Source organism: Pontibacter mucosus, from assembly GCF_003054055.1.
Taxonomy (GTDB): Bacteria; Bacteroidota; Bacteroidia; order Cytophagales; family Hymenobacteraceae; genus Pontibacter; species Pontibacter mucosus.
On sequence record NZ_QBKI01000005.1, the window covers coordinates 1 to 57,671 of the forward strand.

Here is a 57,671-nt window from a genome sequence, read left to right on the forward strand (position 1 = left end):
AAAGATGGAGGGTGGAGCGCTTCTTCGCCTGGCTCTTTAACTTCAGAAGAACGTTGGTCAGGCACGAGCACAAAGCAGAAAACTACCTGGCCTTCGTCCTGCTGGCCTGCATGAAAATCATGCTAAGGTATTTTTGAGATAGCTTCTAGTTAATATCAAAAGTGACTTCTTACAATTTTATAACAACTAAGTGCTCAGGCTCCTATATTATTTAATGACTCTCTCCCTTGTGGCACGCGGCTGGGGAGTAGGCTAAACAAACCTGCTATGGCAAGCTTTAATCCCGTTAAACTGCCCCTGCCGGCATATCCTTTTAGCCAAAGTATAAGTATGAGGTGTATGAGGCCACAGGCCCGAGAACGTTAACCTAGCATTTATACTATGGATAATTACCCTTTGAAACCCGAAAACATGCGCGTGCCGGAGCACCTCACCAAGGGCGAGGTGCAGAAGAGCCTCGATGAGCTGGACAATAAAATCAAAACCCTCAAGGCCCGCGTAAACGCCACCGCTGCGGACTCCAACCATACGTACCATGAGCATATTGCCGGGCTGGAGCGGAAGCGCGAGCTGATCCTGCAGAAAATGGGAGACCCCAACAACAACGAGCAGCACTGGAGCGATTTGCACAAGAACATTGGTAACCTCCACAACGACGCCGACGGCCTGATGAAATAAAGAAAGCCCCTGCGTTGCTGCAGGGGCTTTCTTATAAGTATAAGTTTATACTTTTTAGCCTGCCACCGGCTCACGGAAGCCCACCCAGGTAAAGCGCTTGATCACAAACTCAGGGTTGGTGAAAGAAGCGTTGCCCGCCGGGTTGCCGCCCGTTACGTGGAAGTCGGAGAAGCTGGCGTTCTGGTTCACGTAGATGCCGCCCGTCAGGTTGAAGCTAACGGGGGTGCCTGCCAATCCCATCTCATCCATAATCTTCTCTTTCGTGGCTGGGTCTGTGGTATAGGCACCGCAGGAGATGGCGCCGTATTTGGAAGCCATTTCGCTCGCAATTTCTATACTTTGATCTGTGTCCTTTGTCTTGATGACTAACGCTACCGGACCGAACAGTTCGCGGCTGTAGCTTTCTTTCTCGGTGGCATCCACCTCGTAGATAACCGGAGTGCAGGTGCGGGCCTTGCTGAACATCGGGTTCTCAAAATCGCAGCTGCTCAGCACCTCGCGGCCTTTCACGGTGGCAGCGCTCTTCACACGCTCGGCCGTGGCCGGGTTCTGGATGGCGCCCAGGATGTGCGGACCAGCCTTCGGGTTATTCACCAGCGCAGTCACGGCACCGGTTATTTTCTCCACCACCTGCTCGTAAGGCACCTTTTCTCCGGCTACCTTCACGCCGCTCTCCGGCACAAAGAAGTTCTGCGGGGCGGTACACATCTGCCCGGAGTAGAGCGAGATGGAAAAGGCCAGGTTCTGCACCACCTTGTCCAAATCCTCCACCGAGTCGAGGATAATCGAGTTAACGCCTGTTTTCTCGGTAAACGTTACCTTGCCGGGCAGACTCTCGATGTAATTTCCAAACTCGGAGCTACCGGTATAGTCAATGATTTTCACTTTCCGGTGCTCGGCCAGTTCCTTGGTGATCAGGCGGTCGTCGGCATCTACGGCCAGTTGGCAGATGTTTGGGTTGAGTCCGTTCTGCTGCAGCACCTTCTGTACTTCGGCTACCACAATGGCAATCGGCAGCACGGCTTTCGGGTGCGGCTTCACGATAACAGGGTTTCCTGTTACCAGGCTGGCAAACATGCCGGGCACCGTGTTCCAGGTCGGGAAGGTAGAGCAGCCGATGGCCAGGGCCACACCTTTTGGAACTGCCTTCCAGGTTTTATTTAGCTTGAGGTTATACTTGCCCATGGGCTTCTCCCACTCGGCGCTCTCCGGAAAACGGGTCTGCTCCTCATAACCGGCAGCCACGGCCTCCAGGGCACGGTCGGCGGCGTGCGGACCTGATGCCTGGAATGACATCATGTACGCCTGCCCGGTGGTGTGCATGGTAGCGTAGGCAATCTCAAAGAAGCGGTTGCGCATATTCTCCAGCGCCTCTACCAGCAGGGCCGCCCTGTCCAGCGGCTTTACTTTACGCCATTGGTGGAAGGCCTCTTCAGCCCGGCTCACCAGCGTCTCCGGTTCAAAATATGGGTACTTTATGCCCAGCGGCTGTTGCTCATACGGCGACTCCTCCTGCCCCACCCAGGCCTGCTCGCCCTGCTGCAGCAACTCGGTAAATTTATTGTTCAGTGTGCCTTTATACTTTTCACGGCCTTCCTTGTCGGCGGTCTCACCATATACCTCCGGAGATGGGTTTTCGGGGTAATGGGCAAAGAAGGTACGCTGGTGCAAGGCTTGCACGGCCTTTTGTAATGTTTCGCGGTGTTTGTCGGCTAATTCCAGATTCATAGTTATTTTTTAATATTTAATAGCAAAATAGAAACATTTATTTGTAATTATCAGTTGAAGGAAATATACATAATTTATTTGTAAGACAAGGCTGCATCAGATTTTTTTGTCATGGAAGTTTGTACTTTTGCGGTACCCTGCCATGATATTCTACATATTCGGAACCAGGTATTAACAGGACTTCTATCGAGCAGATGTTTACCCTTATCCCGCTGCCAAAGCGCAGCTTTGTTTTTGCAGTCCTTCTGCTGCTCTACGTACCCTTGCTGTACGCACAGCGCCCTGCTTTGGACTTTGGAGCTAAAACCATCCAAGGCAGAGTCGTCTACAAGCTCAAGCCACAGCAGTCCGCCCAGCTGCGCAAACCGAGCGGGGACGGCATGGCCCATGCCCTGCGGCAAATAGGGGCCCGCGACGTCGTGCAGAAGTTTCCGGAAGTGGCGGCCCGGCAAACCCTAGCCAACGCCCGCAAGGCAGCTCCAGCCGTAGACCTCTCGCTCCTATACGAGTTACAGTACGGCTCCGGCCATACGTTTGAGCAGGTGCAGGCCGCTTTGATAGCCACCGGACAGGTGGAGTACGTGGAACCGCTCTACATCCGGGAGCCCTTTCACCAGCCCAACGACCCTGCCTCCGACTCCACCAAAACCACGCAGTATTACCTCAAAAAGATACAGGCCTATGCTGGCTGGGCCGTCGAGCAAGCCGATACCACCATCGTCATCGGCATCCTGGACACTGGTTTCCGCCTTTCCCACCACGACCTGAAGAGCAAGGTAAAGTATAACTACGCTGACCCGGTGGACGGGATTGACAACGACGGCGACGGACTGGTAGACAACTTCAGCGGCTGGGACTTTGCCGATGGCGACAACGACGTGTCGGACGATACAGCCTGGAAAGGCCACGGTACAGCTGTAGCGGGAGTAGCGGCGGGGGCCACCAACAATGGCATCGGCATTGCCGGCACCGGGTACAACGCCCTGTTTTTGCCCCTGAAGGTGTTCTCTTCCTATCCTGGCGGAGGATTTGGCGGATACGAGGCCATTGTCTACGCCGTTAACAAAGGATGTAAGGTTATTAACCTGTCCTGGGGTGGAACTGGCTTTTCGAAGTATGAGCAGGATGTCATCAACTATGCCGTGCTGGAAAAAGACGTGGTAGTGATTGCCTCAGGCGGCAACACCAACGCTTTCATGGACATCTATCCCGCCGCTTATGATAACGTTATCTCGGTAGGCGGCTCCAACAACCAGGATGTCAAGTATAAAGACCATACCTACAACTATAACATCGACCTGATCTCGCCGGGCATCAACATTTACAGCACCTCCCAATCCGGCGACGAGCGGTATGGCAACGTGGGCGGCACCTCTTTTGCGGCACCTACCGTGGCAGGTGGCGCAGCCCTCATCCGCGCCCGCTTCCCGGAACTGAACGCCCGCCAGGTAGCCGAGCGCCTCCGGGCCAGCACCGACAGCATCTACCACCTGGATGGCAACCGCCCCTACCTGGAGATGCTGGGCACCGGCCGCTTTAACCTGAAAAAGGCACTGAAGCTGGAAAACCCGAAATCGGTGCGGTGCGTGTCCTTCTCCCCTTCGCCAAAGCAGAGCCTGGTGGCCGGAAACGAGGTTACCATCGATGCCAGCTTCTTAAACTTCCTGGCGCCGGTGCAAGGTATGCAGGTAGAGCTCACCTCTTTGAGTCCGCACGTGCTGGTAACCCGGGGGCAGGCCACCTTGGGAAGTATGGGCACCATGGCCACGGCCTCCACCAAGGAGCCTTTTGTCATCAAAATCAGCGAACGCTCCCCTTCCAACCTGAAAGTATACTTGCGCCTGGGCTTTACCGATGGGGAGTACACCGACTTTCAGCACTTTGCTATCGTTATTAACCACAACTACGCTACCCTGACGGCCAACAACCTGCACCTGAGCCTCAACAGCGAAGGCAACATCGGCTACAACGGCCTGAACATGAGCCAGGGGGTTGGGGTAAAGTATAAAGGCAGCGCTTCTTTGCTCTTCGAGGGCGGGCTTATACTTTCCGCCGACAGCGGCAAGGTAGCCGATAACGTGCATAACTCCTCCTGGCAGAATAACCGGGGCTTTAAGCCGAGTATGCTTACCCGGGCCTACTACAACACCAGCATGGCCGACCAGGAACTGCGGGGCATTATGCAGACCGACGTGAGCGGACATCCGGAGGTAGAGGTAAAAACAGTGGCCTACGCCTGGTCAGAGTCGCCCTACCAGGACTTTGTGATAATGGAGTATAAGCTTACCAACCGTTCTTCCGAGACGATTCCCTACCTGCACGCGGGCCTCTTTGCGGACTGGGATATCGGCAACTATACCGAAAACAAAGCCGGCTGGGATGAGGACCTGCAGCTCGGTTACGCTTACCATGCCTACGCCGATCTGCCTTATACCGGGCTGACACTGCTGACGCCGGAGACGCTTCCTATTTACCATGCCATTGATAACATTGGCAGCAACGACTCTACCGTAACCGTGGACGACGGCTTCTCCAATGCAGAAAAGTATAAGGTAATCTCCAAAGGGGTGAGCCGCACGAAAGCCGGAGGAAAGAACGGCAATAGCATCTCGCACATTTTAGGTGCCACCGCCATCAACCTGGCCCCAGGCCAAACCAAAACGCTGGCCATTGCTATACTTGCCGGTGATGATTTGGAGGCTTTGAAGGAGCACGCCAGGACAGCGCAACTGAAGTATAGGGGCATCAAATCGGGTCCGGAGCCGGTGCCGATGGCTTTCCAGGCCTGCGTGGCGGATGCCGTGGTGATTGCCCCGCAAGGCGGAAGCTCCTTTAATTTCTACACCGATGCAAGCGCCTCGGTCCTGCTCGGAACGGGTCCTACTTATACGTTGACAGAAGCACTGGAGAACAGCACCATCTACGTGGCGAATGCAGACTCTATTTACCTGAGCGATCTGGTGCCGATGGACGTGCAGATACTGTCTGCCTCGGAGGCTGGGTTTAAACCAGGAAACAACTTTGCACAGGTAAGCAAGGGAGTCCAGTTTCAGGACAACAGCCTGCATGCTACCAGCTGGCTCTGGGATTTTGGGGACGGAAATCAGTCGGCTGCACAGCACCCGCTGCACCAGTACAAAAAGCCGGGCACGTATACCATATCGCTTACAGTTACGAATGTGCTGGAGTGTACCCGTAGCACTTACCAACAGGTGCTGGATGTATACGCTACCAGTCCGGCCTTATACCCTAACCCGGCCTCGGGCAGCATCCACCTGAGCCTGACTGCCCCGCTTACGGAGTTACAAAACTCTCAGCCACAGCTCCGGCTCACAGACATGACCGGCAAAAGTATAGCGGCTACCCCCGTATCGGTGATAGGCACGCAACTGCAGTACGATCTGAGCCAGTTGAAGGCGGGCCTGTACATTGCGCATATTACCTACCAGGGTGAGACTTTTGTAGAGAAGATACTGGTGAGGAAATAATGGATTTATACTTCTAAAGTATAAATCCATTATAGGGTAATTAGTGCGCAACTGATAATCTTGTTGTTTTCAAACCCACCCTTGTTAATTAGACCCGTTAGGTTTTAATTAACAGCGCTAATTCATATCAATAAGGTTGAAAATAGTAAATGCTAGATTCTCCCCTTGAGGACAAACGAGCACGGGAGTGCGTAGTTTGCGAACACAGTTCATAGAGGGGTGTTTACTTTTAGGGAAGACTTTTGCCACTGGCTTTACACCCCTATTGAGCTTTGCTCGCAAGTTTCGAACTTCCGTTCTCACTTGTCCTCAAGGGGACAGTTTGCGGTAGAACTTAGCAACCCTGCCTCTAAGTAGAGGAATTGACGTTGTAGGGCAAGTCGTTACGTTGCGCTTAAATGGAATAGTTGACTCTATACTTCAATAAACAAAAAGGCCCCGCTGTGGCGGGGCCTTTTTGTTTATACTTAGCAACGTCGCAATTAAGCGTTTTGCTTCTGCTGCTGGCTGATCAGGTTGAGGGCAGAACCTGCCTTGAACCACGCGATCTGGCCTTCGTTATACGTATGATTTACCTGGATTACATCCTGGCTTCCATCTTTGTGGTGCAGTACCACTTTAAGCGGCTGTCCTGGTGTGAAGTTCTCCAGTCCGATGATGTCGATGGAGTCGTTCTCCTCGATCAGATCATAATCCGACTTGTTGGCAAACGTAAGCGCCAGCATACCCTGCTTCTTCAGGTTGGTTTCGTGGATACGGGCGAATGACTTCACCAGCACGGCACGAACACCCAGGTGGCGTGGCTCCATGGCCGCATGCTCACGGGATGAACCCTCACCATAGTTCTCGTCGCCTACTACTACAGTACCGATACCGGCAGCCTTGTATGTACGGGCTGTGGCAGGCACCGTGTCATAACCACGGGTCATGTCGTTGTACACGCTGTTAGCCTCGCCATTGAACGCGTTGATGGCACCGATAAGCATGTTGTTGGAGATGTTGTCCAGGTGACCGCGGAACTTCAACCAAGGACCTGCCATCGAGATGTGGTCCGTCGTACACTTGCCCTGTGCTTTGATAAGCAGTTTCAGGCCTTTCAGGTCTGTGCCTTCCCATGGCTTAAAGCCTTCGAGCAGCTGCAAACGGTCAGAAGCCGGATCAACCACTACCTGTACCTTGCTGCCATCCTCTGCAGGAGCCACATAACCGGCATCCTCCACGGCAAAGCCGTTTACTGGCAGCTCAATACCTCTCGGCTCGTCCAGTTTCACCTGCTGGCCATCCTTGTTTGTCAGGGTGTCCGTCAGTGGGTTAAACGTCAGGTCGCCGGCAATGGCGAAAGCCGTTACGATCTCAGGAGAGGCCACGAACGCGTGCGTGTTCGGGTTACCGTCGTTACGCTTGGCAAAGTTACGGTTAAAGGAAGTGATGATAGAGTTCTTACGAGTCGGGTCGTCGGTATGACGTGCCCACTGGCCGATGCACGGACCGCAGGCGTTTGCCAGTACCACACCACCCATCTGCGCGAACGTGTCGAGCAGACCATCGCGGGCGGTGGTATAACGTACCATCTCAGAACCCGGTGTAATGGTAAACTCAGCCTGGGCAACCAGATTTTTAGTTACAGCCTGCTCCGCGATAGAAGCGGCACGGGTCAGGTCTTCGTAAGAAGAGTTGGTACAAGAACCAATCAGACCTACCTCCAGCTTAGCTGGCCAGCCGTGCTCTTTCACCACAGCGGCGAACTGTGAGATTGGCCAGGCAGCGTCCGGCGTGAACGGGCCGTTTACGTGCGGCTCCAGCGTAGAAAGGTCGATTTCGATCAGCTGATCGTAGAAAGCAGCAGGGTCCGCGTATACTTCGTCGTCGGCGCGCAGGTGCTGGGCTACTCCGTCAGCCATCTGCACGATCTCCTCGCGGTTTGTAGCGTTCAGGTAAGCGCGCATGCTGTTGTCGTAAGCAAACACAGAAGTAGTCGCCCCGATCTCGGCACCCATGTTACAGATAGTGCCTTTACCCGTACAAGACATGGACTCAGCGCCCTCGCCAAAGTACTCCACGATAGCACCCGTTCCGCCTTTTACAGTCAGGATTCCGGCTACTTTCAGGATCACGTCTTTCGGAGAGGTCCAGCCGTTCATTTTACCGGTCAGCTTCACACCGATGATTTTCGGGAACTTCAGCTCCCAAGGCATGCCAGCCATCACGTCCACGGCATCAGCACCACCCACACCGATGGCGATCATACCCAGACCACCCGCGTTAGGCGTGTGCGAGTCCGTACCAATCATCATACCGCCCGGGAATGCGTAGTTTTCCAGCACTACCTGGTGGATGATACCGGCACCCGGCTTCCAGAAACCGATGCCATACTTGTTGGAAACAGAAGCAAGGAAGTCATAAACTTCTTTGTTCTCTGTGTAGGCGTCCTGCAGGTCGGAGTCAGCACCCACGCGAGCCTGAATCAGGTGGTCGCAGTGCACGGTAGAAGGCACAGCCACGGTTGGCTTACCAGCCTGCATGAACTGAAGCAAGGCCATCTGTGCCGTAGCATCCTGCATGGCAACCCTGTCCGGAGCGAAGTCTACGTAAGACTTTCCGCGCTCAAAAGCCTGCTGCGCCTTTCCATCGAAAAGGTGTGCATACAGGATTTTTTCTGTCAGAGTAAGCGGACGCCCAACTGCCTGGCGGGCAGCAGCAATTCGCTCATCCATGCCGGCATACACTGCCTTGATCATTCCTAAATCAAATGCCATAGTTTTGCTATTGTTAATGTTTTATACTCTTTTTTATGAGGTTCACAAATGTACGAAAACTATATCTCTGTAAAAAACATTAGCCTCCATGAATATGTTGCTACATGAATATGTAGGCATAATTAGCAGATTAAGGTTTTTCCGTTCGTATCCCGTACTTTTGCGCTACGTTATTATCAGATTCCGCTCATGAAACTTTCCTATACTAATACCCGCACCACCCTATTTTTGTTTTTGACACTTCTAATTCCACAGCTTATAACATCCTGTACCTCTATGACATCTACCGACAATACCATTAAGCCCGGCAGCTGGCGAGTAGCCCTGCAGCACGCCGACGGGAAAGAGATCCCATTCGTAATGGAAGCCGAGGAAAAAAGCGGCAAAACTGTCCTGTTCCTGATAAACGGTGAGGAGCGCATCCTGGTAGATGAAATTGAGCAAGCCGGAGATTCCGTAAAGATTGGCCTCCACATTTTTGATGCCGACTTAATAGCGAAGGTGGAAGGGGAGAAAATGACCGGCCGCTTTGTGAAGAACGACACGGCTACTCCTTATTCAGTGCCTTTTACTGCTGAGCACGGCAAGAGCAACCGGTTTGAGGAAAATCCTGCTCCTGCCTCATTCGACTTCGGTGGCAAATGGGAAGTGCTGTTCACTGACCGCGACGGCAAAAGCTACAAGGCTATCGGCGAGTTCGAGCAGAAGGACAATTACGCCACCGGCACGTTTATGACCGAGACTGGTGATTATCGTTACCTGGAGGGGCAGGTAGCCGGCAACGCACTGAAGCTCTCTACCTTTGATGGCAACCACACCTACCTGTTCACAGCTACCCCGGAAAACGACAGCACCCTGAAAGGCAACTTCTACTCGGGTATGAACTACTCCGAAACTTGGACGGCCAAACGCAACCCCGATGTGCAACTGGCCAGCGCCGACACGCTTACGTACCTGAAGCCGGGCTACGAAACCCTTTCCTTCTCGTTCCCGAACCTGGAGGGCGAGCAGGTGTCGCTGGCAGATAACAAGTATAAAGGTAAGGTAGTGCTGGTGCAGCTGCTGGGTTCCTGGTGCCCGAACTGTATGGACGAAACCAACTTCCTGGCGCCTTACTACGACAAGAACAAGGACCGTGGCCTGGAAATCATCGGCCTAGGATTCGAGCGCAGCCCTGAGTTCGACAAGGCTGCTGCCCGCCTGAAGAAGATGCAGGAGCGCCTGAATGTAAACTACGACCTGCTGGTAGCCGGCACGTCGGATAAAGAGGCGGCGGCCAAAGCCCTGCCGGCCCTAAACCACGTGCTCTCCTACCCTACCACCATCTTCATCGGCCGCGACGGCAAAGTACGTAAGATCCACACCGGCTTTTCCGGCCCCGGCACTGGAAAATATTATGAAGAATGGGTAGTGGATTTTAACAAAACGATGGATGAGTTGTTGGCGGAGTAGTTTCGTTATTTGTTGCTCGTTTTTCGTTGATCGAAAAGTATAAACTGGAAGGCCGTTGCTGTAAAAGTAACGGCCTTCCAGTTTATACTTTGGCTATACTTTTATACTTGAGTTATACTTTATACTTGGTTGCTATACTTTCCCAGCCCTCTCGCTGGCGCGAGTTTGCAACTCGTGCCTACGATGGTGTCAAGTTTGTAACTTAACTGGCTTGAAAAGCCATACTTATACTTTGGTTTTACTTTTATACTTGAGCTATACTCTTATACTTACCGGCTTATACTTTCCTAGCCGCCGCTTCCTATAACTTGATCCAAGCTATCCTCTCTAGCTACCGTTCATCCTCCAGACTTACATGAGCTACTGTTGCACATCTACTTTGGAGCTCTCAAGCCCGAGAGGGCCCGCCTTCGGGCATCGCGCGGCTTTCGCTTCCTGCCCTCGTGCCTCGGGCTGCCTCGCCTCTGGCTCGTCACCGGAACCTCTCGAGGCGCTCCACCCAAAGGCTGGGAACAGAATCGATAGCCGCTGCTATTACTACTGTCCCCTTGAGGGGACCATAGGGGTGTTTAACACTTTGACTATGCAACCCATACTTCTGCATCAGTAAAAACAGGCTCCCCTCCTTGGACAAGGAGGGGCCAGGGGTGGTTGGACCCGGTCCTGCAAAGCTCTCTGTAAAAAAAGCCCCTTCCCCATTTTAGAACTAGAATTGGTTTACTTCCGCAATCTCACCACCCTGAAGGTACCGTTAAAAGCGGCTGTTTCGTTCAGTTCTACACGCAAGGAAGTATGACTCACGATGCTACCTATACTTCGGTTGATATCAGAAAAGAGCGTGCTGGCCACCTGATTGAGCAAGCGGCGAAGCAGGGAAGGCTGTTGCCCGTCGGGCAGGAACTTATCAAACACCATCACCGTACCGCCCGGCTTCAGGACGCGCTCCACTTCTTTGATGCAAGCCACCGGATCCGGAATCACGGCAAGTATGAGGTGAAGTATAACCGCATCGAAAGAAGCATCGGCAAAGCGAAGTTGCTGCCCGTTCATCACCTGCGCTTTTACGGGGATGTGCAGTTCTGCTGCCCGCTGCTTAAGTTTGCTGATCATGCCGGGCGTGATATCGATGGCGGTGAGGTTGGTGTACCCCTGCAGGTACGGCAGATCAAGGCCAGTGCCAGCACCAAGTATGAGAATGGCATCATCAGGCTTGCCCCCCAGCAACTGCACGGAACGCTTTCTATACTTCCGGAAAATGCGGTCGGCAATAGAATCGTAGATGGGCAGGTACAAGCTATACCGCAGACGGTTCCAGGCGTTGGTGTTCAGGCTCATTGTTCATAGGTTATTTTGCTTGTGCAAAGCTACCCAGTGATAATATACTGCCTTTTACAAAATTCCGGCTGAGGATTACAAATTTGTCTGGATCAGGATTTTCAGAATTGAGTTGATTGGCAGGATTGCAGCACCGGGCCCAACCACCCCTGGCCCCTCCTTATCCAAGGAGGGGAGCCTGTGATTACTAATACTAAAGTATAAGTTTTATAACTGCAGGTATCGCGTGTACAGATCACGACGTGTCCCTATAAAGCAACTTAGCCATTAAGCGATTAGCCTACTTCTCCCGCTCAATAGTATAAGCGATGAGCTGCTCCAGCGAGCGGCGGGATGGGGATTCGGGGTAAGTATGGAGAATTTCCAGTGCCTCGGCATGGTAGCGGTTCATCACCTCAATGGTATACTGTATGCCGCCGGATTGCTTCACGAAATCGATTACCTGCTGCACGCGCTTATTATCGCCGTTGTTGTTTTTCACGTTGTAAATCACGCGGCGTTTGGTCAGCCAGTCGGCCTCGCGCAGGGCGTGGATCAGCGGCAGGGTCATCTTCTTTTCCTTGATGTCGATGCCCACGGGTTTGCCGATCTCAGCGGTGCCGTAATCAAAGAGGTCGTCCTTGATCTGGAAAGCGATGCCCACTTTCTCCCCAAACAAACGGGCTTTCTCAATTTCCTCCTTACACGCACCGGCAGAGGCAGCGCCCACGGCGCAGCAGGAGGCAATCAGCGAAGCGGTTTTCTGGCGAATGATGTCGAAGTATACTTCCTCGGTAATATCGAGGCGGCGGGCTTTTTCAATCTGCAGTAACTCTCCTTCGCTCATCTCCTTCACCGCGTTCGACACGATCTTGAGCAGCTCGTAATCGTCGTTCTGCAACGATAGCAGCAGGCCTTTGGAAAGCAGGTAGTCGCCCACCAGCACGGCGATCTTGTTTTTCCAGAGCGCGTTTACAGAGAAAAAGCCCCGGCGGTAGTTGGCATCGTCCACCACGTCGTCGTGCACCAGCGTAGCCGTGTGCAGCAGCTCGATAAGGGCGGCACCGCGGTAAGTGGCCTCGGCTATACTTTCGTTGAAAAGCTTGGCGGTGAAGAACACGAACATAGGCCGCATCTGCTTTCCCTTGCGCTTCACGATGTAGCTCATGATCCGATCCAGAAGCAGTACACGGGTCTTCATCGAAGCCCTGAACTTCTTCTCGAATTGCTGCATCTCGGGCGCAATGGGCGCCTGTATTTCGTTTAAACTTATGCTCATGTGTTGGGTCCGCAATATTACGGTCTCTGGCAGTGCTTTCCAAACCCGGGCTGGCAAAACAGCATTTAATTGTTAAATTGCTCGATGGTTAAATTGTAGAGATAGATGCTGCCCTTGCACCCGCTCCTCCGTAAACCAAACAATCACTTTTGTAGCAATTTAGCCATTCAATCCTAAAACAGATGAAAGTCGATTTTGTAGTATACCCTGAGCACGGCCGCCCCTTTACCGCCGACGCCACCTATTGGCCCGACGGCAGCCCAAAGCCTGTGGTGATTTTTGCCCACGGCTTTAAAGGCTTCAAGGACTGGGGGCACTTTAACCTGCTGGCTACCTACTTTGCCCGGCAGGCCTTCGTGTTCATCAAGTTTAACTTTGCCTACAACGGCACTACCGTGGATAACCACACCGACATGCACGACATGGAGGCCTTTGGGCAAAACAACTTCAGCCTGGAGCTCGACGACATGCAGGCCCTGATCGAGCTGCTGCACTCAGATAACCCTCCTGTAGCGAAAAACGAGCTGGACCTGAGCCGCATTTACCTGATCGGGCATAGCCGTGGCGGCGGAGCCGTGATCTTAAAAGCCGCCGAAGAGCCGCGCGTGAAAGCCGTGGCCACCTGGGCCGCCGTGAACCGCTACGACAACCGCTGGAGCGACCTGCAGATGGAGCAGTGGAAAAAAGAAGGCGTGCAGTATGTGCCAAATGCCCGTACCGGGATGCAGATGCCGCTCTACTACCAGATTGTAGAGAATTTTATAGAGAATAGGTACCGCCTGGACATCCCTACGGTGGTGAAGCGCCTGCAACAGCCCCTGCTCCTGCTCCACGGCGAGCTGGACGAAACGCTGCCCACCCAAATGGCCCACGACCTGCAAAGCTGGAAACCCGACGCCGAGCTGCACCTGCTGCCCGAGGCCGACCACTCTTTTGGCGGCAAACACCCGTACGAGCAGGAAGAGCTTCCGGAGGCCGCCCGCCAGGCTGCCGATTTGACGATAGACTTTTTCCGCCGCCATGCCTAAGGTATACTTGCTTTTGGGCGGCAACCTCGGCGACCGCATCTTATACTTGCAGCAGGCCCGCGAAAGTATAAACCGGCAGGTAGGCACCCTCACGCGCAGCTCCAAAGTATACGAGACGGCCGCGTGGGGCAAAACCGACCAGCCCAATTTCCTGAACCAGGTGCTGGAGGTGCAGACGGAGCTTACGCCGGAAGAGGTGCTGCAGAGTATAAATGCCATTGAACAGGAGCTTGGCCGGGTGCGGCAAGAGCACTGGGGCGCCCGCGTCATCGACATCGACATACTTTTTTACGACAACCTGGTGCAGCAGACACAGCGCCTCACCATCCCTCACCCGCAGCTGCACCTGCGCCGGTTTACGTTATTGCCACTGGCAGAGCTGGCTCCGGAACTGATACATCCGGTGCTTAGCAAAAGTATAAACCAGTTGCTGCAGGAATGCCCGGATAAGCTGGAGGTGTGGGGGATTTGAGGGGTAGGTTACTTTTTTACTTCCTCGGAAAAGTATAGCCTTTTCACCGACCGCCGCCCTGTGCCAAATAGCAAGGCAAAAAGGACAGAATTAACATTTATGCATTTGAAAGGTTAATTAAAGACCAGACCTGGCCAGGCATTCTGGTTTTAAATTAAGTTTCAACTAAAATGTTAAGATATGAAAATTAAAGATGTAGCTGTTGCTGGAACGGGAGTTTTGGGGAGCCAAATCGCTTTTCAAACAGCATTTAAAGGGTTTGAGGTTTCAGCTTACGATATTAATGATGAGGCACTGGAGAAGGCGAAAGAAAGGTTTAACGTCTTAAAAGAACGCTACCAGGAAGACAAGTATGGCACGAAGGAAGAAGTAGAGGCTGCCTACAACCGTATCTCCTTGCATACGGATTTGGCGAAAGCAGTAGAGAACGCTGATCTGGTCATCGAGGCAGTTCCTGAATTGCTCGATATAAAGCAAAACTTCTATAAGAAGTTATCACAAGTCGCGAAAAAGGAAACCATTTTCGCTTCTAACTCCTCTACCATGATACCAAGCCAATTGGTTGGTTTTACAGATCGCCCGGAAAAGTACTTGCATTTGCATTTCGCCAACGAGATCTGGAAACTTAACATCGCCGAGGTTATGAAACATGAAGGTACTGCCCCTGAAGTGTTTGACGAAGTAATTGAGTTTGCAAAAGCAATCGGGATGGTTCCGATTCCACTTCATAAAGAGCAGCCCGGCTATGTTCTGAATACGTTGCTGGTTCCGCACCTGAAGGCTGCCATGCAAATGGTGGTAGATGGAGTGGCAGCGCCTGAAGTAGTGGATAAGACCTGGATGATTTCGACTGGCGCGCCGCTTGGCCCATTCGCATTCCTGGATATCATCGGACCAAATACGCCCTATAACCTGTACAAAGCATGGGGAGAGGAAGGAGATGAATTATCTGCGAGGGTAGCCGGATGGATTAAATCGGAATACCTGGATAAAGGGAAAATGGGAACGGCAAATGGTAAAGGTGTCTATACCTATCCCAATCCAGCTTATCAGGATCCTGACTTTCTGAAATCATAAATTAAAAGGAACGGCAACTAACTGGAATCATTTCTGTAGATTTCTGGATAAAAAAATGCACATTTACCATGTGCATTTTTTTATTTGTGGAAGTGCACAGAGAAAGTCCGAAAAAATTCAGATAGGCGCTTTTGATATTACTTGCTGCATGAAATTGGATGGGAAATGCGTAGATTTAGCTTGCTATTTTAGACGCAACCTGATTAAATCTGAATGTGATTGAAAATGTGCTTGGGTTTTTAACACCTCTCCTCTTTATCATGCTTTTCCCATTTGTCCTTTTCATAAAAAGGAGAAGAGAGAAGTTGAATGAGTTTCTTTTTAGATTTAGAAGCGAGGGTTATTTGACAGTCCGAGAATATAACCGTTATACCCAAGCCTATAATGCCCCTGTCTTAGCTCAAGCTAATATTTTTCGTTTGCCAACACCGGAAGAAATCAGCTACAGCCTCCAGGATTCCGACTATGCCAGGTTCTATAAAAAGTCGAACAGGATCATGAAGTTTTTCCTGTTATACTTCTCATTTGGCTTTTTGACACTTATCTTTCTTCTGCTTGTAAGAGACTTTATTCTGCGGTAGAAGTACAGTAAAGATGTATAGTAAAGATGTATAGTAAAGAGACTTGGAAAGACTAAATCGACCACACCAAAAATGCCTGTCTGGCCATGATGCAGATGAAGAACAAACTGACAAACGAACAAGCCTTGGAAACCTTTCAGACTTTCGAGACCGAGCGGCTGCTCCTGAGACCAACTTCTTACGAGGACGCTCCTTTTATACTGGAGTTGCTCAACACGCCGGAGTGGCTCCAGTTTATCGGCGACCGCAACGTAAAAAGCATAGAAGCTGCTAAAGAGTACATCAGCACCCGCATGATGCCCCAGCTGCAACGCCTTGGCTATGGCAATTACACGGTTATCCGCAAGTCCGACGGCGCCAAGCTCGGCTCCTGCGGCCTCTACGACCGCGAAGGCCTGGAGGGTATCGACATCGGCTTTGCTTTCCTAAAGGCGTATGGTGGGCAGGGCTATGCGTTCGAGGCAGCCAACAAAGTAAAAGAAGCGGCTTTCGGTGTTTTTGGCATTAAACAACTCGTCGCCATCACCACGAAAGATAACTTTGCTTCCCAGAAATTGCTGGAAAAGCTGGGCCTGAAGTATAGCCGGATGGTAAAACTGCCCAACGATGACGAAGAACTGATGTTCTACGAGCTGTCCCTGTAAGAACAGGTTAAGTATAACTTTGAGGTAAATCGCCCCTGCCCTCAACTTGCGTAGGCTGCTCTTGTTTATACTTTGATTTCAGTACAAAGTATACCGCCGGCAGCATAAGGGCTGTTACCGCTAAGCTCACCCAATCGTAAAGCGGCGCTTCGCGCACGTTTTCCAGTTGCCACACGCCGTTGCCATCGAAGCCATACAGCACGCGGTACATCATGTTGCCGCCCCAATGCAGGCCTAGAGACATCCAGATGGCGCCGGTTTTGAGCACGGTGTAGGCAAACGTTGCCCCAAGTATGGCAGAGAACACCAGGTTCAGCGGGTCCAGCCCAGCATTCCAAACATCATCCAACGTGTAAAGTATAGTGGCCGCAAAAACGTACCAGGCCAGCAACTGCCGTCGCCGGAAAAAGGCGTACCAATAGCCCCGAATGGTAATGTCGTTGAGGATGGAGGAGAAAAACATGGCCAGCAGCGCCTGCCCCAGCATCGGAAGTATAAAAGCAAGCTCCAGCAGCCCCGCCACCTCAAACTTGCCCAGCCTCCAGAAAGCAAAATACTTTAAGGCATACACGCCTAAGCCAATCACAAACCCAATGCCCAGGTTCTGCAGCCACCCTTTTTGCCGCTCCATGCCCAGCTGCCCTAGCCCCTGCAGCTTCAGCAGGAACCTGCTCACCAGGTAGGCCAGCACAAAAAAGCCGGCCCAGTAAGCAGACCACAGTGATACATTGCCGGCATCAAAAAAGCGGGGCAACAGGTGCACGTACAGGCTCAGCAGCACGAAGCCAAGTAGCCAAATTGCCAGCGGGGTTTGCTTTTTCATGTAGCAGAAAGTATGCAGTGGTAAATGTAGCGATTTATACTTTGCTACCAATAGGTTATACTTTACCCGCTTCCTAAAACCATACTTCCCGAAAGTATAAACGCCCTCCCAGCGCTTGGCCAGGGAGGGCGTTTATACTTTATACTTTCTAAAGGAGATTACTCTGCTGAGCTAACTTCGGCGGTGCGCTCAATTTTCTTCACCAGTCCCTGCAGCACTTTGCCCGGGCCACACTCTACAAAGTGCGTGGCACCGTCGGCAACCATCTGCTGCACCGACTGCGTCCAGCGCACAGGGGCTGTCAGCTGCTTAATCAGGTTCTGCTTGATTTCGGCAGGATTGGTGTGCGGCTTGGCGTCCACGTTCTGGTAGATCGGGCAGATGCCTTGTGCGAAAGTAGTTTCCTCGATGGCTTTAGCCAGCTCTTCCTCAGCCGGCTTCATCAGCGGCGAGTGGAACGCGCCTCCTACCGGAAGCGGCAGGGCACGCTTGGCACCGGCCTCTTTCATTTTCTCGCAGGCAATCTCGATGCCTTTATTTGAGCCGGAAATTACCAGCTGACCAGGGCAGTTATAGTTGGCAGCTACCACTACCTCGCCTTCCACAGCGGCACATACTTCCTCTACTTTCGCATCGTCCAGGCCAAGTATGGCGGCCATGGTGGATGGGTTGGCCTCACAAGCTGCCTGCATCGCCAGCGCTCTTTTCGATACCAGCCTCAGACCGTCCTCAAAGCTAAGCACTTTACTAGCTACTAAGGCAGAAAACTCACCCAGCGAGTGACCAGCCACCATATCCGGGGCAAAGTCTTTGGCTACGGCTGCCTGCGCCACAGAGTGCAGAAAAATGGCCGGCTGCGTTACTTTCGTCTGCTTCAGCTCCTCATCGGTGCCGTTAAACATGATCTCGGTGATATTGAAACCCAGGATCTCGTTTGCCTTGTCAAACAGCTGCTTCGCCTCTTCGTGCTGCTCGTACAGGTCTTTGCCCATCCCTACAAACTGAGAACCCTGTCCCGGGAAAACGTATGCTTTCATTCGTTGTTCGTTATTAGTTTTTCGTTATTCGATACTTCCTTTTGCCCGTTGATTTGCTGAATGGTGGCTTTTTAAAGTATAGTTCTATACTTCCCGGATTTATACTTTACCGGGAACAACAATTTAACCATCAACACTTAAACAATTTACCCTACAAACCTGGCCCTTTGCTCGGGGCTGGGCAGCAGGCAGGCTTCGGTGCGGCCGGCAATGCGGTAGCGGTTTTTAGCCACCAGCCGGTACACAAAATTGCGGAAAGATAAGGGAATAATGCGAAACACAGCAAGTATGGATAGCGGAAAATCGAGGTGACCGGCAATGCGCAGCGCCGCCTCCGACTCTGTATAGAGCCTGCCCTTCTCGTAAAAAAGCATGGAGTCCGGTAGCGGATCAGGTATTTGGGACTTGGGCACCAGCGCCTCCAGCACCCCCGATTGCAGGGCGGCAAAGTATAAATGCTGCCGTGCGTTATACTTTAGAGCAATCTGAACACTGCCTTGGCAAAAGCCGCAGGTGCCGTCGTAAAACACAACGGGCTTGTCCTGCAGCTGCTCCAGGTCTGGTAAGTTTTTCATTAGCGTACTATCTCCACCCAGCCCTTGTACGTGGCGCGCGCCTTGGCCGGGTCTAAGGTATAAAATTCAACTTCTGCCTCGTAGTAGTAGGTGCCGTCGGTCAGGCGGTTGCCATCGTTGTCAACGCCCGGCCAGTTAATGTAGCGGCCCTCTCCCTGCGAAACGGTTCCTCCATCATACACCTGCACACCCCAGCGGTTGTATACCCTGAAGCGCATGCTCCTGATAAAGGCCCGTACTTTCGGACGGAATACGTCATTGAGGTTGTCGCCGTTCGGTGTGATGATGTTTGGAAGTATAAACGAGATACAGTTGTCGTTGCACACCTCGTTGCTGAACGCGCTCTCGCGCCCGTTCACGTCGGTGGCCGTTACCACATAGCAGCCAGCGAAAGTTTCCAGGCCGCTGTGCGTATAGGTGGTCTCGGTGGTGGTGTCCAGCGGGGTATACTCGGCATCCAGTGTCGGTTTGAAGTATACGGTGTAATAGGCTATCTCATCGGTGCAGTCGCCGGTTATGTTGGGCACCCAGTTGAGCACGTTCTGGTAAGGTGGCTCGGTTGGGTTCTGATTAAACACGTTACAATCGAGCTGCTGTATACTTAGCTCCGGCGGGCAGATCAGCTTCGGCAGCGTAACGCAAACGCGCTGGCTGTAGTTGAGCAACGGCTCCGGTATCCCCTTAATCTGGTAGGTACCAGCTGTTACTACGTAGTAGCAGTACTCCTGCCCGCGCACCAGTTCCTCGCCATTAAATGTACCCCTGTCGGTGTAGGAGCCGCTCGTAGCCGTTGCCGACACGCTGTCAATCAGCACAAACTCGCCACCCGTTGCCTGACGGTAGATATAGTGCTGCAGCACCTCATTTTTCCACGGCACGTTGTAGGTCCAGTTTAAGGCTACTTCTTTCGCTTCTCCCTCAGCCGGTGTTAAACTTAAGTATACACTGGAGGCCTCGGCGCTATCGCGCAGTAAGGAGGGCTGTCCGCCAGGGGCCGGGCTGCGGTAAAACTCCAGGCGATAACGGTAAGCGTTTTCTACTGTGTTCAGGTTTCTGTCGACAAAGGTAGTGTCGGCCATGTTGCGGGTGCGCTTCACCTCTGTAAAGCCGTTGCCGGCCTCCATGCCCACCTTGCGGTACAGGCGGTACTCCAGCGGCGGGGTGAGCTTCTCTACGTCAATCGGCTGTGTCCACTTCACAGTTATCTGGCCGTTGGTGGTGCTGGTTTCATCTACGGTCACATTGGTCAGGTAAGGGATGTCCTGGTCGATAACCACGCATACTTCCAGGGAGGCAAGGCTCTCCCCGCGCCCCGGAGCCGGGAAAGTCGCGTAGATGATGTAGCAGTATTCCACCCCAGCCTTCAGGTTTGGGTCGTCGTCGAAGAAGGTTGTCTCACCGGCATCCACCTCCCCTATCAGCACATAGCCCGTAGAGGCAGGCACACCGGTCTGGCAATAGTCCGGCACAAAGTTACTAGGCCCCTCCCGCCTGTAGATGCGTATTTTATCGGCATTCTGGCAGGTGTAGGAATCCCAGGTGAGGGTGACGTTGCGGTCGGCGCTGGTGGCATCCAGGTTCTCGGGCGCAGGCCCTATCACGGTGATGTTCCAGGGCTGCAGGTCGGCCAAGCGCTTATCGCCCTGCGGCCTGACGTCTTCAGCACGGAAAATCACCTGGTAAGGCGAGCGGCGCACATTGGCGCATTCGGTGTTCCAGATAAACAGGCCTGTGGCAGAGCCCGGGGTATTGGTTCTTTGCTCGAAAGTGGCCGGAGGCACAATCCCGCTACCGGCAACGGTCAGGTTGATCAAGTCGCCATCCGGGTCGGTGGCCCTTACGATGCCACGCAGTGTCGTACCAGCTACCACGCAGGTATCCTTCGGTTCCAGCACAGGCGGCCGGTTTTCGTTCTCCTCCACGTTAATGCGCATGTCGCGCACCACCTCGCCTATCTTCACAGCACCACCGTTCGGCCCGCGCCGCCACTCTTCCACCACAAAGGCAATGTTGTACCTGCCCGCAAGGCAGGGAGCATCCCAGGTGAGCTGACCGGTGATGGGATCGAGCCGGAAGAAGGCAGGGCCGCTATCGTCGGAGGTACGGCAGTTGGCCACCTGATCGGGGTGGCGGTAGCCGGGCACTACAGTAATGGCGCCGCTGGGATCGCGGTAGCGCGGGGCCACCAGCTTAAAGGAAAGGCTGTCACCGTCGGCATCATAAGCGCCGGGGTTGTGCACAAACTTGCGGAACATCGCCGCATCATCAATGGGCTCCACGGTAAGCACCGGAGTGGAGTTAAAGCCGCGAAGCGCGTTTATATCGATGGTCGTGGAGATGAAGAAAGAACGCTGGTCTGACGGGGCCGCCATGTTCAGGATATTATTGTCGCGGTTCTCCCCTACCCAATACGTCGTATAAGTACCATCTGAGGGGTACGTATATTCCCATTCAAACACCTCGCGATCGGTTTCGGAGTTAATCGGGGTAACGGATTTGCGGGGAACGATGATAGACGTGGTACCAACCCCTGGATAAATAGTTACCTCCGGGTCCTCGGCCTGCGAGAGGTGGTTGGTATAGATAATCATGGTGAAAAAGAAGCGGCGGGGATTAGGGTTTGGCGTCGTGTCCCGCTTGGCAGTAATATCCCCTGCTCTAATATGAGTAGCCTGTGCCTCCGGAGAAGCACCCAACAGCAACAGAATCAACACCCACAACAGACTCCCATGCAGCAGATACTTATGGCGTAAATGGTTTAGCATAGATCATTTGGGTTAGGCGGTAAATATAGTATAATCTTAAACTAAACTTATACTAAAATGTTGTGTATATGGGCTGTCAGCGGGGAAAAAGATGTTGCTTCTCTGAATTACGGCCTTCAATTTAGATTGATTCAAAATATTGTGGAGAAATTGCTTTCTACGTGGCCTCCGTGTACCTTTGGGCAGTAAAAACACTACGCTTAATCACAATTTAAATCTATAACAAACACAGATGAATTGGTTTACTAAAACGTTTTCCAGTACAGTCGGGCGAAAGATCGTAATGTCTGTTACGGGCCTTTTCCTTTGCTCCTTCCTGGTAGTGCACCTGATCGGTAACCTTCAGTTGTTCCGAAACGACGGTGGAGAGGCCTTTAACATTTACTCAGACTTCATGGCCCACAACGGCATCATCCGTTTCATGGAGATCATTCTGGTACTGGGTTTCCTGTTCCACATTTATGATGCCCTCGTTCTGACGCGCCGCAACAAGGCTGCCCGTCCTGTTGCTTACGCCAACAGCCACCCGGAGGAGAACAGCTCCTGGGCTTCGCGCAACATGGGCCTGCTGGGCACGGTTATCCTGGTGTTCCTGATCGTGCACCTTTGGAACTTCTTCGTCCCGGCCCGTTTCGGGGGTCTGGAGGCCGTTCCGGACAAAGACTACGACAACCTTTACAGCGAGATTGTACTGGCGTTTAAGAACCCGATATACGTGGCCATTTACGTTATCTCCATGGTAGCCCTGGCGTACCACCTGATCCACGGCTTCCAGAGCGCCTTCCAGACCCTGGGCCTTGACCACAAGAAATACACTCCTTTTATACAGAAGTTCGGCGTGGCCTTCTCCATCCTTATTTGCCTTGGCTTCGCGAGCATTCCGCTGTACTTCTTCTTCTTTGTGTAATTAAAAGCTATCTATCATTACTATGATATTAGATTCAAAAATCCCGGAGGGCGCCTTAGCCGAGAAGTGGGACAAGCATAAATTCAACGTAAAGCTGGTAAACCCGGCCAACAAGCGTAAATACGATATTATCGTGGTGGGTACGGGCCTTGCCGGTGCTTCTGCCGCTGCTTCTTTCGGAGAGCTGGGCTACAACGTGAAAGCCTTCTGCTTCCAGGATTCTCCCCGCCGCGCGCACTCTATCGCGGCGCAGGGTGGTATAAACGCCGCCAAAAACTACCAGAACGACGGCGACTCTATCTTCCGTCTGTTCTACGATACGATTAAAGGTGGTGACTACCGTGCCCGTGAGGCCAACGTATACCGCCTGGCCCAGGTGTCTGTTGACATCATCGACCAGTGCGTGGCGCAGGGTGTGCCTTTTGCCCGTGAGTACGGCGGCCTGCTGGCCAACCGTTCGTTCGGTGGCGCGCAGGTATCGCGTACGTTCTACGCCCGCGGCCAAACGGGACAGCAGTTGCTGCTGGGTGCCTACTCTGCCCTGAACCGCCAGATTGCATACGGTAAGGTAAAAATGTACCCACGCACCGAGATGCTGGACCTGGTAATGGTGGATGGCAAAGCGCGCGGTATTGTGGTGCGTAACCTCATCACCGGTAAAATAGAGTCGCACAGCGCGCATGCCGTTGTACTGGCAACAGGTGGTTATGGCAACGTATTCTACCTCTCTACCAACGCCATGGGCTCCAACGCTACAGCGGCCTGGAGAGCTTACAAGAAAGGTGCTTTGTTCGCCAACCCTTGCTATACTCAGATTCACCCAACCTGTATCCCTGTTTCCGGCGATTACCAGTCTAAACTGACGCTGATGTCAGAGTCGCTGCGTAACGATGGCCGCGTATGGGTACCGAAAACAAAGGAAACGGCTGAGAAGCTGCGCAGAGGCGAAATCAAAATAAACGACATTGCCGAGCAGGACCGTGATTACTACCTGGAGCGTAAGTACCCGGCCTTCGGTAACCTGGTGCCTCGTGACGTGGCTTCCCGCAACGCGAAGCTGGTTTGCGACGAAGGACGCGGCGTAGGTGCCTCTGGCCTTGCCGTATTCCTCGACTTTGCCGATGCTATCAGACGCGAAGGCCAGCCGGCTATTGCCGCCAAGTATGGCAACCTGTTCGATATGTATGAGAAGATCACCGACGAGAACCCATACGAGCAGCCAATGCGCATTTACCCGGCTGTACACTACACCATGGGTGGCCTTTGGGTAGACTACAACCTGATGACCAACATCCCGGGACTGTACGCTGCCGGTGAGGCAAACTTCTCAGACCACGGTGCAAACCGCCTGGGTGCCTCTGCGCTGATGCAGGGTCTGGCTGACGGCTACTTCGTGCTGCCTTACACCATCGGTGATTACCTGGCGAAAATGCCTTACGACAAAGTAGCGGTGGACCACCCTGCTTTCAAAGAAGCTGAGCAGAATGTTGTCGATATCAACAACAGGTTACTCTCCATCAACGGTAACCGCACTGTGGATGACTTCCATAAGGCGCTGGGCCACATTATGTGGGAGTACTGCGGCATGGCCCGTAACGCGGAAGGCCTGCAGTTTGCCAAGCAAGAGATCCGCAAGCTGCGCGACGAGTTCTGGCGCGATGTGAAAGTAGTTGGCGTGAACGAGGAGCTGAACATCACCCTGGAAAAAGCCAACCGCGTTGCTGACTTCCTGGAGTTGGGCGAACTGATGGTAGAAGATGCCTTGCACAGAAACGAGTCTTGCGGTGGTCACTTCCGTGAAGAATACCAGACACCGGAGAACGAGGCCCTTCGTGATGATGAGAACTTTGCATACGTAGCCGCCTGGGAGTTTACAGGGGTAGGCAACGATCCGGTGCTGCACAAGGAGGACCTGAAGTTCGAAAACGTGAAGCTAACGCAGCGTAGCTATAAATAATGATTAATGAATGATTAAGAATGCGTCTGGAAGCAGGCGGTTTCAGGTTCTTAATTAGAGATTCTTAATTCGTAATTAAAAAGAAAATGGCTGGAAGTAATCCAAATGCTAAACTGATGGACCTTACACTAAAGGTTTGGCGCCAAAAAGATAAAAATTCACCAGGCCAAATGGTGACCTACCCTGTTAAGGGAATTTCTCCGGATATGTCTTTCCTGGAGATGATGGACGTTCTGAACGAGGACCTGCTGCGCAAAGGCGAAGATCCAATCGCTTTTGACCACGACTGCCGCGAGGGTATCTGCGGTATGTGCAGCCTCTACATCAACGGTCGTCCGCACGGCCCGGAGCGTGGCACGACCACATGCCAGCTGCACATGCGCCACTTTAAAGACGGTGACACCATCACAGTTGAGCCCTGGAGAGCAGCCGCCTTCCCGGTTCACAAAGACCTGGTGGTAGACCGTTCGGCTTTCGAGCGTATTCAGCAGGCAGGTGGTTACATCTCTGTAAACACAGGTGGTGTGCCCGATGCCAATGCGATTCCTATTCCAAAATCCATTGCTGATAAGGCTTTTGACGCAGCTACTTGTATCGGATGCGGTGCCTGCGTGGCTGCCTGTAAAAATGCCTCTGCTATGCTGTTCGTGTCTGCTAAGGTTTCTCAGCTGGCTTTGTTGCCACAGGGCAAGGCAGAGCGTAAAACCCGTGTGGAGAACATGGTTGCGCAAATGGATATCGAAGGATTTGGTGCCTGCAGTAACACAGGGGCCTGCGCCGCCGAGTGCCCGGTTGGTATCTCCATGGAGAACATCAACATGCTCCGAAGCGAGTACTTATACGCTAAAGCTACTTCAGAAAATATATAGCTAGCTTTGCAAACAAAGTATGGAAAGGCGGGGCAGTTACTGTTCCCGCCTTTTCTATTATACACTGCGCTACCTATTGGCAACTTTTTTTATACTTCCTCCAAGTATAAATGAGTATACTTGTACTTACGGCTTAAGTGCAGGCCTACATATAGGCCTCATCAAGAGCCGTTGAAGCAACATCAAAAGTATGATTACACTGATATCGGGCACGAACAGGCCTCAGTCCACCTCAAGAGCTATAGTAAATTTGTACGCCGCTATGCTAGAGCAGCGCGGGCAAGCTTACCAGATCCTGGACCTGGCAGATCTCCCTGCAGACTTTATCCAGACCGCCCTATACGAAAACACCGGAAAAAACGAGCAGTTTAACGCGCTAGCCTCTAAGATTGCAGTCTCTGACAAGATCGTGTTTGTGGTGCCCGAGTATAACTCCTCCTTCCCGGGCGTGCTGAAGGCTTTTATAGATGGTTTAGCCTACCCCAATACCCTGAAGGACAAAAAAGGAGCTTTGATAGGACTGTCCTCCGGCATGCAGGGCAGTGGCATTGCGCTAAGCCATTTGTCGGATGTACTGAACTACCTGGGGATGCATGTGATGGCGATGCGGATGAAGCTGGCTCACATCGAAAAAAACTTTGATGGCCAGCAATTTACCAACAAGTTTTACCAGGAGTTACTGGAGCAGCATGTGGAGCAATTCCTGAAATTCTAACAGCTGAAGCTACGGGAAAGTGTAAATTGTAAAAGGTATAAAGTATAAATTACCAGCAATTTATATTTCAGAGGCCTTTATACTTAATGCAGAGTATACACAAAAGAATATATCAAAACCCCTCGATCACACCTTAAAATTTAAAGTATAAAATAGGGGCTGCAGATAACTGCAGCCCCTATTTTATACTTTGAGTCCAGGCGATTAGTCTACGTTATCGTGCAGGAAGCGGTTATCGCCCAGGATTTCATTGTCATCGTTCAGATTGAAGCGGGAGATGTTACGCTCAGAAGAGTGTGCTACTCTGTCCAGGGCAACGTTGCGGCGCAGGTAAGCCGGCACCTCAAGCTTCTCTTTAATAGCTTCGGAAGTAGTCTCGGCACTCAGCATGCGCAGGCGCTCACGACGCTCCTCGGCACGGCGCTGCATGATCTCACGCTCCTCAGCCAGGCGCTGGGCTGCCTCACGTCTCTCGCGGGCCTCACGTGCTTCTTCTTCGCGCGCAAAGCTGTTGTTCTGGAACATGTCGTTTTGCGAGTTTCCCTCCAGATCAAACACCACACGCTGCGGCTGTGCCGGCTGCGGGCGCATGGAGCTGCTGTTGTCAAACGTGCTTGGTGCTTGTGGCGCAGCAGGCTTTGGAGTAATAACCGGAGCCGGCGCTACAGGCTTGGCAAACGTGGTAATCTCAGGGGCAACCTCTGGTTTAGCAGGCTCAGCTACCTCAATTTTTTTTTGGCTATCGAGGTCAAATACCGTTTTCTTTGGCTCGATGATGCTCTCGGCATCGCTGGCAAAACCTGTGGCGATAACCGTAACACGGATGCTCTGACCCAAGGCCGCGTCAATACCATGTCCGAAGATAACCTCAGCTTCCTGACCGGCTTTGTCCTGGATATACTCTGTAATCTCGGTCAACTCATCCATTTCCAGCTCGGCCTGCTCGCCAGACATGATAGAAAGCAGGATTTTCTGAGCACCATGAATATCAGTGTTGTTCAGCAGCGGAGATGAAAGCGCCTCTTCGGCGGCACGCAGGGCACGGCCCTCGCCCTCTGTTGTCGCAGAACCCATCACTGCGGCACCAGAGTCTTTCATTACCGTCTTAACGTCCTCAAAGTCAACGTTCACCTCGGCAGTTACCGTGATGATCTCAGCAATAGACTTGGCAGCAGTCGTTAAAACATTGTCCGCTTTCGCAAATGCCTCACGGATGGTCAGGTTACCGAACATCTCGCGCAGTTTGTCGTTGAGGATCACCAGAATAGTGTCGCAGTTTTCGCTCAGCTCTTTCACGCCGTTTTCAGCGGCCACTTTTTTCTTCTTACCCTCAAAAGCAAAAGGAGCAGTTACGATACCCACGGTAAGTATACCCAACTCTTTGGCAACCCTTGCGATAACAGGAGCAGCACCGGTTCCGGTACCTCCGCCCATACCGGCAGTAATAAATACCATCTTGGTGTCATTGCTGAGCATGTCCCGAATCTCCTCCTTGCTCTCCAGAGCCGCCTGCTTTCCTTTTTCAGGGTTAGCGCCTGCTCCAAGGCCCTCGGTAAGGTTCTGGCCAATCTGCAGCCTGTTTGGCACAGCTGCACTCTGCAGAGCCTGGGCATCTGTGTTGCAGATGATGAACTCTACGTCTTTGATACCCTGGCTGTACATGTGGTTTACGGCATTGCTGCCCCCACCGCCCACACCGATCACCTTGATGATGGATTTACCGCCGGTTGGTAAATCAAATGCATATGCTGATGTCATACTAATGTCTCCTGCTTGTTTATGGGTTGTAATTTCTTTGTTCTTAGTCTATATCGTCTGATAAAAATCCTTTGAGCTTCTGCAACAATCCTCCGCTGCTGCTACTGCTGGCACCGGTGCTTTTTGGCTCGGCTACCTTATTGTATACTTGCTCCGACACCTCCGATCGGCGCTCTATGCGCTGGTCGAGCGGGTAGTAACCTGCCAGCACAAGACCTACGCTGGTCGCGTACATCGGCCCCTTCACGGCGTCTACCTTCGATCTGCCCAGGTGCTCGTTCGGGTACCCGATGCGGGTATCCATGCCGGTGATGTATTCTACCAGCTGCACCAGGTTCTGCAGCTGCGCGCCGCCGCCAGTAATCACAATGCCACCGGCCAAGCTGTTGGCGTACCCGGAGCGTACGATCTCCGCATAAACAAGCTCCACAATTTCCTCCATCCTTGCCTCTATGATGTAAGCCAGGTTTTTGAGGGAAATCTCCTTGGGCGTGCGGTCGCGCAAGCCTGGAATGGATACGATCTCATTCTCAGAAGCCTCATCGGCAATGGCGCGTCCGAACTTCACCTTCAGCTGCTCGGCCTGGTTCTGCATCACCATGCAACCCTGCTTAATGTCAGAGGTGATGATATTGCCCCCGAATGGAAGAACAGCGGTATGGCGTATAATATTGTCTTTGAAGATTGCCAAATCTGTGGTGCCGCCTCCAATATCCACTAATGCTACCCCAGCCTCTTTCTCCTCATCGCTCAGCACAGACATACTCGATGCCAGTGGCTCCAGTATCATCTGCTCTACCTCCAGTCCGGCACGGGACACACACTTGTTGATGTTGTTGATAGCATTCGACTGCGCTGTGATGATGTGGAAGTTGCCCTCCAGGCGCACACCCGACATACCCACCGGATCAACTATACCTTCCTCGTAGTCCACCTTGTACTCCTGTGGCATCACATGGATGATCTCGCTTCCCGGAGGCGTCACCAAGCGGTACATGTCGTTGGTCAGCCGGTTTACATCCTCCAGCGTGATCTCATCATCCGATACCTGACGCGTGATGCTGCCGTTGTGCTGCAAGCTCTTGATATGCTGCCCGGCAATGCCCACGTTTACCACTCCGATGTTGATGCCTGACTGCTCCTCGGCCTGACGGATGGCTTTCTTGATGGCATCTACCGTTTTGTCGATATTGCTCACAATACCCCGCACCACACCTTCCGATGTAGCTTTGCCCATGCCCAATATCTCCAGCTTGCCAAATTCATTCTTCCGACCAACAAGTGCGCAAATCTTGGTTGTCCCAATATCCAAGCCTACTACAATTTTGTCGTTCTGCATATCTATGTTTCTTATTCGCAAATAATCTGATCTTCGAACTCCACGTTAACCCTCTTGTAGCGGTCCCATCCCATGGTGGGCAGTACCTTCTTATAAAGTATGGCTAACTTCTTAAACTTCTCCTCCACCTTCTCCGGCTTGCCGAACTCAATCGTGTGCTCGCCTACCTGGGGCAGAAAAGAGACCTTGCCTCTGCCGTCTATGTGCATATGGGCAAGTTGTGCCTTCCAGAACTCGTCGTTTTCGATAAACTGGAGCAATGAAAGGTATGAATGGCCTAAAGAATCCCTGAAGAATCCCCGGTCAGTCGGTTTTAATTGTGCTGACTTAGTTATTGGTATTACACGCGCCGTGTATCTGTCGGAGAGGGGCAGAATGTTCCCCTCAGCATCGATGTAGACATCTTGATCTTGTCGTATAATTCTTGCAATAGGCCTGTTCTGTTTTACAAATACCTGGATGTTTCCATCTAACCCTCTGTAAACTTCCGCATCCCTCACAAATTTATGCGATTCTATGCGTTTTTCAAGGTTTTTCAGGTCGATGTTCTGGTTAGGCAGCCCTTCTAGTTTGCGCTCGCCTTCCCGTGTTAGCAGCCCTCGTACTTCGCTATCACCAATAAAGTAATTATTGTACTCATTATCAATTTTAATTGACACTTTTTCACAGATTTTTTCATTCTGTTTAGATGTCGCAAAAGCCGCCAGGCCCCCAATTGACAGGACGCTACAACATGCAAAAATTAAAGATTTTATTCTACTTTTCAAGCCCATACCCTCCATTTCCTAAAATATTTTTGATAGGCTTAACAAGCGTGTCAATATCACCTGCCCCAACGGTCGCAAGTACGTCAAAATCGCTGTTTTTAAGCAGATTTGCCACAACATCCTCCTTGTGCATCAGCTCCTTTACCGGACAGTTCACCTGCTCCAGAATCATCGCTGAGGTAACACCAGGTATAGGCTTTTCGCGGGCCGGGTAGATATCGAGCAGTACCAGTTCATCTGCCTTGCTGAGGCTTGCCGCAAACTCGGCGGCAAAGTCGCGGGTGCGGGTAAACAGGTGCGGCTGAAATATCACTTTTAGGCGCTTGTCCGGGTACAGCGCACGCAGCGATCCCATAAAGGCATCGATCTCTTTGGGATGGTGCGCGTAATCGTCGATGTATACTTTACCCTGCCCCTCGTACACAAACTCGAAGCGACGCTTCACGCCGGCAAAGGCCTCCACGCCAGCTTTTATACTTTGTGCCGGCACTCCCAGCACCTGCGCCGCCAGTATGGCCGCCAGCGTATTTTCAGTATTATGGAAGCCAGGTACCCCTAACCTTAATCCGGCTATATTTCCGAAAGGGCTTACCACATCAAACTCAAACCAGCGCCCGTTTACCTGCAGGTTTTGCACATGCGCCTGCCCGTTGTTCAGGCTATACTGGTACACCTGTACGCCTTCCTGCACCAGTTGCGTGAGGCGGGAATCCAACCCTTCGTGCAGGAACAGGAAGCCCCCGGGCTTCACCTGGCTGATGAAGCGCTGGAAGGTCCGGATCATCTCCTCGTGGTCGCCGTAGATATCCAGGTGATCCGGGTCTGCCGACGTGACAATGGCCACATCCGGGAACAGCGTCAGGAAGGAGCGATCATACTCATCGGCCTCCACCACTACCACTTCTTGCTCCCTTGTGCCTTGGCTTATCAGCAGATTTGAGTTCAGGTTGGTGGAAATCCCGCCCAGGAAAGCGGAGCAATCCACGCCGGCATGATGCAGCAAGTGCGCCACAATGCTGGAAGTGGTGGTTTTGCCGTGCGTACCGGCCACCGCCACCGTATAGGCCGAGGCCGTGATGATGCCCAGCACCTCTGAGCGCTTCTTAATCGTATAGCCCTGCTCCTTCAGGTAAGCCCACTCGGTATGCTCGGCTGGTATGGCCGGGGTCAGTACGACCAGGGTCTTGTCCTTATGTTGCAGGATCTCCTCTGGCAGATGCACCAGGTTGTCCTCGTAGTGCACAGCTATCCCCTCCTGCTCCAATGCCTCCGTCAGTGCGGTGCGGGTTTTGTCGTAGCCCCACACCGGATAGCCTTTGGCCTTGAACCAGCGGGCAATGGCGCTCATGCCGATGCCGCCAATGCCAAGGAAGTAGATATAGCTGTAGTCCTCCAGTTTCACCTAATCAATTTTACCAGTTCGTTCACAATATCGGCTGCCGCGTTAGGGCGAGCCATTTTAAGTATATTTTGATGCAGTCGTTGCTGCTCCTTCTCATCTTTTACAAGCTGCAGTGCCGTGGGCACTAGCTTTTCCATGGCCTCTGCATCCCGCACAAGTATGGCGGCCTGCTGTTCCACCAGGGCCATAGCGTTTTTGGTCTGGTGGTCTTCGGCCACATTCGGCGACGGTACCAGCACGGCAGGCTTGCCAGCCAGGCAGAGCTCCGAAATGGACAAAGCACCGGCCCTGGAGATCACCACATCGGCAGCAGCGTAAGCCAGATCCATGAGCTTGATAAAATCCAGTGTGCGAACACCTTGGTTTTTATACTTCGCCTCCAGTTCCTGGGCCTGCGGGTAAAACACCTTTCCTGTCTGCCAGATAAGTTGATAACCAGCTGTTGCTATACTTTGCAGGTTGGCGGCTATACTTTGGTTGATGGTTCTGGCCCCCAGGCTTCCACCAATCACCAGTATTGTCTTTTTCTCCGGGCTCAGGCCAAAATGCTGCAACGCCTCCTCCCGCTTTCCTTCCAGGTGCATGATGTCGGAGCGCACCGGGTTCCCGGTCAGCACGATTTTATCCTCCGGGAAGAAAGCCTCCATCCCCGGATAAGCCACGCATACTTTATGCACCCGTTTGGCCAGCAGCTTATTGGTGATGCCCGCATAGGAATTCTGCTCCTGGATTAGGGCCGGAATTCCACGCGAGGTGGCCGCGTACAGCAACGGACCGCTCGCATAGCCACCCACACCCACCACGGCGTCAGGCTTAAACTCTTTTAAAATCTTGTGCGAGACGCGCACGCTCCTGAGCACTTTCAGCGGAAACGACAGGTTGTCCAACGTCAGCCGTCGCTGCAGCCCGCTTATCCACAGCCCCACAATTTTATACCCCGCCTCCGGCACCCGCGTCATCTCCATTTTCCCCTGTGCTCCCACAAACAGAATCTCCGCCTCCGAATTTATTTCCCGAAGTTGGTTGGCGATGGCCACGGCCGGGTATATATGCCCTCCGGTACCACCACCACTGATGATCACGCGATATGGTTGCCCCTGCCTAGGCATGCACGGCTCCTTTCACTGTTGCTTTCGCAGTTGCCGCGCCTACAGGGCGTTCCTCGTTTATATCCTGCCGGCTGACACTAAGTATAATGCCGATGGAAATACCGGTGAAAATCAAAGAGGTACCACCCATACTTAGCAGCGGCAGCGGCAAACCTGTGATGGGACCCAGCCCAACGGCTACAGCCATATTGATCATGCCCTGCAACACCAGGCTAAAGCTCAGCCCGGCAGAAAGCAACCCTGCAAAGGCTCCATCGCTTTTACTAACTGTTACCAGCCCCCTGTATAACAAGGCCAGATATAAAAACAAGACAAACACACCCCCGAACAGGCCATACTCTTCCAGGATGATGGCATAGATGAAGTCGGAGTAAGGGTGTGGCAAAATGTCGCGCTGATCGCTGTTGCCGGGTCCCTTGCCCACCAAACCGCCCGTTGCAATGGCGATGTAAGACTGCTCCAGCTGGAACGGCACCTCGTTTGGATCCATAAAGTCCTGCACGCGGCTAATGGCTGTGTCCATACGCTGACCGGCTGCCAGCGCCCCGCCTCCAATCACCAGGCCTGCCAGCACCACGATTGCCAGGTATTTCACCGGCACCCGGCCAATGAACATCAGCAGCATGCAGGTAGCAAAAAGCAGGATGGCTGTCGAGGTATTGGTCATGGCAATCAGAGCGCAGATGGCCACCGTCCAGATCATCATCGGCACCAGCGTTGATTTCCAGTCCTCGAGGTACTGCTGCTTTTTGGACAGCATGCTCGCCAGGTAGGAGATCAGCGCTAGCTTTGCCAAGTCCGAAGGCTGGAACGTCTGGTTGATAACCGGAATCGTGATCCAGCGGGAGGCCTCGTTGATATTGGAGCCATAGAAATATGTCACCAGCAAAAGCGGCGCAGACACCACCAGCGCCACCAGCGAAAGCTTGGAGTAGAAGCGGTACGGGATCTTGTGCGCCAGCCACATAAAGGCAAGCCCCACCAAAATCAGGGAGGTATGCTTAAACAGGAAGTACTCCGTGTTCCCCTCCATTTTCTTATAAGCCAGGGTACCTGTGGCAGAGTAAACCACGGCCACGCTGATCAGCGAGAACGCGATCACGATGCCCCATAGCACCGGGTCTCCCTTCAGGTTTTTCTGTAACCACTGCTTTACCATACCTTTGGCTTATACTTTTATACTTTACTTCTTCAGCACTATCTTCTCCACAGCCTCCTTGAAGCGCTGCCCCCGGTGTTCGTAATTATTAAAAAGGTCGAAACTGGCGCAGGCCGGCGAAAGCAGCACCACGTCGCCGGGCGTTGCCAGCGAACGGCTCAGGCGCACGGCATATTCTATGGAGGTGGTTTCCGCGATAATCGGCACCACGCGCCCGAAGGCCTCCTTCAGTTTCTCATTGTCTATGCCCAGGCACACGAGCACCTTCACCTTCTCACGGGCAAGCGCTACCAGCGTGCTGTAATCGTTGCCTTTGTCCACGCCACCGGCGATCCAGACAATGGGCTGTTTTATACCTTCCAGCGCATACCACACCGCTTCCACGTTGGTCGCCTTGGAGTCGTTGATGTAGCTGACCTCCTTGGCAATGGCCACCAGTTGCAGCCTGTGGTCGGCATTCTCAAACGTCTCCAGCGCCTGCTCAATCTGCGCGTCCTCCACGCCCATCAGCTTGGCCACGGCCACGGCCGCCATGGTGTTGTACTGATTATGTTTTCCAATCAGGCCGGATTTTGAGGTATCCACCGTGCCCTCATGGAATTTGGCAGCTACTTTTATACTGCTGCCCTCAACGTATACTTTCGCCTCATCAGCACCTTGCAGCGAGAAAGGTACGGTAACACCGCCAAAGCTGGCTGCGTCAAAGGCCTTCCGGATGTTCTCGTCATCTGCGTTGTAGATGAAGAAATCCTCGCCCGCCATGTTCTGCACAATGCGCAGCTTGGAGGCCGCATACTTGTCCATGCTATACTCGTAGCGGTCCAGGTGGTCCGGGGTGATGTTGGTAAGCACGGCAATATGCGGCCGGAACCTGTACATGTTGTCGAGCTGAAAACTGCTCAGCTCCACCACGTAGTAGTCGTGCTTGTCCTCGATCACCTTCTCTGCCAGGCTCTCCCCAATATTCCCTGCCAGCCCCACATTGATGCCTGCGTTTTTGAGCAGGTGGTAAGTGAGCAGCGTGGTAGTGGTTTTGCCATTGGTCCCCGTAATGCAGATGAACTTCGCATCGGTGTACCGGCCGGCAAACTCAATTTCAGATATTACAGGTATCTGTTTCTTGGTTGCCTCTTGGATAACTGCAGCTTTATCAGGAATGCCAGGACTTTTAATGATTTCATCGGCGTTGAGTATGGTTTCTAACGTATGATTTCCCTCTTCGAAAGGGATGGCAGCCGTGGCCAGCTTAGCCTTGTACTGCTCCTTAATCTCACCTTTATCAGACACGAATACCTCCAGCCCCTTTGCCTTTGCCAGCAAAGCTGCCCCTACTCCGCTTTCCCCTGCTCCTAGTATCGCTATCTTCATTTTGGTTACTAGTTTTTAGTTGTCAGTTATTAGGGATAACTATAGCCCTCTATAATACTTAATGAAGCCGTTAAGCAACTTCTTGCATTCCATAATATCTCCTAACACGCTCTTCAGCTGCTCCGGCGAGATATACTCTAAGTCTGCTGCAACATAAAGCTGCGTTTCTGTCTCATAAAGTGAGCCTCTTGCAATATGAAAGAAGTTAATTGCCTCTTTGGCATACTGCCTGCCGCAGCCTTCTGCTATGTTAGAAGGAACGGAAATTACTGCATTTCTAACCTGGGCCGTCAACCCAAACATTTCTTCCCTCGGGAAAGCCTTGCTTAACAAATAAACATGTTTAACCAAGGCCCTACTTTTTATCCATACTTCCAGCGAAGTATAACTTCTCCCTACTTCAGCTCCTTCCAAATCTTCTAACAACTAATAACTATCATCCAACAACTACACCCTATCTCAGTTTCAACGTTGCCAGTGTCAGAATTGCGAGCATGATGCCCACAATCCAGAAGCGGCCCACGATCTTTGACTCATGGTAGCCCAGTTTCTGGTAATGGTGGTGCAGCGGCGACATCTTGAAGATGCGGCGGCCCTCGCCATACTTCTTTTTGGTATACTTAAAGTAACTCACCTGCAGCATCACCGACAGGTTCTCTACCAGGAAGATGCCGCAAAGTATAGGAATCAGCAGCTCCTTGCGCACAATCAGGGCCAGCACCGCGATGATGCCGCCAATGGCAAGGCTGCCTGTATCGCCCATGAACACCTGCGCCGGGTAGGTATTGTACCACAGAAAGCCTACGCAGGCCCCCACAAAGGCCAGACAGAAAATCGTTAGCTCACCGGAGTTCGGGATAAACATGATGTCCAGGTAATCGGCAAAGATGGTGTTACCTGATAGCCAGGCAAAAATGGCCAGCGTCAGACCGATGATGGCCGACGTACCCGCTGCCAAACCGTCGATACCGTCTGTGATATTAGCGCCGTTGGATACGGCGGTGATAACCAGGATCACGAAAGGGATATACAGGTAGCAGGACCACCCCTCGAACAGCGGACCTGCAAACGAAAACAGGTTGCAATAGTCCAGCTCGTTGTTTTTGCGGAACGGAATGGTGGTGATCATGCTGTGCACGTCGGTATACTGCCTGGAGGCATTTACCGCGGAGGTACTGCCGTCGGCCAGGATGTACTGGCGCACCACCACGTCCTCGTGAAAGTATAAGGTCAGGCCCACGATCAGCCCCAGGCCCACCTGGCCCAGAATCTTAAAGCGCCCGGCCAGGCCTTCCTTGTTCTTCTTAAAAACCTTGATATAATCGTCCAGGAAGCCGATCAGACCCAGCCAAACGGTGGATACGATCATCAACTGCACATACACGTTGTCGAGGCGGGCAAACAGCAGCACCGGCACCAGGATGGCCAGCAGAATGATGAGGCCGCCCATGGTGGGAGTGCCCTTTTTCTCCATCTGCCCCTCCAGGCCCAGGTCCCGGATAGACTCGCCTACCTGCTTGCGCTGCAGCACTTTTATCAGTCTGCCGCCAAAAATCATCGCAATCAGCAGCGAAACCAGTGTCGCCATACCCGCCCTGAACGAGATGTACTGGAACACGCCGGCACCAAACAGGTCGAACTCGCGGTCGAGGTATGTAAAAAGGTGGTAAAGCATTTACTCTGTAATCAGTATCCTTTGGCTAAAAATTGTTTTGCTAATCGTTTATTTTCCCAGTTGCTGCATCAGCTCGCGCAGCACCTGCTTGTCATCGAAATCATACTTCACCCCTTTTATCTCCTGGTATGTCTCGTGGCCTTTTCCGGCAATAAGGATGATGTCGTTCGGCTCGGCCAGCATACAGGCAGTTTTAATGGCCTCCTTACGGTCCAGCACCGAAAGCGTTTTCTTATAATCCAGCGGCTTCACGCCTTTCTGCATATCATCCAATATGGCCTGCGGCTCCTCGAAGCGCGGATTGTCAGAAGTAAGTATAACTTTATCGCTCAGGCGGCAGGCAATATCAGCCATCAACGGGCGCTTGGCCGCGTCGCGGTTTCCCCCGCAGCCCACCAGCGTTATCACTTTCTGGTTAGGGTTTCGGATCTGCTGGATAGTGTTCAGCACGTTCTCCAGCGCGTCCGGTGTATGGGCATAGTCCACAATGCCAGTTATTTGCGACTCCGACACGATGTAATCGAAGCGCCCGGCTGCAGAGTTCAGGCTGGAAAGCACAGTCAGGGCTTCTGTCGGGTCCTCACCCAGCAGCACGGCCACACCATAGGCAACCAGCAGGTTGTAGGCATTGAACGTTCCGATGAGCTTGGCCCATATCTCCTGCCCGTCCACCTCCAGGTGCAATCCCTGAATAGTATTATCGATGATGCGGCCCTTAAACTCCACCGCCCTGCGTAAAGCATAAAAATGCGTGCTGGCTTTGGTGTTTTGTACCATTACCGGCCCGCGTTTATCGTCTGCGTTAATCAGGGCAAAAGCATTTTTCGGCAGCATATCAAAGAAAGACTTCTTTGCCTTGATATATTCATCGAATGTGCCGTGGTAATCAAGGTGATCGTGGGTAATGTTGGTGAAAACACCCCCGGCAAACGTGATGCCCACTACCCGGTGCTGCACCATCGCGTGCGAGCTTACCTCCATGAAAACATGCGTGCAGCCGGCCTTGGCCATCTGCGCCAGCAACTCGTTCAGCTTCACGGCATCCGGCGTGGTGTGGGTGGAGGGGATTACCTCCTCGTCTATCTGGTTCTGCACTGTCGAGATCAGCCCAACATGGTAGCCCAGCTCGCGGAAAAGCTTGTGGAGCAGCGTTACCGAGGTGGTTTTTCCGTTTGTGCCGGTCACCCCGATCAGCTTCAGCTTCGCGGATGGGTTGCCGTAGAAGGCAGAGGCCAGGTAGCCCAGCGCTTCGGAAGAGTCCTTCACCTGAACATAGGTTATACTTGGGCTTAGCTCCTGCGGCAGCTCCTCACAGACAATCGCCACGGCGTTGGCCTCTTCTGCTTTGCTGATAAACGTATGGCCGTCAGCCTGCACCCCGCGCACCGCCACAAACAGCACCCCCTCCCGCACCTGGCGCGAGTCGAAGGTGATGCCCTGCACGGCCACATCCAGCGGACCGTGGGTGCTCAGCGCGGTTACATTCTGTAGTATGTTCTGCAGTAGCTGCATCAGCCAAGTATAATAGTTATCGTTTTCTCTTCGTTTATATCGGTTCCGGGAGCCAAGGACTGTTTCTTCACACGCTTGCCCATCCCCTGCACATCCACTTTCAGATGCTGGTTGCCAAGTATGTACAAGGCATCTCTCAGCGTCATTCCCACCACATCCGGCACCTTATTCTGCAGCACCGGGTTGGGTTTAAACTCCAGAGAGCGTCTCTGAGCTTCCACCTTCACCCAATCCTCCTCCGTTACGCCCGCCCGGGTGCTTACGCCCAGGTTGTTATAGATCAGCTTCAGATCGTCCAGACTTCCTGCCTGCACCACCGGCAAGCTCTCCTTGTCCGGAACTACGCGCTCGTGCATGGGCTTGTGCATGCCCAGGTCGAGGGCATAGGCCTTGTCGGCCAGTTCCTTAAACACCGGCGCCGCCACGTCGCTGCCGTACACGTTCACCCCTTTCGGGCTGTCGATGATCACGATGCAGCTATACTTCGGGTTATCGGCCGGGAAGTAGCCGGCAAAGGAAGTAGAGTACTCGCGCACATAGCGTCCGTTCTTCACTTTGCGGGCCGTACCGGTTTTACCTGCAATTTTATAGTCTGCGTTGCGGATGCTACGAGCCGTTCCATTCTCCACCACGCCTTCCAGCATCACCTTCAGCTTCTTCAGCGTTTCGTCTGAGCAGATCTTCTCGTTCAGCACGCGGGTCTGAAACGATTGCACCACCTCATCCACCTTGCGGATTTCCTTCACGATGATCGGCTGAATCAGGACGCCGTTATTGGCCACCGCGTTATAGAAGGCCAGCGTATGCAGGGGCGACAGCTTGAGCTCGTACCCGATGGACATGGAGGTAAGCGTGGTGCCGTACCAATCCTTGTCATGCGTACTCTTCATGTAAGGCACCGCCTCTCCATCCATCTGGAAGCCCAGAGTGCTGTTCAATCCAAACTTGTTCAGGTAATCGACATAAGCCTGCTGCTCATGTCCGAAATATTGCTCCATCAGCTTGGCGATGCCGATGTTGGATGACTTCTCAAAAACCTGCTGTACCGTTATCTTACCGTAGCCGTTAATCTTGGCGTCGGTCATAATGGTGTTTTTGATGCGGTAGCGGCCATCCCCGGCGTCCACCGTATCGGTTAGGCTGATGTCGGGGCGGTGCTCAAACAAGGCCATCATAGAGGCCAGCTTAAACGTAGAACCCGGCTCGGTTCGCCCCTGGTTGCCTACTGCGTAGTTATAGTCCTCTATATAACCGCCCTTGGTTTTGCCCAGGTTGGCAATGGCCTTTATCTCGCCTGTTTTCACCTCCATCAGAATCACGGTTCCATACTCCGCGTCCGTGCGCTCCAGCGCCTTGTACAGCGCGCTCTCGGCCACGTCCTGCAGATTCACGTTCAGCGTGGTTTTGATATCATACCCGTGCTGCGGCTTCACCTCCGTTCCATCGTAGATGGGCTTGCTGCCACCGGCTATGCGCTCGAAAAGCGCCTCTCCGTCTACCCCGGACAGGTTGGCGTTGAAGCTGTACTCCAGGCCGGCCCCGTTCTTATCCTCGTTTATGAAGCCAATGGTACGCTCGGCTAGTATACCAAATGGCTTGAAGCGTTTTTCTACTTTCTCAAAAATCACCCCGCCCTTGTTCTTGCCTTCCCGGAAGATGGGCCAGCGGGACATCACCTTCTTATCCTGGTAGCCAATCTGCCTGCTGTTCAGGCGAACGTACCTTTTGCCGGAGTGCCGCGCGTTCTTCATCTTGCGGCGGTAGTGTTCGGCCGACTTATCACCATAGAAGCGCGAAAGCAGCATGGCCAGCGAATCTACCCCTGCATTAAACACCTCCGGCTTTGCCACGGTGGGGTCGAAGGCCACCCGGTAAAACGGCAGCGACGTGGCCAGTATGCTCTCGTTATCGGAGAGGATATTGCCACGCGTTGCGTGCACCGGCTTGTAAAAAATGCGGCGCTCGTTAGAGATATTCTTCCACTTGTCGCCGTCCAGAAACTGGATATGCACGATCTTATACACGATCGCGCATGCAAACAGGCAGACAAAAAGGAAGACCAGCCTAACCCGAACCAGTATGGATTTCTTAATACTCATCTGGGCTCACGATAACCTGGTATGGCGGCCGGGAGCTTTCCTCCAGGCCGAGCGGGGCCACATTGCGGGCCACCTCCGATTGCTTACTCGCCTCCATGTACTCCGACTTCAGCGTGGAGTAGTCGGCGCGAAGGTCTTCCACCTCCACTTTCACCTTGTCGATCTGCCGTATGGTTTTGACGGCGAAATGGGTATTGCCTATGTATAAAAGCGTAATGCCCGTCAGAAACAGAACGCGCGGCATATACTTAAGCGGCACCCCCTCTTCAAACAAGGCATCAACATTGGCGTATTTATCCAGCAGTGCAAACAGGCTGAATCCCTTCTTCTTTGGCCTTACCGGCTCCTCTGCCTCTTGCTTCACTCGCGCCGCGTTCTTCTTCGGGGCGTCTGTATTTTTAATGAGTACATTAGAAGCCATACTTGTTTCCTCTAGCTAATAAGTTTGTTACTTTTCTTCGCGCTCCTCCTTCTTCTCTGCCACTCTTAGCTTGGCACTTCTGGAGCGGCTGTTCTGCAGCAGCTCCTCCTCTGTTGGCGTGATCGGCTTGCGATGCACCGACTCCAGCGGCTTTATCTCGTTCCCGAAAAGGTCTTTCTCCACCTCCCCGAAAAATTTACCCTTTGCAATAAAATTCTTCACCATCCGGTCTTCCAGCGAGTGATACGAAATCACCGACAGCCTTCCGCCCGGCTTCAGCGCCTCGGCCGCCTGCTCCAGCATTTCCTCCAGCGCCTTCATCTCGTCGTTCACCTCGATGCGGAGCGCCTGGAACACCTGCGCCAGGTACTTATTCTCCTTTCCCCTCGGGGTGCAGGAGCTGATGACCTGCTTAAACTGCGCGATGGTTTCCAATGGCTGGCGGTTGCGCTTCTCCACCACTGTTCTGGCCAGGGTTTTGGCGTTCTTCACCTCCCCGTAGATGCCGAAGATGCGGTGCAACTGCTCCTCTGAGTAAGTCTCCAGCACCTCCTGCGCCGTGATACCGGCATCCGGGTTCATGCGCATGTCCAACGGTCCGTCGAAGCGGGTGGAGAACCCACGCTCCGGCACATCAAACTGATGCGACGAAACCCCCAGGTCTGCCAGAATCCCATCTACTTTCTTTACACCATACAGGCGCAGGTACTTTTTCAAATCCCGGAAGTTGGCGCGCACAAACTGAAAGTTTGGTCCCTCCAACCTCTTCGACTGCTCCTGCGCGTCGCTGTCCTGATCAAAACTGTAGAGCTTACCAGTTGTCAGCTCTTTCAGGATGCGCGCCGAGTGGCCACCGCCACCAAACGTCACATCCACATATATTCCGTCTGGCTTTATGGCCAGCGCCTCAACCGACTCCTCCAGTAAAACTGGGCGATGATATTCCATTATATACTTGTCTCCTCTGCCGGTTTATCACCCAAAAACTTCTGGGCGAGCTGCGAGAAACTCTGCTGGTCCTTGATCAGGAACTCCTCATACTTATCAGGGTTCCAGATCTCCACGCGGTTGCCCAGCCCCACCACAATCGCCTCCTTCTCCAGGTCCGCGAAACGGGCCATGGTTTTGGGAACGATAAAGCGCCCGGCGCCATCCAGCTCTATCTCCGTGTTACCCCGAAAGAAGTTTCGCTGGAAGTGGCGGTACTCCTCGTTAAACTCATTCAGGCCGGCCACCTTATCGTAAATCACTTTCCACTCTGCCTTCGGATACAGCACCAGACACGGCTCAAACCCCCTCATCAGCACCACATGATTGCCAGACGCCTCCGGCAGGTTGGATTTTATCTTCGCAGGTAAAACCAACCTTCCCTTCGGATCGATCTTGCACTCGTATTCGCCGGAGAGGAAGTTCATAGACGATGTCGCTTTGGCCCGTATAGACTTTGGACTATACAAATGTAGCCATTCAACCAAAGATAGCAACCACTATCTCCCACTTTTTACCACTTTGTGGATAAATTATGGTAATCCACACCACTTATCCACATTATCCACACCACCGCCCTCTGATTTTGGGTATAACTAAATTTGCTGCGTATCCTTAAAATCTGTAAAATACGAGCCAACTAAAACACAAAGAACTGATTATCATATTAATACACCTTTAACATAGAACATACACTATTTTTTATACTTAGCCACACCCAAAGTGGGGCAAAATGGCAAAAGTGGGAGAAAGTGGAAGGGATATTACCAAGGTGGAGCAAAGTGGAGGAGATTTTCATACATTTGTAGCGTGAGAAACACCTTCCGACATACGGTTCTGCTGGCCCTGAGCCTGAGCGTGCTGCTGGGCTCCTTTGGGGTAGCCCTGAGCAGCCGCTTCTGCGAGGTAACCGGCCTTTCTCCGAATGCTGTAGCCGCGCAGCCAGACACATGCTGTGAGCACCCGGAAGACGGCGAAACGGATGACTGCTGCGAAAAACAGGTGTCTTACGAAAAGCTGGAGCCAGTTCAGGAACACAAGGCCTTCCACCTGCCCCAGCCGCTGCTCTCACAAAGCGCTGCTTTGCGCCCTGTTCTCCACTTTCTGGCAGGTGCAACCACTTCACAGCCCATTTATACTTACAGCGACAGCTCGCCCCCGCTGTACGGCAGGCAACTGCTGTATTTCCTGCATACCCTGATTGTTTAGCCTGCTTCAGAAAACTACCCTGCGCTTGGTCCCATGCCCTGCGCCTGTCCTGTTTATTCTGAAGGCTTAACGATTCATTTACCATGTCCTACTTAAGCGGCAACACCAGAGGCTTTATACTCCTTCTGCTTGCCATACTTTCCATACAACAAGCCACAGCCCAGCAACTACAGGGCAAGGTGGTAGATAAAACCAATCCTGCCCAGCCCCTGATAGGAGCCAATGTGGTGTGGCTCGGTACCGACAAGGGCACTGCCACCGACGGTTCCGGTAACTTCACGCTCCAACAGGCCGATGCCGCCACGCCGCAGGTAGTGGTGACCTATATTGGCTATACTTCTGACACGGTGGATGTGGCCGGCAAGAACCAGGTGATACTATCGCTGAGTCCCGCTTCCGGGCTGAAGGAGGTGGTGATTGAGGGACAGGTAGAGCGCCACTCGGCCCTTACTCCCACTCAAACGGAGATCATCACCCGGCGGGATTTGGAGAAATCAGCCTGCTGCAACCTGGCTGAAAGCTTCGAGACCAACGCCTCGGTGGAGGTAAGTATGACCGACGCCGTATCCGGCGCCAAACAGATACAGATGCTCGGTCTGGACGGTTCTTATACTTTGTTGACGACTGATAACGTGCCTGCGCTGCACGGATTGGCCACACCTTACCGGCTCAACTACCTCTCGGGTACCTTTATTGAGTCCATCGACATCATCAAGGGCATGGGCTCGGTACTGAATGGCTACGAGTCGATATCCGGGCAAGTGAACGTGACGCTGCGCGACCCGGCTAAGGCGGAGCGGCTATACTTTAACCTCTATGGCAACAGCCTGGCCCGTTACGACGCCAACCTGAACCTGGCCACCGGCCTGGGCAAAAAATGGAGCACCCTGCTCATGCTGCACACCAACCAGCTCCACAACCGCACCGACCGCAACGACGACGGCTTTATGGACCTCTCGCTGGGTTCGCAGTACAATGTGTACAACAAGTGGAAGTATGAACACGGCGCCTGGGTATCAGAGTTTGGGCTGAATGCGCTGCGCGAGACGAAAGTGGGTGGGCAGATGGCGTATGACGAGGACATCCCGCAGGCGGAGCAAGCTTACTACGGCACCGAATCGGAAGTGGACCGGCTATCAGGCTTTAACAAGACTTCCTATACTTTCCCCGGCAAGCCTTACCAGAGCCTGGGCCTCATTACCTCGGCTACGCACCATAGGTTCAACTCGCAGTATGGCCTGCGCACCTACGACGGCGAGCAGAACAGCGCCAACGCCCGGCTTATCTTCCAGTCCATCATCGGGGACACGCGCCATACGTATAAAACCGGCCTGAGCTATACTTTCGAGGACTACCATGAGGCTTTAACCGACTCTGCCTTTAGCCGCAACGAGCGGGTGCCGGGCGCGTTTGCCGAGTATATCTACAACAACGCCGAGAACCTGACCGTGGTAGCCGGGTCCCGTGTGGATTTCCACAACCTCTACGGCAACGTGTTTACGCCAAGGCTCAATGTGAAGTATGATTTCTCGCCCAATACGATTGTGCGCCTGGCAGCAGGCAAGGGCTTCCGGGTAGCAAACGCGATTGCCGAGAACACCTCCGCGCTCGTCAGCTCCAGAAGGCTGACCGTGCAGGAGGAGCTGCAGCCGGAGGAGGCCTGGAACGTGGGTGGGTCGTTTACCCATTACTTTGAACTAGCCGGCCGTCCGGGCGCTTTCGTGACGGACTTTTACCACACCAACTTCCTCAACCAAGTGGTAGCAGATATGTACAGCCAGCCGGGGCAGGTGCTTTTCTATAATCTGGATGGTCGCTCCTACTCCAACAGCTTCCAGGCCGAACTGCAGTACGAGGTCCTCAAAGGCCTGGACGCCAAGGCTGCCTATAAGTACTACGACGTGAAGACCAGCTATCAGGGAGAGTTGCTGCAGCGGCCCATGATACCGGAGCACCGCTTCTTTGTAAACCTGGGCTTTGCCACCCCGTTCGACAAGTGGCGTGCCGACCTGACCACCCAATACTTTGGTTTGATGCCGCTTGCGCCTGTAGCTGGAAATGCGGAGGAGCCGGCGCAGACTTCCAAGCGATTTGCCACCGTCAATACGCAGGTCACGCGTGCGTTTAAGCAGTGGGATGTTTACCTGGGAGCGGAAAACCTGTTAAATTACCGCCAAGCAGACCCTATCATGGGCGCTAACGATCCTTTTGGCAGCGACTTTGATGCAAGCATGGTCTGGGGACCGGTAACCGGGCGCATTGTGTATGCCGGCCTGCGATTCAGAATTAATTAATTATTTCTCCTGTTATACTTTAAAATCAAATACAGATGAAACAACTCCGCATCTTCTTCTCGATGGCGCTGGCCCTGGTAAGTATGGCCGCGAACGCACAAGGCCAGAAAGGCAACACCGAAACGGTACAGATTAAAACCTCTGCCGTGTGCAGCATGTGTAAAACCACGCTGGAGAAAGCCATGGCCTACGAAAAAGGGGTAAAGTCCTCAAACCTGGACGTGAAATCGAAGGTGCTGACCGTGGTGTTCGATACCCGCAAGACCAACACCGATAACGTGCTGAAGGCAGTAACGAAGGCAGGCTACGACGCCAATGAGCTTCCGGCCGATGCGCGCGCCTACAACCGCCTCGACGACTGCTGCAAGAAAGAAGCCGGCGACCACTAAGCTTTTCAAAGTATAAAGTATAAAAAAAGGAGCCTGACCGGGCTCCTTTTTTTATACTTTATACTTTGCAGTTATGCTCTTTAAAACCTGAAGCCCAGGTGCAACCCGATGGAAAGTATGGGCGTGCCATCATTGAAGTGGAAGTAAGAAATTTTGCCCCCGGCGATGCCATTACGGAGTATGTCAAAGTCATTTTCCAGAAAGCCGTGAAAGCCAACATCGGAGGTTTTGATATGGGTAACGGAGCCATCCTGCGTTCCCTGCCCCTCCGGGTCGGAGTTTATCTCGGCGCGGTGCCGGAAGGCCGGGCCTGCCCCGAATCGCACATCCACCTTCTCGCCGTGCATCACATCAAAAGCAGCCTCCAGTGAACCCATGTAGAAAGTATTCTGGATAGTATAGATTTGCTTGGCATCGTCGTAGCGCTTGGCAGACAACAGGCCCAGGTTGAGCCCCAGCGCCAGGCGCTTGCCCAGGTAATGGCTAAAGTTATTGCTGAACATCAGTCCCTGGCTGTCGTTTTCAGAAAGCCACACAAAACTAACGCCCGCCTTCACCGAAGCAGGCTCCTTTCCGGCACCTCCGTTTACAAAGGTCTGGGCTGCAGCATCAGGCCGACATAGCACAAACAGGCTCAGCAGGGCACCAAGAGCCAAAAAGCTTGATCTGGATTTCATGTACAGGAATGGCAAAGGTTAACGTCATCATAAACCTTTACCGATACGGCAGCCGCCCCGCTGCTGTTGCGAAACAGGGGGTAACAATTTATACTTTATCCACCTATATTTTGGTTTTATAGAGCTGCCACCACGGAATGTAAGGCTTGTCGTGGTGCTCGTAGTGGTAGCCGAAGAAGTAACAACTCAGGAAAGCCCACAGGTGGTTTTTAGCCTGGGTGGTGGATTTATGGGGATTTTCTTCCGGGTGCTCGCCCCGGTGCGGCTGGTAGGTGCCGAAGTAAAACAGCTGAAACGTAGCCAAAATGGCGGGCAGCATCCAGAACAGCACCACGTTCTCCAGCGGGAAGTATAACTGAAGCACATTAAACGTGAGGGCCATGAGCAGCAGCTGCCACCATGTAATGTACTGCCTCAGGAAACTCAGGTACCAGGGCCAGAAGGAGCCGTGGTGATAATCAGGGTCATGCTCAGTGGCCACGTGGCGGTGGTGCTGGTGGTGGCGCGGCAACAGGCGCGGATACCAGTTATAGGCAAACAGCAGGGCCGTAATGGTGCCAATGAGCCTGTTCAGTTTGGGCCTGCCGGGGGCGGCCACGCCGTGCATGGCATCGTGGGCCGTGATGAACAAGCCGGTGTAAAGGTGCGTCTGCAGCAAGATAAAAAGATAAGTCAACGGCGAGGTGAAGTTCACCGTGAAGGTCGTCAGCAAGTATACCAATAGCCCGGCCCAGCAGACAAGTATACCTGCCGCTATCCAAACTCCCCGGAAATCGCTTTTTCTTGCTATGGCCATCTTGCTTATCGTATCACGTAGCACGTATCACGAAGTACGATTGTGGTCTTTTCCGCTTTGACAAAAGACTGTTTGACAAAATATCAGATAGTCTTTAGTCCTTTGTCACAAAAACTTATGTCCTAAATCGTGATACGTGATACGAAATACGTGATTCGTAACTAAAGTTCATACTTCAGCAACTCGTCGCGCACCTGCTCCATCAGCCACATGGGCGTGGAAGTAGCCCCGCAGATGCCTATCGACTCGCCGGCCGCAAACCACTCCGGCTGCAGCTGCTCTACCTTGGAAACAAAGTATGTTTGCGGGTTGGTATCCTTGCACACCTGGTACAACACCCTGCCGTTGCTCGACTTGGTTCCGGACACGAAAACCACCTTATCGAATTTGGCGGCAAAAGTACGCAACTCCTTATCGCGGTTGGATACCTGGCGGCAAATGGTGTCGTTTGCGTCTACCTCATAGCCTTGGCCCTCCAGGCGCTGTTTTATACTATAGAAATTGTCGGTGCTCTTAGTCGTCTGGCTATAGAGCGTGATTTTAGGCGGCAGCTGGTGTTGCAGCAACTCCTCCATACTTTCAAACACCACGGCCTGGTTGTTTGTCTGGCCCAGCAAGCCCATCACCTCGGCATGCCCATGCTTTCCGTAAATGTAGATCTGCTCACTCTTATCGAAAGAGGACTTGATGCGGTTCTGCAGCTTAAGCACCACCGGGCAGCTGGCATCGATGAGGGTTAGGTTGTTTTGCAGGGCAATCTGGTAGGTTTCAGGCGGCTCGCCGTGCGCGCGGATAAGCACCGTCTCGTTCTTCAGCTCCCGCAGCTGATCATGACAGATAATACGCAGGCCGCGGCGCTGCAACCGCTCCACTTCCACATCGTTGTGCACGATATCCCCCAGGCAGTATAAATACTCCTGCTCCTCCAGCATGTCCTCTGCCATCTGGATGGCATACACTACCCCAAAGCAGAAGCCGGAGTTATTATCAATCGTTACGTGCAGGGTGCCCATACTCTCTATACCGTTACAGGCCGATATTGTTTGACACTTTTTCGGCTCCTAATCCCCTCATACACAGAGATTGTCAGCAAAAGCATCAGCATGGAATACAAGGTATCTTCCACCGGAATGGACACGATGCGCAGGCCCAGGATGTAGGCGTCGTTGTACCACACAACCGGCATATAAGTAAGCACGCCGTTAACCAGCAGAAAGGGCACCAGGTGCACCAGGTATGCCAGGTAAAAGCGCCCCAGGTAGCGCGTGCCGAAAAACCTGAGGTGCACCAAATGCATGATCGTGAGCAGCATAAAGGTGATGGAAGTATACACCTGTCCCATATGGAAGACAGCGATCAGCGGCAGGACCAGCATCAGGCCCACAGCGATGGTTTTAGCGTATGGCTGCAGCAGGTCTTTGGTGATGTAGGCGTTGAGTACATCGTAGATGAACACGCAGGCGTAGGGCACGGTCAGGAAAAAGAGCACCTCCTCCAGCGGCAGGTTAAAAAGGTAAATCCCGGTCAGGTACTCCTCGTTAAAGCCCCAGATACCCGCCTCGGTAAACAGGGCATCCCATACTATAAAAAATACGCCGTTAGCCAAAATCGCCGGGAAAAGCGCCCCCCAATCTTTATAAAAAGCCACTTTGCGGTCGAAGGACAGCAGAAAAGGGAATAGGATGGTGAAAATATTCAGATACAGGTAGAGGTACATACTTCCCAATGATTAATGAAGAACGGGTAATGGGTAAAAGCTAAAGGACACAAATTCTGCGGCATCTATACTTTAACCACTCCCTATACTTTGGTTTTGCAACAGGTACGCACCAACTGCCCCGTATACTTTCCCCTAAATCCTGATGCGGCGGATCTCCTCCTTCTCTGCCTCGGTGCAATGATCCTTGGAGAGCAGGAAGTCGCGCATGGTGCGGGCAAACTCCGTGGAAACTCCTGACTGCGGATGCGCCTTCAGGCTGTTAATCATCACCCGCTTGTCGCTCTCCAGGTTGGGGCTCAGGTTAAGGTAGCGGGGCACGTAATGCTCCACCGTGAAGCGTAGAAACCGAATCTCCGGATGCTTTTCATCCAGTTGCACCGCCTCCTCAAAAAGGGCGGCAGCGGTTTTAACCTGCTTCAGCTTGCTGTAGGGGTTCCAGACATACTTGGCCATCACCGCCTCTGAGGCAGCTTTGTAGGCCAGCATCAGGGGATCATTCCCTTTGTAGCCAGCCATCTTTTTGTTAAACTGTTCGGCAGCGGCCTTGTCCAGGCTCGCCTCCAGGTACTCGTTTCTCAGTTCACTCAGGTTGTAGCGGGCCTTGGCGTCAGCCAGGGCAAGCTGCGCCACAAGCAGTAAAAGTATAAGGGGTAATTTATATAGCATTTAAATCGCGTTAAATCGGTACTTGACGTAGGAGCTGAGCAACAGTGCCAGCTTCGTGTTGTCAGGTACTCTTACGCGCTCATTCAGGATATGGGTTGCCGGCAGGCCCTGGATCTTGCGGAAAAGCTTGAGGTAGTACACATACGCCAGGTACACGCCCATGCGCGCCGAGCGGGGTAAGGCCATAATGCCCACGTAGGCACTGTTAAAGTCCTGCATGATATCCTGCTCTATCTCAGCCTTGCACTGGTTACAGAACTGCATGTAGTCCACCTTCGGGAAGTATACCCGGCCGCGCTCATCATAATCGCTCTTCATGTCGCGCAGGAAGTTCACTTTCTGAAAAGCCGCCCCCAGGCTGCGCGCCGGCTTCTCCAGCCTGGAGAACATCTCCCGGTCCCCCTCGCAAAACACTTTCAGGCACATCAGCCCCACCACCTCTGCCGAGCCGTAGATGTACTCGTTGTAGAGCTCGCGGTCGTAGGCGTGCGGCTCCAGGTCCATTTCCATACTTTTGAGGAAGGCCTCGATGTACGCCTTGTCGATGCCATATCGGTTGACCACACACTGAAAGGCATGCAGCACCGGGTTCAGGCTTAGCTTCTGGTCGATGGCCTCGTAGGTCTGCTGCCTGAAATCGGCCAGCAGCTTGCGCTTGTCATGGTTATGAAACGTGTCCACGATCTCGTCGGCACAGCGCACAAAGCCATAAATGGCGTAGATGGGCAAGTGGAACTTCTTGTCCAGCGACTTGATGCCCAGGGAAAAGGAGGTACTGTAGGCTTGGGTAATAATCTTGCTGCATTGCATGCAGGTGTCTTCAAAGAGCTGCTCCATACGCTATGGGTTCTGGGTTATACATGTACGGTAACCGGCGGTGCGTATTCCTTCTCAATTTCCTTCGCCACAACCTGCCCCGATATAAGTGAGGGCGGCACGCCAGGCCCGGGCACGGTGAGTTGCCCGGTATAGTAGAGGTTCCGGACTTTTCGGCTCTTCAGGCTCGGCTTGAGGAGGGCGGTTTGCAGCAGCGTGTTGGCCAACCCGTAGGCGTTGCCTTTAAAAGCGTTGTAGTCCTGGATAAAATCGCGGTGCGCATAGCTGCGCTTGTAGGTAATGTGGCTTCGGATCTCCTGCTTCGTCAGGCGCTCCAGGCGGTCCATCACCAGGTGAAAGTATTTCTCGCGCAGCTCCTCGGTATCTTCCAGGCCCGGCGCGACAGGGATAAGTACAAACAGGTTCTCACAGCCCTCCGGCGCCACGCTAGCGTCGGTTACGGAAGGCGCGGAAACATAGAAAAGCGGTTTGCGGGGCCACTGCGGCGAAGTATAAATCTCCTCGGCGTGCGGGCCAAAGTCCTCGTCAAAAAAGAGGTTGTGGTGGCGCAGGTACTGCAGGCGTTTGTTCACGCCCAGGTAAAACAAGAGCGAAGAAGGCGCCATCACGCGGCTGTCCCAGTAAGTATCTGAATAGCTCTGGCTGGATTTCGGCAACAGCTCCGTCTCCACGTGGTGGTAGTCGGCGCTGGCCACTACCACGTCTGCCTCAAACACATCCGTGGCCGTTATTACCTGGTTTATACTTCCCCCCTTCACCTCCAGCCGCTGCACGTCCTGGTTGTAAATAAACTTTACGCCCTTCTCTTCTGCCAGGCACACCATTCCCTCCACAATCTTATACATGCCGCCCATCGGGTACCAGGTACCCAGGCTGATGTCGGCGTAGTTCATGAGGCTGTACAGGGCGGGGGTATTCTGCGGCAAAGCTCCCAAAAACAGGATGGGAAACTCCATGAGCTTGATAATTTTCCCGTGCCGGAAGAAGCGGCGGATGTGCTTGTGAAACGACTGGAACACATCCAGGCGCAGCACATCGAGCAGCAGGCGCGGGCTCATAAACTCGGTTACGGAGCGGCCCGGCTTGTATACAAGCTGGTTAATGCCCACTTCATACTTGTAGGCAGCCTGGGCCAGAAACAAATCCAGCTGCGCAGCGCTGCCGGGCTCCATACTTTCCAGGAGCGCCTGCAGCTCCGGCAGCCGGGCTGGTATGTCTACAAAATCGTCCTCGCCGAAGATAACCGTATAGGAAGGATCCAGGCGGCGCAGGTCGTAATAATCGGAAGTGCTTTTCCCGAATTTATTGAAATAGGCCTCGAACACGTCGGGCATCCAGTACCAGCTGGGGCCCATGTCAAACGTGAATCCATCGGCGGTAAAGCTTCGGGCGCGGCCACCGGGGCCGCTGTTCTTCTCCAGCACGGTTACCTCATAGCCTTTTGCCGCCAGGCTGGTAGCAGCCGACAAACCCGAAAAGCCCGAGCCGATAACGATCACGCGTGTTCCACCCATATAGTAGGTTTAGGTTATACTTGCTTACGCCTCCAGCTCATACACCTTCAGCATTTTTTTTAATTCCTTGCGGGCAATGTGGATGCGGTTCTTTACCGTACCGATCGGAATCTGCAGTTTCTCTGCAATCTCCAGGTACTTATAACCGACATAGTACATCATGAAAGGCGTGCGATGCTCCTCATTCAGTGCAGCAATGGCCGTGTTGATATCATTCATGACGAAAGTTGCCGTCCCTTTGTTCTGGGTCACGTAGTTCTCGTCGGTATTCAGGTACTGCAGGTATTCGGTGCTATCTACGTTGCTGCTGCGCTTGGTTACCTTATTATAGTTGTTAATGAAGGTGTTGCGCATGATAGTATAGAGCCAGGCCTTCAGGTTGGTTCCGGCTTTAAACTTATCGCGGTTGGTAAGGGCTTTCAGCATGGTCTCCTGCACCAGGTCCTTGGCATCGTCCAGGTTGCGGGTAAGGTTCATGGCAGCAGGCCGGAGCGACTGCGCCACATTCTGTACAAGGGTATTAAATTCCAGAGCTGTCATTCTGTTTAAAGTTTTATGGTTAAACCATAAACAAATATACGATTATCTTCGAAATAAAAATAGGTTTGTGTAATCTATTTTTGCGTTTACTTAAACAATTTCGACAAATAACGCATTCTTAACCCGTGTACGTACATATTTTCAGGGTAAACGACAGGATAACCCGACGAAAGGGGCCAAATAAAATCGGGCCACCGCTCCCTTTAAACGCAAGGAGCGGTGGCCCGACCAGGAAATGGTGCAAAAATTTTACTTTAATTTGGCTATTAAGTCTTTCATGCAGGTTAGGCGCACCACATTTTCAGGGAACACCAGGAAGTCGTGCTGCGCCTGGTAGCCATACAGGTAAATGGTGCTATCGGGGAAACGCGCCGACAATTTATCGATGTAGGCCTGCACCTGCTCCCGCTCCGGAACGGTGGTGAGGACCGTGCAGAGGAACTCTGCCTGGAACTGCTCGTGGGTGAGCTCCAGATCTTTGAACGGCAGGTGTTGCCCCATGTAAATAACCCGCTGCTGATGGGCCCGCAAGACATAGTTCATGTACAGCAGCGCCAGTTCGTGCAGCTCTCCCTCGGGCAAGTATAAAATATAAACGGGCGCGTCCTCCGCCCAGCGGGCTGTCTGTCCGTCAATGGCCACCAGCAGCTTCTGCCGGATAAGGTTACTGACGAAATGCTCGTGCGCCGGCGTAATATTACCCGTTTGCCAAAGCACGCCAATCTTGTTCAGGAAAGGGTAAATCACCTCCTGCATCGTCTCCTGAAAGCCTATCTGCAGGGCTGCCTTGGAGAGCACCCGGTCGAAGAGCGGCTCGTCCATGTCCACCATCGCCGACACCAGCTCCTTGACGTGGTGCGCCCCCGCGCAGGGCTGCTCGCACAGCTGCTGCACCGTCTCCTGTATCTGCTGCTCATCCATCTGCGCTATCTTGGAGATCTTGTAGCCCCGTTCGTTCAGCAGCGAGATGTTGAGCAGCGACTTCAGGTCAGCGTCATCGTAATAGCGGATGTTTGTTTCGGTGCGCATGGGATTGAGAATACCATAGCGCTGCTCCCATATCCGGATGGTATGGGCCTTGATGCCCGAAAGATGTTCAAGTTCTTTAATAGTGTACTGAGCCACGATTCTCCTGTTCCTGTTTCTTAACTAATTCCTGGGCTAACCGGAAATAGCGTGGGGCCACCCACAGCATTCCGAACGACTCTGAGCCATGCTTGCCCTGTACTTTGTGGTGCACCTTATGCGCCATGTTTAAAGCTTTCAGGTAAACGTTAGACGTTTTCCCGAACAACTTTAACCGCCTATGAATGAACACATCATGTATCAGAAAGTAGGCTAGCCCGTAAAGGGTGATGCCTGCGCCGATCCAGAACCTGTAATCTAACGGGTCGGTGCCGAAGATGAAAAACAGCATCGCCAGCGCCCCATAATAGGCAAAAAACAGGTCGTTCCATTCAAAAGCGTGTTGATGGCGTGTATGGTGCGACTTGTGCAGAAACCACAGGAAGCCGTGCAATATATACTTGTGCATGAGCCACGCCACGCCCTCCATCGCCACAAAAGTCAGAAGCATAACTCCGATGCCTGTCAGCATACACAAAACAGCAAGTTTAAGGAATAGTTTAAAAAACTTAAACAGAAGGCTACCACTTTATTTCTTCTTTGTTCAGAAAAGCGGCAATTCCGCGCTGGCAATCCTCGCTGCCGCGCGCCACGGCGTTCATTTCGGCGGCATACTGGAGGCCCTCCTCCAGCGACATACTCTGTACGCGGGCAATCATTTCCTTGGTTACCTCCATACTTTGTCTGGAGTTCTCGGCGCAAAGCTTTTGAGCAAAGGCGAACACCCGCTCCTCCAGCTCCCGGGCGGGCACCACATAGTTCACCAACCCATACCTCTCTGCCTCCTCAGCAGCTATCAGATCGCCGGTCAGCAGCAGCTGCTTGGCCCTCGACTCCCCAATTTTGCGCAGCAGGAACACCTTCACAATCGCCGGGATAAAGCCGATTTTCACCTCCGTGTAGCCGAACCGGGCCTCGGGCACCGTGAAACCAAAATCGCAGATGGCTGCCAGCCCGCAGCCGCCCGCAATGGCGTGGCCGTGTATTTGGGCGATAGCCACTTTCTTCAACGTATAAATCAAACGGAAAAGCTCCATCAGGTGGGTCGAGTCCAGCAGGTTCTCGTGGTAATCGTTTTCCTGCAGGCGCTGTATGTACTCCAGGTCGGCACCGGCGCAGAACACTTTGCCCTCCGCCCGCAACACAATCACTTTGCAGGCCTCGTCCTCCTCGGCGATGCTAAAAGCGCGCTTCAGCTCAGATACTACCTCATAGTTCAGGGCATTACGTTTCTCTGCCCGGGCCAGGGTGATGTACCCTACCCGCTCTTTTACCTCATAGTGCACGAACTCCATTGTCAGCCGCTCGGCCGTATTTGTCAGGTCAGTCATGATGTTTGTCGTTTAGTAAATAAGGGCTTGGTAAATATACGCAACCGCCGACGCAACGCTGCATTAATTGGAAGACATATAATTTCTCCCCGAACCCCTTGGGTTGTGATTACATTAACCTTCTAAAAGTATAAACGTTTATAAAATAAATTTGCTAACGAACGTTAGGTTGTGTATGTTTGTTACTTATAGTATGGAAGCAGTATTGACCAGAAAGGAGCAAATCGAAAAGACCGCCACGGCTCTCTTTAAAAGGAAGGGGTACACGGCCACCTCGATGCGCGACCTGGCCAATGCGCTGGGCATCGAAGCCGCCAGCATTTACTCGCACATCCGGTCGAAAGAGGAGATACTGCAGCGGGTGTGCTTTAAGATGGCCGATGAGTTTTTTGATGCCCTGGATGCTGCCGAAAGTATGGCAGGCCCCGCCACCGTGCGCCTGCAGCGCGCCATTGCCGCCCACGTGCAGGTGCTGACGCAGAACACAGAAGCCTCGGCCGTTTTCCTGCACGAGTGGCGCCACCTGAGCGAGCCGCTGCACAGCAACTTTCTGGCCCTGCGCGATAAGTATGAGGCCCGCTTCCGGGAAATCATTCGCGAGGGCATTCAGCGCGGGGAGTTTTCCGTGCCTGACGAGAAATTTGCCGTGCTCACCATACTTTCCGCCCTTAACTGGATTCACACCTGGTACAAGCCAGAGGGCAAGATGACGCCAACGGAGATTGCCGAAAACCTGTCGGAGATGCTACTAAACGGCCTGCGAAACTAACGCAAGGCCATACATCATACCTACTCTCACCTTGATACACCTTAAACAAACAATCGCCGGGCTGGTAACGCGGCCCGGCACTTTTACCGAACCTTAAAACTGTAAATACTATGTACGGAGGAGGAAACGTTTTTGAGGCCACCAAATTCGACACCCTGCAGAACGAAGACCCTGCAAAGCTGGCCGAGTTTGAGGCGCGCATCGCTCGCGGCGAAAAAATAGAGCCTACCGACTGGATGCCGGAACTCTACCGCAAGCAGCTTATCCGCATGATCGAGCAGCATGCGCACTCCGAAATTATCGGCGCCTTGCCCGAAGGCACTTGGATTACACGCGCCCCCGGCTTCCGCCGCAAAATGGCTCAGATGGCCAAGGTGCAGGACGAGGTAGGCCATGCGCAGCTTTTATACTCTGCCGCCGAAACGCTGGGCAAATCGCGCGAGCAGATGCTGACCGACCTGATCAACGGCAAGTCCAAGTACTCGAACGTGTTTAACTACCCGGCCTTTACCTGGGCCGACTCCAATATTATTTCCTGGCTGATTGATGCGGGGGCGATCGTAAACCAGCTGGCCAACGCCAAGGGCAGCTACGGTCCGTACTGCCGTGCCCTGGACCGCATTTGCGCCGAGGAGGCCTTCCACCTGAAGTATGGCCACGACGCCGTGGTGCACATGGCCACCGGCTCTCCTAAACAGCGCGAGATGATACAGGCTGCCCTCAACCGTTGGTGGACGCCAATTATGCATTTTTTCGGGCCGCCGGACAAGATGAGCACGCACACCGAGATTCTGATGCGCTGGAAAGTGAAAATGGCCTCCAACGACGACATGCGCCAGCAGTTCCTGGACATGTACGTGCCTAAGATTTGGGAACTGGGCCTGACAGTTCCGGACCCCAACCTGAAGAAGAACCCCGAAACCGGTAAGTGGGATTACACTGAGCCAGACTGGGAGGAGTTCAAGCGTGTGATAAACGGTGACGGCCCGTGCAATGCCGAGCGCCTGGCCGTGCGACGCACCGCCGAAGAACGCGGCGCCTGGGTACGCCGTGCCCTGCTCCACCCGAAAGCAAAGTATGTGAAGCCGTTAGCCTAAAGGCGTAATGGCTTCAGTTAAAAGTTGAGAGTTAAGAGTTAAAAGTAAATCAACTCATAACTCTTAACTCTTCACTCTTAACTATTCACTCATGTTGAAGTCCCTTGACCCGAGAGTAACCCGACTGAATCTGCCCGAAGGCGCGCTGCCCCCAGCGGAGCCGAAGCCTGTGCTGGATCAGTTTGAAACCTACGAGACTTTCCACCAGAAAAAAGAAGGCGCTGCCTATACGTATGTAGGCCCGGTGCATGCGCCCAACGAGGAGGTGGCATTCCTTTTCTCAAAGGAGCAATACAGCCGCCGCGCTGCCTGCAGTGGCATGTGGGTGGCCCGCACCTCGCATATCATGGTGACGCCCTACGTAGGCGATGATGAGAACGTGTACGACGTGATTCGCCTGGAGGAGCCTACCGAGCGCAGCGAACAACCGGAGCCTTACGAGATCTTTCACCTGAAGAAGCGTGGCAAAGCCCACACCCATGCCGGTCGTGTTGTGGCGACCTCCTACCAGGAGGCCCTGCAAGAGGCAAAGCGGCAGTTCGGAGACAAAGGCCCGATTGTGAATGTGTGGGTGGTCAAGTCGAAGCATGTACTGCAGTCGGCGGAGGAGGACAAGGACATGTGGCTGACCGTGCCCGAGAAAAAGTACCGCGAAGCCACGGCCTATAAGGTGATGGACAAGATTACAAAGTATAAGGAGGAACAAAAAAGTACTGCCCCATAATGAACGAGCAAGCAATAAAAGACCTGTTATACAAACTAGCCGACGACCAGCTTATACTTGGCCACCGCAACTCCGAGTGGACCGGCTTCGGCCCGATACTGGAGGAGGACATTGCCTTTTCGTCGATGGCGCAGGATAAAATTGGCCACAGCCTTGCCTTTTATACGTTGCTGCAGGAGTTTGGCGAGGCCGACCCGGACACGGTGGCGTTTACCCGCAACGCCAACCAGTTCCACAGCAGC

At 53.0% G+C, this 57,671-nt stretch carries 51 protein-coding genes (1 of these 51 running past the window's edge); 18 read left to right on the forward strand and 33 right to left on the reverse strand.

The features are described from left to right. Window positions 1–381: 381 nt before the first annotated feature. Window positions 382–678: a sll1863 family stress response protein gene (locus C8N40_RS10720; protein ID WP_211318078.1), complete on the forward strand. Its 297-nt coding sequence runs from the start codon at window positions 382–384 to the stop codon at window positions 676–678. Window positions 679–732: 54 nt separating this feature from the next. On the opposite strand, the gene paaN is transcribed toward C8N40_RS10720, so the two are convergent. Beyond that, the gene (paaN, locus tag C8N40_RS10725) at window positions 733–2,406 is read right to left on the reverse strand and encodes a phenylacetic acid degradation protein PaaN (RefSeq protein WP_108211782.1); all 1,674 of its coding nucleotides are present in this window, start codon (window positions 2,404–2,406) and stop codon (window positions 733–735) included. A 194-nt stretch (window positions 2,407–2,600) separates the two neighbouring features. On the opposite strand from paaN, the gene C8N40_RS10730 reads away from it, so the two are divergent. Next, window positions 2,601–5,894, forward strand: a complete 3,294-nt coding sequence (locus C8N40_RS10730) for a S8 family serine peptidase (RefSeq protein ID WP_108211783.1) — start codon at window positions 2,601–2,603, stop codon at window positions 5,892–5,894. A 482-nt stretch (window positions 5,895–6,376) separates the two neighbouring features. On the opposite strand, the gene C8N40_RS10735 is transcribed toward C8N40_RS10730, so the two are convergent. Next, window positions 6,377–8,650: an aconitate hydratase gene (locus C8N40_RS10735; protein WP_108211784.1), complete on the reverse strand. Its 2,274-nt coding sequence runs from the start codon at window positions 8,648–8,650 to the stop codon at window positions 6,377–6,379. A gap of 276 nt (window positions 8,651–8,926) precedes the next feature. Here C8N40_RS10735 and C8N40_RS10740 point away from each other — a divergent pair, with 276 nt between their 5' ends. Next, on the forward strand, window positions 8,927–10,102 hold the full coding sequence (locus tag C8N40_RS10740; RefSeq protein ID WP_108211785.1) for a peroxiredoxin family protein: 1,176 nt from the start codon (window positions 8,927–8,929) through the stop codon (window positions 10,100–10,102). 717 nt (window positions 10,103–10,819) lie between these two features. On the opposite strand, the gene C8N40_RS10745 is transcribed toward C8N40_RS10740, so the two are convergent. Next, complete coding sequence (locus C8N40_RS10745) at window positions 10,820–11,437, reverse strand: class I SAM-dependent methyltransferase (protein ID WP_108211786.1); 618 nt, start codon at window positions 11,435–11,437, stop codon at window positions 10,820–10,822. A 280-nt stretch (window positions 11,438–11,717) separates the two neighbouring features. Beyond that, entirely contained in the window at window positions 11,718–12,695 is a 978-nt protein-coding gene (locus C8N40_RS10750) for a polyprenyl synthetase family protein (protein WP_092099272.1), read from the reverse strand. A 182-nt stretch (window positions 12,696–12,877) separates the two neighbouring features. Here C8N40_RS10750 and C8N40_RS10755 point away from each other — a divergent pair, with 182 nt between their 5' ends. From C8N40_RS10755 to C8N40_RS10775, 4 genes are all read left to right on the forward strand, one after another. Next, on the forward strand, window positions 12,878–13,723 hold the full coding sequence (locus tag C8N40_RS10755) for an alpha/beta hydrolase family protein (protein WP_245905076.1): 846 nt from the start codon (window positions 12,878–12,880) through the stop codon (window positions 13,721–13,723). Continuing rightward, window positions 13,716–14,195, forward strand: coding sequence for a 2-amino-4-hydroxy-6-hydroxymethyldihydropteridine diphosphokinase (gene folK, locus C8N40_RS10760; RefSeq protein ID WP_108211788.1), 480 nt, complete (start codon window positions 13,716–13,718; stop codon window positions 14,193–14,195). The genes C8N40_RS10755 and folK overlap by 8 nt, the downstream gene beginning before the upstream one ends. Window positions 14,196–14,375: 180 nt before the next feature. Beyond that, entirely contained in the window at window positions 14,376–15,272 is an 897-nt protein-coding gene (locus tag C8N40_RS10765; protein WP_108211789.1) for a 3-hydroxyacyl-CoA dehydrogenase, read from the forward strand. A 667-nt stretch (window positions 15,273–15,939) separates the two neighbouring features. Continuing rightward, entirely contained in the window at window positions 15,940–16,497 is a 558-nt protein-coding gene (locus C8N40_RS10775; RefSeq protein ID WP_245905077.1) for a GNAT family N-acetyltransferase, read from the forward strand. Between the two features lie 7 nt (window positions 16,498–16,504). Here the strand turns inward: C8N40_RS10775 and C8N40_RS10780 are convergent, their stop codons facing one another. From C8N40_RS10780 to C8N40_RS10795, 4 genes are all read right to left on the reverse strand, one after another. Then, window positions 16,505–17,320, reverse strand: a complete 816-nt coding sequence (locus C8N40_RS10780) for a CPBP family intramembrane glutamic endopeptidase (protein WP_108211791.1) — start codon at window positions 17,318–17,320, stop codon at window positions 16,505–16,507. A gap of 158 nt (window positions 17,321–17,478) precedes the next feature. Continuing rightward, on the reverse strand, window positions 17,479–18,357 hold the full coding sequence (gene fabD, locus C8N40_RS10785; RefSeq protein WP_108211792.1) for an ACP S-malonyltransferase: 879 nt from the start codon (window positions 18,355–18,357) through the stop codon (window positions 17,479–17,481). A 146-nt stretch (window positions 18,358–18,503) separates the two neighbouring features. Continuing rightward, entirely contained in the window at window positions 18,504–18,932 is a 429-nt protein-coding gene (locus tag C8N40_RS10790; RefSeq protein ID WP_108211793.1) for a thiol-disulfide oxidoreductase DCC family protein, read from the reverse strand. Continuing rightward, on the reverse strand, window positions 18,932–21,697 hold the full coding sequence (locus tag C8N40_RS10795) for a T9SS type B sorting domain-containing protein (protein WP_245905078.1): 2,766 nt from the start codon (window positions 21,695–21,697) through the stop codon (window positions 18,932–18,934). The genes C8N40_RS10790 and C8N40_RS10795 overlap by 1 nt, the downstream gene beginning before the upstream one ends. 232 nt (window positions 21,698–21,929) lie before the next feature. Between C8N40_RS10795 and C8N40_RS10800 the strand changes: the two genes are divergently transcribed. The 4 genes from C8N40_RS10800 (at window position 21,930) to C8N40_RS10815 (ending at window position 26,145) form a co-directional block, all read left to right on the forward strand. Then, window positions 21,930–22,604, forward strand: a complete 675-nt coding sequence (locus tag C8N40_RS10800) for a succinate dehydrogenase cytochrome b subunit (protein WP_108211795.1) — start codon at window positions 21,930–21,932, stop codon at window positions 22,602–22,604. Window positions 22,605–22,626: 22 nt separating this feature from the next. After that, window positions 22,627–24,561 (forward strand): fumarate reductase/succinate dehydrogenase flavoprotein subunit, encoded by a 1,935-nt coding sequence (locus C8N40_RS10805; RefSeq protein WP_108211796.1) that lies wholly within the window; start codon window positions 22,627–22,629, stop codon window positions 24,559–24,561. Window positions 24,562–24,677: 116 nt separating this feature from the next. Further along, entirely contained in the window at window positions 24,678–25,430 is a 753-nt protein-coding gene (locus C8N40_RS10810) for a succinate dehydrogenase/fumarate reductase iron-sulfur subunit (protein WP_108211797.1), read from the forward strand. Between the two features lie 190 nt (window positions 25,431–25,620). After that, a complete protein-coding gene (locus C8N40_RS10815; RefSeq protein ID WP_108211798.1) occupies window positions 25,621–26,145 on the forward strand; it encodes an NADPH-dependent FMN reductase in 525 nt (174 codons plus the stop codon). A 204-nt stretch (window positions 26,146–26,349) separates the two neighbouring features. Here the strand turns inward: C8N40_RS10815 and ftsZ are convergent, their stop codons facing one another. The 14 genes from ftsZ to mraZ are packed head-to-tail and all read right to left on the reverse strand — an operon-like array spanning window position 26,350 to window position 42,169. Beyond that, window positions 26,350–27,903: a cell division protein FtsZ gene (gene ftsZ, locus C8N40_RS10820; protein WP_108211799.1), complete on the reverse strand. Its 1,554-nt coding sequence runs from the start codon at window positions 27,901–27,903 to the stop codon at window positions 26,350–26,352. Window positions 27,904–27,946: 43 nt separating this feature from the next. Further along, the gene (gene ftsA, locus C8N40_RS10825) at window positions 27,947–29,242 is read right to left on the reverse strand and encodes a cell division protein FtsA (RefSeq protein ID WP_108211800.1); all 1,296 of its coding nucleotides are present in this window, start codon (window positions 29,240–29,242) and stop codon (window positions 27,947–27,949) included. Window positions 29,243–29,253: 11 nt separating this feature from the next. Further along, on the reverse strand, window positions 29,254–30,015 hold the full coding sequence (locus C8N40_RS10830) for a cell division protein FtsQ/DivIB (protein ID WP_108212057.1): 762 nt from the start codon (window positions 30,013–30,015) through the stop codon (window positions 29,254–29,256). Next, complete coding sequence (gene murC, locus C8N40_RS10835) at window positions 29,999–31,411, reverse strand: UDP-N-acetylmuramate--L-alanine ligase (protein WP_108211801.1); 1,413 nt, start codon at window positions 31,409–31,411, stop codon at window positions 29,999–30,001. The genes C8N40_RS10830 and murC overlap by 17 nt, the downstream gene beginning before the upstream one ends. Next, complete coding sequence (murG, locus tag C8N40_RS10840; protein ID WP_108211802.1) at window positions 31,408–32,520, reverse strand: undecaprenyldiphospho-muramoylpentapeptide beta-N-acetylglucosaminyltransferase; 1,113 nt, start codon at window positions 32,518–32,520, stop codon at window positions 31,408–31,410. The genes murC and murG overlap by 4 nt, the downstream gene beginning before the upstream one ends. Then, window positions 32,513–33,679, reverse strand: coding sequence for an FtsW/RodA/SpoVE family cell cycle protein (locus C8N40_RS10845; RefSeq protein WP_108211803.1), 1,167 nt, complete (start codon window positions 33,677–33,679; stop codon window positions 32,513–32,515). The genes murG and C8N40_RS10845 overlap by 8 nt, the downstream gene beginning before the upstream one ends. Before the next feature lie 24 nt (window positions 33,680–33,703). Then, window positions 33,704–35,047 carry a UDP-N-acetylmuramoyl-L-alanine--D-glutamate ligase gene (gene murD, locus C8N40_RS10850; protein ID WP_108211804.1) on the reverse strand — a complete coding sequence of 448 codons (1,344 nt, stop codon included), beginning with the start codon at window positions 35,045–35,047 and terminating at the stop codon, window positions 33,704–33,706. A gap of 39 nt (window positions 35,048–35,086) precedes the next feature. Continuing rightward, entirely contained in the window at window positions 35,087–35,473 is a 387-nt protein-coding gene (locus C8N40_RS10855; RefSeq protein WP_245905079.1) for a four helix bundle protein, read from the reverse strand. A gap of 28 nt (window positions 35,474–35,501) precedes the next feature. Next, a complete protein-coding gene (gene mraY / locus C8N40_RS10860; protein ID WP_108211805.1) occupies window positions 35,502–36,722 on the reverse strand; it encodes a phospho-N-acetylmuramoyl-pentapeptide-transferase in 1,221 nt (406 codons plus the stop codon). A gap of 48 nt (window positions 36,723–36,770) precedes the next feature. After that, window positions 36,771–38,234: a UDP-N-acetylmuramoyl-L-alanyl-D-glutamate--2,6-diaminopimelate ligase gene (locus C8N40_RS10865; RefSeq protein ID WP_108211806.1), complete on the reverse strand. Its 1,464-nt coding sequence runs from the start codon at window positions 38,232–38,234 to the stop codon at window positions 36,771–36,773. Continuing rightward, window positions 38,234–40,333 carry a penicillin-binding protein gene (locus tag C8N40_RS10870; RefSeq protein WP_108211807.1) on the reverse strand — a complete coding sequence of 700 codons (2,100 nt, stop codon included), beginning with the start codon at window positions 40,331–40,333 and terminating at the stop codon, window positions 38,234–38,236. Before C8N40_RS10870 ends, C8N40_RS10865 begins: the two co-directional genes overlap by 1 nt. Then, a complete protein-coding gene (locus C8N40_RS10875) occupies window positions 40,323–40,754 on the reverse strand; it encodes an FtsL-like putative cell division protein (RefSeq protein WP_108211808.1) in 432 nt (143 codons plus the stop codon). Before C8N40_RS10875 ends, C8N40_RS10870 begins: the two co-directional genes overlap by 11 nt. A 27-nt stretch (window positions 40,755–40,781) precedes the next feature. After that, window positions 40,782–41,702 (reverse strand): 16S rRNA (cytosine(1402)-N(4))-methyltransferase RsmH, encoded by a 921-nt coding sequence (rsmH, locus tag C8N40_RS10880; RefSeq protein ID WP_108211809.1) that lies wholly within the window; start codon window positions 41,700–41,702, stop codon window positions 40,782–40,784. Next, on the reverse strand, window positions 41,702–42,169 hold the full coding sequence (gene mraZ, locus C8N40_RS10885) for a division/cell wall cluster transcriptional repressor MraZ (RefSeq protein ID WP_108211810.1): 468 nt from the start codon (window positions 42,167–42,169) through the stop codon (window positions 41,702–41,704). Before mraZ ends, rsmH begins: the two co-directional genes overlap by 1 nt. 382 nt (window positions 42,170–42,551) lie before the next feature. Between mraZ and C8N40_RS10890 the strand changes: the two genes are divergently transcribed. The 3 genes from C8N40_RS10890 (at window position 42,552) to C8N40_RS10900 (ending at window position 45,633) form a co-directional block, all read left to right on the forward strand. Next, a complete protein-coding gene (locus C8N40_RS10890; protein WP_108211811.1) occupies window positions 42,552–42,950 on the forward strand; it encodes an HYC_CC_PP family protein in 399 nt (132 codons plus the stop codon). Window positions 42,951–43,033: 83 nt separating this feature from the next. Further along, on the forward strand, window positions 43,034–45,244 hold the full coding sequence (locus C8N40_RS10895; protein WP_108211812.1) for a TonB-dependent receptor: 2,211 nt from the start codon (window positions 43,034–43,036) through the stop codon (window positions 45,242–45,244). A gap of 35 nt (window positions 45,245–45,279) precedes the next feature. Beyond that, the gene (locus tag C8N40_RS10900) at window positions 45,280–45,633 is read left to right on the forward strand and encodes a heavy-metal-associated domain-containing protein (protein ID WP_108211813.1); all 354 of its coding nucleotides are present in this window, start codon (window positions 45,280–45,282) and stop codon (window positions 45,631–45,633) included. A gap of 80 nt (window positions 45,634–45,713) precedes the next feature. Here C8N40_RS10900 and C8N40_RS10905 read toward each other — a convergent pair whose 3' ends face one another. The 11 genes from C8N40_RS10905 to C8N40_RS10955 form a co-directional block, all read right to left on the reverse strand. Then, on the reverse strand, window positions 45,714–46,310 hold the full coding sequence (locus C8N40_RS10905) for a hypothetical protein (protein ID WP_108211814.1): 597 nt from the start codon (window positions 46,308–46,310) through the stop codon (window positions 45,714–45,716). Window positions 46,311–46,413: 103 nt separating this feature from the next. After that, on the reverse strand, window positions 46,414–47,106 hold the full coding sequence (locus C8N40_RS10910; RefSeq protein ID WP_108211815.1) for a fatty acid desaturase: 693 nt from the start codon (window positions 47,104–47,106) through the stop codon (window positions 46,414–46,416). 161 nt (window positions 47,107–47,267) lie between these two features. Continuing rightward, complete coding sequence (locus C8N40_RS10915; RefSeq protein WP_108211816.1) at window positions 47,268–48,119, reverse strand: 4-hydroxy-3-methylbut-2-enyl diphosphate reductase; 852 nt, start codon at window positions 48,117–48,119, stop codon at window positions 47,268–47,270. Window positions 48,120–48,124: 5 nt separating this feature from the next. Then, window positions 48,125–48,823: a lycopene cyclase domain-containing protein gene (locus C8N40_RS10920; RefSeq protein ID WP_108211817.1), complete on the reverse strand. Its 699-nt coding sequence runs from the start codon at window positions 48,821–48,823 to the stop codon at window positions 48,125–48,127. A gap of 135 nt (window positions 48,824–48,958) precedes the next feature. Further along, on the reverse strand, window positions 48,959–49,492 hold the full coding sequence (locus C8N40_RS10925; RefSeq protein ID WP_108211818.1) for a hypothetical protein: 534 nt from the start codon (window positions 49,490–49,492) through the stop codon (window positions 48,959–48,961). Next, complete coding sequence (locus C8N40_RS10930) at window positions 49,493–50,329, reverse strand: phytoene/squalene synthase family protein (protein WP_108211819.1); 837 nt, start codon at window positions 50,327–50,329, stop codon at window positions 49,493–49,495. It abuts the gene before it with no gap. A 17-nt stretch (window positions 50,330–50,346) separates the two neighbouring features. Beyond that, window positions 50,347–51,843: a phytoene desaturase family protein gene (locus C8N40_RS10935; RefSeq protein WP_108211820.1), complete on the reverse strand. Its 1,497-nt coding sequence runs from the start codon at window positions 51,841–51,843 to the stop codon at window positions 50,347–50,349. A gap of 24 nt (window positions 51,844–51,867) precedes the next feature. Beyond that, window positions 51,868–52,383 carry an RNA polymerase sigma factor gene (locus tag C8N40_RS10940; protein ID WP_108211821.1) on the reverse strand — a complete coding sequence of 172 codons (516 nt, stop codon included), beginning with the start codon at window positions 52,381–52,383 and terminating at the stop codon, window positions 51,868–51,870. 249 nt (window positions 52,384–52,632) lie between these two features. After that, on the reverse strand, window positions 52,633–53,508 hold the full coding sequence (locus tag C8N40_RS10945; RefSeq protein WP_108211822.1) for a MerR family transcriptional regulator: 876 nt from the start codon (window positions 53,506–53,508) through the stop codon (window positions 52,633–52,635). Continuing rightward, window positions 53,489–53,980, reverse strand: a complete 492-nt coding sequence (locus C8N40_RS10950; protein ID WP_108211823.1) for a sterol desaturase family protein — start codon at window positions 53,978–53,980, stop codon at window positions 53,489–53,491. Before C8N40_RS10950 ends, C8N40_RS10945 begins: the two co-directional genes overlap by 20 nt. 49 nt (window positions 53,981–54,029) lie before the next feature. Further along, window positions 54,030–54,803 (reverse strand): enoyl-CoA hydratase/isomerase family protein, encoded by a 774-nt coding sequence (locus tag C8N40_RS10955; protein ID WP_108212059.1) that lies wholly within the window; start codon window positions 54,801–54,803, stop codon window positions 54,030–54,032. A 229-nt stretch (window positions 54,804–55,032) separates the two neighbouring features. On the opposite strand from C8N40_RS10955, the gene C8N40_RS10960 reads away from it, so the two are divergent. The 4 genes from C8N40_RS10960 to paaC all read left to right on the forward strand — a co-directional run. Continuing rightward, on the forward strand, window positions 55,033–55,608 hold the full coding sequence (locus C8N40_RS10960) for a TetR/AcrR family transcriptional regulator (RefSeq protein ID WP_108212060.1): 576 nt from the start codon (window positions 55,033–55,035) through the stop codon (window positions 55,606–55,608). Between the two features lie 110 nt (window positions 55,609–55,718). Continuing rightward, window positions 55,719–56,705: a 1,2-phenylacetyl-CoA epoxidase subunit PaaA gene (gene paaA / locus C8N40_RS10965; RefSeq protein WP_108211824.1), complete on the forward strand. Its 987-nt coding sequence runs from the start codon at window positions 55,719–55,721 to the stop codon at window positions 56,703–56,705. A 91-nt stretch (window positions 56,706–56,796) separates the two neighbouring features. Next, window positions 56,797–57,429: a phenylacetic acid degradation b gene (locus C8N40_RS10970; RefSeq protein WP_108211825.1), complete on the forward strand. Its 633-nt coding sequence runs from the start codon at window positions 56,797–56,799 to the stop codon at window positions 57,427–57,429. Then, window positions 57,429–57,671, forward strand: the beginning of a protein-coding gene (paaC, locus tag C8N40_RS10975) for a 1,2-phenylacetyl-CoA epoxidase subunit PaaC (protein ID WP_108211826.1). It continues 513 nt past the right edge of the window; 243 of the gene's 756 nt are visible here — the first part of the coding sequence; it begins with the start codon at window positions 57,429–57,431; its stop codon lies beyond the right edge, outside the window. The genes C8N40_RS10970 and paaC overlap by 1 nt, the downstream gene beginning before the upstream one ends.

Coding starts and splice junctions, on each gene's coding strand:
- C8N40_RS10720 (WP_211318078.1), top strand. CDS start 382: ATGGATAATTACCCTTTGAAACCCGAAAACATGCGCGTGCCGGAGCAC.
- paaN (WP_108211782.1), bottom strand. CDS start 2,406: ATGAATCTGGAATTAGCCGACAAACACCGCGAAACATTACAAAAGGCC.
- C8N40_RS10730 (WP_108211783.1), top strand. CDS start 2,601: ATGTTTACCCTTATCCCGCTGCCAAAGCGCAGCTTTGTTTTTGCAGTC.
- C8N40_RS10735 (WP_108211784.1), bottom strand. CDS start 8,650: ATGGCATTTGATTTAGGAATGATCAAGGCAGTGTATGCCGGCATGGAT.
- C8N40_RS10740 (WP_108211785.1), top strand. CDS start 8,927: ATGACATCTACCGACAATACCATTAAGCCCGGCAGCTGGCGAGTAGCC.
- C8N40_RS10745 (WP_108211786.1), bottom strand. CDS start 11,437: ATGAGCCTGAACACCAACGCCTGGAACCGTCTGCGGTATAGCTTGTAC.
- C8N40_RS10750 (WP_092099272.1), bottom strand. CDS start 12,695: ATGAGCATAAGTTTAAACGAAATACAGGCGCCCATTGCGCCCGAGATG.
- C8N40_RS10755 (WP_245905076.1), top strand. CDS start 12,878: ATGAAAGTCGATTTTGTAGTATACCCTGAGCACGGCCGCCCCTTTACC.
- folK (WP_108211788.1), top strand. CDS start 13,716: ATGCCTAAGGTATACTTGCTTTTGGGCGGCAACCTCGGCGACCGCATC.
- C8N40_RS10765 (WP_108211789.1), top strand. CDS start 14,376: ATGAAAATTAAAGATGTAGCTGTTGCTGGAACGGGAGTTTTGGGGAGC.
- C8N40_RS10775 (WP_245905077.1), top strand. CDS start 15,940: ATGATGCAGATGAAGAACAAACTGACAAACGAACAAGCCTTGGAAACC.
- C8N40_RS10780 (WP_108211791.1), bottom strand. CDS start 17,320: ATGAAAAAGCAAACCCCGCTGGCAATTTGGCTACTTGGCTTCGTGCTG.
- fabD (WP_108211792.1), bottom strand. CDS start 18,357: ATGAAAGCATACGTTTTCCCGGGACAGGGTTCTCAGTTTGTAGGGATG.
- C8N40_RS10790 (WP_108211793.1), bottom strand. CDS start 18,932: ATGAAAAACTTACCAGACCTGGAGCAGCTGCAGGACAAGCCCGTTGTG.
- C8N40_RS10795 (WP_245905078.1), bottom strand. CDS start 21,697: ATGCTAAACCATTTACGCCATAAGTATCTGCTGCATGGGAGTCTGTTG.
- C8N40_RS10800 (WP_108211795.1), top strand. CDS start 21,930: ATGAATTGGTTTACTAAAACGTTTTCCAGTACAGTCGGGCGAAAGATC.
- C8N40_RS10805 (WP_108211796.1), top strand. CDS start 22,627: ATGATATTAGATTCAAAAATCCCGGAGGGCGCCTTAGCCGAGAAGTGG.
- C8N40_RS10810 (WP_108211797.1), top strand. CDS start 24,678: ATGGACCTTACACTAAAGGTTTGGCGCCAAAAAGATAAAAATTCACCA.
- C8N40_RS10815 (WP_108211798.1), top strand. CDS start 25,621: ATGATTACACTGATATCGGGCACGAACAGGCCTCAGTCCACCTCAAGA.
- ftsZ (WP_108211799.1), bottom strand. CDS start 27,903: ATGACATCAGCATATGCATTTGATTTACCAACCGGCGGTAAATCCATC.
- ftsA (WP_108211800.1), bottom strand. CDS start 29,242: ATGCAGAACGACAAAATTGTAGTAGGCTTGGATATTGGGACAACCAAG.
- C8N40_RS10830 (WP_108212057.1), bottom strand. CDS start 30,015: ATGGGCTTGAAAAGTAGAATAAAATCTTTAATTTTTGCATGTTGTAGC.
- murG (WP_108211802.1), bottom strand. CDS start 32,520: ATGCCTAGGCAGGGGCAACCATATCGCGTGATCATCAGTGGTGGTGGT.
- C8N40_RS10845 (WP_108211803.1), bottom strand. CDS start 33,679: ATGGTAAAGCAGTGGTTACAGAAAAACCTGAAGGGAGACCCGGTGCTA.
- murD (WP_108211804.1), bottom strand. CDS start 35,047: ATGAAGATAGCGATACTAGGAGCAGGGGAAAGCGGAGTAGGGGCAGCT.
- mraY (WP_108211805.1), bottom strand. CDS start 36,722: ATGCTTTACCACCTTTTTACATACCTCGACCGCGAGTTCGACCTGTTT.
- C8N40_RS10865 (WP_108211806.1), bottom strand. CDS start 38,234: ATGCAGCTACTGCAGAACATACTACAGAATGTAACCGCGCTGAGCACC.
- C8N40_RS10870 (WP_108211807.1), bottom strand. CDS start 40,333: ATGAGTATTAAGAAATCCATACTGGTTCGGGTTAGGCTGGTCTTCCTT.
- C8N40_RS10875 (WP_108211808.1), bottom strand. CDS start 40,754: ATGGCTTCTAATGTACTCATTAAAAATACAGACGCCCCGAAGAAGAAC.
- rsmH (WP_108211809.1), bottom strand. CDS start 41,702: ATGGAATATCATCGCCCAGTTTTACTGGAGGAGTCGGTTGAGGCGCTG.
- mraZ (WP_108211810.1), bottom strand. CDS start 42,169: ATGAACTTCCTCTCCGGCGAATACGAGTGCAAGATCGATCCGAAGGGA.
- C8N40_RS10895 (WP_108211812.1), top strand. CDS start 43,034: ATGTCCTACTTAAGCGGCAACACCAGAGGCTTTATACTCCTTCTGCTT.
- C8N40_RS10900 (WP_108211813.1), top strand. CDS start 45,280: ATGAAACAACTCCGCATCTTCTTCTCGATGGCGCTGGCCCTGGTAAGT.
- C8N40_RS10905 (WP_108211814.1), bottom strand. CDS start 46,310: ATGAAATCCAGATCAAGCTTTTTGGCTCTTGGTGCCCTGCTGAGCCTG.
- C8N40_RS10910 (WP_108211815.1), bottom strand. CDS start 47,106: ATGGCCATAGCAAGAAAAAGCGATTTCCGGGGAGTTTGGATAGCGGCA.
- C8N40_RS10915 (WP_108211816.1), bottom strand. CDS start 48,119: ATGGGCACCCTGCACGTAACGATTGATAATAACTCCGGCTTCTGCTTT.
- C8N40_RS10920 (WP_108211817.1), bottom strand. CDS start 48,823: ATGTACCTCTACCTGTATCTGAATATTTTCACCATCCTATTCCCTTTT.
- C8N40_RS10925 (WP_108211818.1), bottom strand. CDS start 49,492: ATGCTATATAAATTACCCCTTATACTTTTACTGCTTGTGGCGCAGCTT.
- C8N40_RS10930 (WP_108211819.1), bottom strand. CDS start 50,329: ATGGAGCAGCTCTTTGAAGACACCTGCATGCAATGCAGCAAGATTATT.
- C8N40_RS10935 (WP_108211820.1), bottom strand. CDS start 51,843: ATGGGTGGAACACGCGTGATCGTTATCGGCTCGGGCTTTTCGGGTTTG.
- C8N40_RS10940 (WP_108211821.1), bottom strand. CDS start 52,383: ATGACAGCTCTGGAATTTAATACCCTTGTACAGAATGTGGCGCAGTCG.
- C8N40_RS10950 (WP_108211823.1), bottom strand. CDS start 53,980: ATGCTGACAGGCATCGGAGTTATGCTTCTGACTTTTGTGGCGATGGAG.
- C8N40_RS10955 (WP_108212059.1), bottom strand. CDS start 54,803: ATGGAGTTCGTGCACTATGAGGTAAAAGAGCGGGTAGGGTACATCACC.
- C8N40_RS10960 (WP_108212060.1), top strand. CDS start 55,033: ATGGAAGCAGTATTGACCAGAAAGGAGCAAATCGAAAAGACCGCCACG.
- paaA (WP_108211824.1), top strand. CDS start 55,719: ATGTACGGAGGAGGAAACGTTTTTGAGGCCACCAAATTCGACACCCTG.
- C8N40_RS10970 (WP_108211825.1), top strand. CDS start 56,797: ATGTTGAAGTCCCTTGACCCGAGAGTAACCCGACTGAATCTGCCCGAA.